56 protein-coding genes, 14 pseudogenes and 1 other annotated feature (1 of these 71 running past the window's edge) are annotated in these 55,925 nt (G+C 67.4%); of the genes and pseudogenes, 38 read left to right on the top strand and 32 right to left on the bottom strand.

All coding sequences use genetic code 11. The annotated features are described in order from the left end of the window. From AS594_RS00310 to AS594_RS00290, 6 genes are all read left to right on the top strand, one after another. Positions 1–329, top strand: partial view of an aldo/keto reductase gene (locus AS594_RS00310; RefSeq protein ID WP_069933704.1) — the end only. It extends 727 nt beyond the left edge of the window; only the last 329 of its 1,056 coding nucleotides appear in the window; its start codon lies beyond the left edge, outside the window; the stop codon is at positions 327–329. A gap of 138 nt (positions 330–467) precedes the next feature. Continuing rightward, on the top strand, positions 468–1,472 hold the full coding sequence (locus AS594_RS00305; RefSeq protein ID WP_069925121.1) for an NADP-dependent oxidoreductase: 1,005 nt from the start codon (positions 468–470) through the stop codon (positions 1,470–1,472). 172 nt (positions 1,473–1,644) lie between these two features. Further along, positions 1,645–2,511, top strand: a complete 867-nt coding sequence (locus tag AS594_RS00300; protein WP_069934875.1) for an alpha/beta fold hydrolase — start codon at positions 1,645–1,647, stop codon at positions 2,509–2,511. Continuing rightward, on the top strand, positions 2,508–3,377 hold the full coding sequence (locus AS594_RS00295; RefSeq protein WP_240508867.1) for a strictosidine synthase: 870 nt from the start codon (positions 2,508–2,510) through the stop codon (positions 3,375–3,377). Before AS594_RS00300 ends, AS594_RS00295 begins: the two co-directional genes overlap by 4 nt. Before the next feature lie 246 nt (positions 3,378–3,623). Further along, positions 3,624–3,782, top strand: a complete 159-nt coding sequence (locus tag AS594_RS47785; RefSeq protein WP_176741092.1) for a hypothetical protein — start codon at positions 3,624–3,626, stop codon at positions 3,780–3,782. A gap of 395 nt (positions 3,783–4,177) precedes the next feature. Beyond that, entirely contained in the window at positions 4,178–4,588 is a 411-nt protein-coding gene (locus AS594_RS00290; protein ID WP_141746907.1) for a hypothetical protein, read from the top strand. On the opposite strand, the gene AS594_RS00285 is transcribed toward AS594_RS00290, so the two are convergent. From AS594_RS00285 to AS594_RS00255, 5 genes and pseudogenes are all read right to left on the bottom strand, one after another. Then, the gene (locus AS594_RS00285) at positions 4,569–4,778 is read right to left on the bottom strand and encodes a hypothetical protein (protein ID WP_069930165.1); all 210 of its coding nucleotides are present in this window, start codon (positions 4,776–4,778) and stop codon (positions 4,569–4,571) included. The genes AS594_RS00290 and AS594_RS00285 overlap by 20 nt on opposite strands. Before the next feature lie 269 nt (positions 4,779–5,047). Then, positions 5,048–5,575, bottom strand: coding sequence for a hypothetical protein (locus tag AS594_RS00280; RefSeq protein ID WP_069933702.1), 528 nt, complete (start codon positions 5,573–5,575; stop codon positions 5,048–5,050). A gap of 173 nt (positions 5,576–5,748) precedes the next feature. Then, a complete protein-coding gene (locus AS594_RS00275) occupies positions 5,749–6,372 on the bottom strand; it encodes a hypothetical protein (protein ID WP_069933701.1) in 624 nt (207 codons plus the stop codon). A 578-nt stretch (positions 6,373–6,950) separates the two neighbouring features. Continuing rightward, a pseudogene (locus tag AS594_RS45715) lies at positions 6,951–7,853 on the bottom strand (IS3 family transposase); the annotation flags it as partial. A gap of 89 nt (positions 7,854–7,942) precedes the next feature. Next, positions 7,943–8,608 (bottom strand): group II intron maturase-specific domain-containing protein, encoded by a 666-nt coding sequence (locus AS594_RS00255; RefSeq protein WP_240508866.1) that lies wholly within the window; start codon positions 8,606–8,608, stop codon positions 7,943–7,945. Positions 8,609–8,798: 190 nt separating this feature from the next. Here AS594_RS00255 and AS594_RS00250 point away from each other — a divergent pair. The 5 genes and pseudogenes from AS594_RS00250 to AS594_RS47145 all read left to right on the top strand — a co-directional run. Next, positions 8,799–9,652 (top strand): annotated as a pseudogene (locus AS594_RS00250) (IS5 family transposase). After that, the gene (locus AS594_RS00245; protein ID WP_176733066.1) at positions 9,649–10,047 is read left to right on the top strand and encodes a hypothetical protein; all 399 of its coding nucleotides are present in this window, start codon (positions 9,649–9,651) and stop codon (positions 10,045–10,047) included. The pseudogene AS594_RS00250 and the gene AS594_RS00245 overlap by 4 nt, the downstream one beginning before the upstream one ends. A 242-nt stretch (positions 10,048–10,289) precedes the next feature. Beyond that, on the top strand, positions 10,290–10,574 hold the full coding sequence (locus AS594_RS00240) for a DUF7336 domain-containing protein (RefSeq protein WP_014140622.1): 285 nt from the start codon (positions 10,290–10,292) through the stop codon (positions 10,572–10,574). 326 nt (positions 10,575–10,900) lie between these two features. Next, positions 10,901–11,557 (top strand): ISAs1 family transposase, encoded by a 657-nt coding sequence (locus AS594_RS47150; RefSeq protein WP_276207376.1) that lies wholly within the window; start codon positions 10,901–10,903, stop codon positions 11,555–11,557. Next, positions 11,479–11,784 (top strand): annotated as a pseudogene (locus tag AS594_RS47145) (hypothetical protein); the annotation flags it as partial. The gene AS594_RS47150 and the pseudogene AS594_RS47145, both read left to right, overlap by 79 nt. Before the next feature lie 162 nt (positions 11,785–11,946). Here AS594_RS47145 and AS594_RS42575 read toward each other — a convergent pair. From AS594_RS42575 to AS594_RS00210, 5 genes are all read right to left on the bottom strand, one after another. Then, entirely contained in the window at positions 11,947–12,375 is a 429-nt protein-coding gene (locus AS594_RS42575; protein ID WP_240508865.1) for an RNA-dependent RNA polymerase family protein, read from the bottom strand. A gap of 551 nt (positions 12,376–12,926) precedes the next feature. Further along, positions 12,927–13,349 (bottom strand): transposase, encoded by a 423-nt coding sequence (locus AS594_RS00225; protein WP_141747126.1) that lies wholly within the window; start codon positions 13,347–13,349, stop codon positions 12,927–12,929. Beyond that, complete coding sequence (locus tag AS594_RS00220) at positions 13,350–13,898, bottom strand: DciA family protein (protein WP_069933699.1); 549 nt, start codon at positions 13,896–13,898, stop codon at positions 13,350–13,352. A gap of 147 nt (positions 13,899–14,045) precedes the next feature. Next, positions 14,046–15,503: an NF041680 family putative transposase gene (locus AS594_RS00215; protein WP_069934872.1), complete on the bottom strand. Its 1,458-nt coding sequence runs from the start codon at positions 15,501–15,503 to the stop codon at positions 14,046–14,048. 263 nt (positions 15,504–15,766) lie between these two features. Next, positions 15,767–16,603, bottom strand: a complete 837-nt coding sequence (locus tag AS594_RS00210; RefSeq protein WP_069934871.1) for an alpha/beta fold hydrolase — start codon at positions 16,601–16,603, stop codon at positions 15,767–15,769. A gap of 162 nt (positions 16,604–16,765) precedes the next feature. On the opposite strand from AS594_RS00210, the pseudogene AS594_RS42570 reads away from it, so the two are divergent. Continuing rightward, positions 16,766–16,911: pseudogene (locus AS594_RS42570) on the top strand (IS701 family transposase); the annotation flags it as partial. 27 nt (positions 16,912–16,938) lie between these two features. Here AS594_RS42570 and AS594_RS00205 read toward each other — a convergent pair. Further along, entirely contained in the window at positions 16,939–17,343 is a 405-nt protein-coding gene (locus AS594_RS00205; RefSeq protein ID WP_069933696.1) for a hypothetical protein, read from the bottom strand. Positions 17,344–17,434: 91 nt separating this feature from the next. Between AS594_RS00205 and AS594_RS00200 the strand changes: the two genes are divergently transcribed. Both AS594_RS00200 and AS594_RS00195 read left to right on the top strand, forming a co-directional pair. After that, complete coding sequence (locus AS594_RS00200; RefSeq protein WP_079148666.1) at positions 17,435–18,214, top strand: transposase; 780 nt, start codon at positions 17,435–17,437, stop codon at positions 18,212–18,214. 190 nt (positions 18,215–18,404) lie between these two features. Then, positions 18,405–19,841 carry an NF041680 family putative transposase gene (locus tag AS594_RS00195; RefSeq protein ID WP_069774663.1) on the top strand — a complete coding sequence of 479 codons (1,437 nt, stop codon included), beginning with the start codon at positions 18,405–18,407 and terminating at the stop codon, positions 19,839–19,841. 52 nt (positions 19,842–19,893) lie between these two features. On the opposite strand, the gene AS594_RS00190 is transcribed toward AS594_RS00195, so the two are convergent. Further along, on the bottom strand, positions 19,894–20,232 hold the full coding sequence (locus tag AS594_RS00190; RefSeq protein ID WP_141746910.1) for a hypothetical protein: 339 nt from the start codon (positions 20,230–20,232) through the stop codon (positions 19,894–19,896). A 497-nt stretch (positions 20,233–20,729) separates the two neighbouring features. Between AS594_RS00190 and AS594_RS00185 the strand changes: the two genes are divergently transcribed. Next, positions 20,730–20,912 carry a hypothetical protein gene (locus AS594_RS00185; protein ID WP_069925111.1) on the top strand — a complete coding sequence of 61 codons (183 nt, stop codon included), beginning with the start codon at positions 20,730–20,732 and terminating at the stop codon, positions 20,910–20,912. Between the two features lie 19 nt (positions 20,913–20,931). Here the strand turns inward: AS594_RS00185 and AS594_RS00180 are convergent. Further along, positions 20,932–21,639: pseudogene (locus tag AS594_RS00180) on the bottom strand (IS5 family transposase); the annotation flags it as partial. 38 nt (positions 21,640–21,677) lie between these two features. On the opposite strand from AS594_RS00180, the pseudogene AS594_RS45710 reads away from it, so the two are divergent. After that, positions 21,678–22,000, top strand: a pseudogene (locus AS594_RS45710) (DDE-type integrase/transposase/recombinase); the annotation flags it as partial. Here the strand turns inward: AS594_RS45710 and AS594_RS45705 are convergent. Together AS594_RS45705 and AS594_RS00170 are read right to left on the bottom strand one after the other, a co-directional pair. Beyond that, positions 21,901–22,725, bottom strand: a complete 825-nt coding sequence (locus AS594_RS45705) for a cupin domain-containing protein (RefSeq protein ID WP_176743496.1) — start codon at positions 22,723–22,725, stop codon at positions 21,901–21,903. The pseudogene AS594_RS45710 and the gene AS594_RS45705 sit on opposite strands and share 100 nt — an antisense overlap. A gap of 349 nt (positions 22,726–23,074) precedes the next feature. Further along, positions 23,075–23,353, bottom strand: coding sequence for a hypothetical protein (locus AS594_RS00170; RefSeq protein ID WP_069934868.1), 279 nt, complete (start codon positions 23,351–23,353; stop codon positions 23,075–23,077). Positions 23,354–23,682: 329 nt separating this feature from the next. On the opposite strand from AS594_RS00170, the pseudogene AS594_RS45700 reads away from it, so the two are divergent. From AS594_RS45700 to AS594_RS40360, 5 genes and pseudogenes are all read left to right on the top strand, one after another. Next, positions 23,683–24,231 (top strand): annotated as a pseudogene (locus tag AS594_RS45700) (ISAzo13-like element transposase-related protein); the annotation flags it as partial. A 218-nt stretch (positions 24,232–24,449) separates the two neighbouring features. Further along, complete coding sequence (locus AS594_RS40365; RefSeq protein ID WP_079148664.1) at positions 24,450–24,854, top strand: thiol-disulfide oxidoreductase DCC family protein; 405 nt, start codon at positions 24,450–24,452, stop codon at positions 24,852–24,854. A gap of 272 nt (positions 24,855–25,126) precedes the next feature. Further along, positions 25,127–25,447: a transposase gene (locus tag AS594_RS00160; RefSeq protein ID WP_069925108.1), complete on the top strand. Its 321-nt coding sequence runs from the start codon at positions 25,127–25,129 to the stop codon at positions 25,445–25,447. Next, positions 25,405–25,518 (top strand) — a sequence feature (AL1L pseudoknot). It overlaps the preceding gene by 43 nt. Beyond that, entirely contained in the window at positions 25,444–26,211 is a 768-nt protein-coding gene (locus AS594_RS00155) for an IS3 family transposase (RefSeq protein WP_069925107.1), read from the top strand. (Overlaps the previous feature by 75 nt.) The genes AS594_RS00160 and AS594_RS00155 overlap by 4 nt, the downstream gene beginning before the upstream one ends. Before the next feature lie 147 nt (positions 26,212–26,358). Continuing rightward, on the top strand, positions 26,359–26,799 hold the full coding sequence (locus AS594_RS40360; protein ID WP_107358019.1) for a transposase: 441 nt from the start codon (positions 26,359–26,361) through the stop codon (positions 26,797–26,799). Between the two features lie 129 nt (positions 26,800–26,928). Here the strand turns inward: AS594_RS40360 and AS594_RS45300 are convergent, their stop codons facing one another. Together AS594_RS45300 and AS594_RS47780 are read right to left on the bottom strand one after the other, a co-directional pair. Beyond that, positions 26,929–27,150, bottom strand: a complete 222-nt coding sequence (locus AS594_RS45300) for an integrase core domain-containing protein (protein WP_240509221.1) — start codon at positions 27,148–27,150, stop codon at positions 26,929–26,931. Positions 27,151–27,559: 409 nt separating this feature from the next. Further along, positions 27,560–27,799: pseudogene (locus tag AS594_RS47780) on the bottom strand (IS3 family transposase); the annotation flags it as partial. 556 nt (positions 27,800–28,355) lie between these two features. Between AS594_RS47780 and AS594_RS47775 the strand changes: the two are divergent. The 7 genes and pseudogenes from AS594_RS47775 to AS594_RS43725 form a co-directional block, all read left to right on the top strand. Beyond that, positions 28,356–29,066 (top strand): annotated as a pseudogene (locus AS594_RS47775) (ice-binding family protein); the annotation flags it as partial. Positions 29,067–29,145: 79 nt separating this feature from the next. Then, the gene (locus tag AS594_RS47770; protein WP_420877878.1) at positions 29,146–29,712 is read left to right on the top strand and encodes a pentapeptide repeat-containing protein; all 567 of its coding nucleotides are present in this window, start codon (positions 29,146–29,148) and stop codon (positions 29,710–29,712) included. Positions 29,713–29,911: 199 nt separating this feature from the next. Next, complete coding sequence (locus AS594_RS40350) at positions 29,912–30,640, top strand: DUF5819 family protein (RefSeq protein WP_240508864.1); 729 nt, start codon at positions 29,912–29,914, stop codon at positions 30,638–30,640. 142 nt (positions 30,641–30,782) lie between these two features. After that, on the top strand, positions 30,783–31,766 hold the full coding sequence (locus AS594_RS00135; RefSeq protein WP_107358145.1) for an HTTM domain-containing protein: 984 nt from the start codon (positions 30,783–30,785) through the stop codon (positions 31,764–31,766). Positions 31,767–31,829: 63 nt separating this feature from the next. After that, positions 31,830–32,114 carry a transposase gene (locus AS594_RS00130; protein WP_167367950.1) on the top strand — a complete coding sequence of 95 codons (285 nt, stop codon included), beginning with the start codon at positions 31,830–31,832 and terminating at the stop codon, positions 32,112–32,114. A 57-nt stretch (positions 32,115–32,171) separates the two neighbouring features. Next, complete coding sequence (locus AS594_RS47765; protein WP_079148407.1) at positions 32,172–32,504, top strand: helix-turn-helix domain-containing protein; 333 nt, start codon at positions 32,172–32,174, stop codon at positions 32,502–32,504. Beyond that, positions 32,432–32,650, top strand: coding sequence for a hypothetical protein (locus tag AS594_RS43725; protein WP_069925103.1), 219 nt, complete (start codon positions 32,432–32,434; stop codon positions 32,648–32,650). The genes AS594_RS47765 and AS594_RS43725 overlap by 73 nt, the downstream gene beginning before the upstream one ends. Positions 32,651–32,739: 89 nt before the next feature. Here the strand turns inward: AS594_RS43725 and AS594_RS47435 are convergent, their stop codons facing one another. The 3 genes from AS594_RS47435 to AS594_RS00110 form a co-directional block, all read right to left on the bottom strand. Further along, positions 32,740–32,937: a hypothetical protein gene (locus AS594_RS47435; RefSeq protein ID WP_069925101.1), complete on the bottom strand. Its 198-nt coding sequence runs from the start codon at positions 32,935–32,937 to the stop codon at positions 32,740–32,742. Between the two features lie 1,080 nt (positions 32,938–34,017). Then, positions 34,018–34,518, bottom strand: coding sequence for a hypothetical protein (locus tag AS594_RS00115; protein WP_240508863.1), 501 nt, complete (start codon positions 34,516–34,518; stop codon positions 34,018–34,020). Further along, positions 34,518–34,826, bottom strand: a complete 309-nt coding sequence (locus AS594_RS00110) for an ATP-binding protein (RefSeq protein WP_069934865.1) — start codon at positions 34,824–34,826, stop codon at positions 34,518–34,520. Before AS594_RS00110 ends, AS594_RS00115 begins: the two co-directional genes overlap by 1 nt. 370 nt (positions 34,827–35,196) lie before the next feature. On the opposite strand from AS594_RS00110, the gene AS594_RS00105 reads away from it, so the two are divergent. Both AS594_RS00105 and AS594_RS00100 read left to right on the top strand, forming a co-directional pair. Further along, a complete protein-coding gene (locus AS594_RS00105; protein ID WP_069774646.1) occupies positions 35,197–35,505 on the top strand; it encodes a transposase in 309 nt (102 codons plus the stop codon). Further along, on the top strand, positions 35,502–36,419 hold the full coding sequence (locus tag AS594_RS00100; protein WP_069931936.1) for an IS3 family transposase: 918 nt from the start codon (positions 35,502–35,504) through the stop codon (positions 36,417–36,419). Before AS594_RS00105 ends, AS594_RS00100 begins: the two co-directional genes overlap by 4 nt. A gap of 423 nt (positions 36,420–36,842) precedes the next feature. On the opposite strand, the gene AS594_RS40340 is transcribed toward AS594_RS00100, so the two are convergent. Continuing rightward, a protein-coding gene (locus AS594_RS40340; RefSeq protein WP_107364778.1) for an IS5 family transposase occupies positions 36,843–37,753 on the bottom strand; the annotation gives its coding sequence in 2 pieces (ribosomal slippage) (positions 36,843–37,399 and positions 37,399–37,753; 912 coding nt in all). A gap of 621 nt (positions 37,754–38,374) precedes the next feature. Between AS594_RS40340 and AS594_RS00085 the strand changes: the two genes are divergently transcribed. Next, complete coding sequence (locus tag AS594_RS00085) at positions 38,375–39,754, top strand: FG-GAP and VCBS repeat-containing protein (protein WP_079148663.1); 1,380 nt, start codon at positions 38,375–38,377, stop codon at positions 39,752–39,754. A gap of 449 nt (positions 39,755–40,203) precedes the next feature. On the opposite strand, the gene AS594_RS00080 is transcribed toward AS594_RS00085, so the two are convergent. Then, the gene (locus AS594_RS00080) at positions 40,204–40,626 is read right to left on the bottom strand and encodes a hypothetical protein (RefSeq protein ID WP_176741093.1); all 423 of its coding nucleotides are present in this window, start codon (positions 40,624–40,626) and stop codon (positions 40,204–40,206) included. Between the two features lie 69 nt (positions 40,627–40,695). Here AS594_RS00080 and AS594_RS00075 point away from each other — a divergent pair, with 69 nt between their 5' ends. From AS594_RS00075 to AS594_RS00065, 3 genes are all read left to right on the top strand, one after another. Further along, the gene (locus AS594_RS00075) at positions 40,696–41,319 is read left to right on the top strand and encodes a TetR/AcrR family transcriptional regulator (RefSeq protein ID WP_069925098.1); all 624 of its coding nucleotides are present in this window, start codon (positions 40,696–40,698) and stop codon (positions 41,317–41,319) included. Between the two features lie 215 nt (positions 41,320–41,534). After that, positions 41,535–41,903: a DUF6247 family protein gene (locus tag AS594_RS00070; RefSeq protein WP_069925097.1), complete on the top strand. Its 369-nt coding sequence runs from the start codon at positions 41,535–41,537 to the stop codon at positions 41,901–41,903. Continuing rightward, entirely contained in the window at positions 41,900–42,319 is a 420-nt protein-coding gene (locus AS594_RS00065) for a hypothetical protein (protein WP_240508862.1), read from the top strand. The genes AS594_RS00070 and AS594_RS00065 overlap by 4 nt, the downstream gene beginning before the upstream one ends. A gap of 908 nt (positions 42,320–43,227) precedes the next feature. Here the strand turns inward: AS594_RS00065 and AS594_RS00060 are convergent. Together AS594_RS00060 and AS594_RS00055 are read right to left on the bottom strand one after the other, a co-directional pair. After that, on the bottom strand, positions 43,228–44,346 hold the full coding sequence (locus AS594_RS00060) for a fatty acid desaturase family protein (RefSeq protein WP_069925096.1): 1,119 nt from the start codon (positions 44,344–44,346) through the stop codon (positions 43,228–43,230). A gap of 7 nt (positions 44,347–44,353) precedes the next feature. Further along, positions 44,354–45,415 carry a ferredoxin reductase gene (locus tag AS594_RS00055; protein ID WP_069933712.1) on the bottom strand — a complete coding sequence of 354 codons (1,062 nt, stop codon included), beginning with the start codon at positions 45,413–45,415 and terminating at the stop codon, positions 44,354–44,356. An 87-nt stretch (positions 45,416–45,502) separates the two neighbouring features. On the opposite strand from AS594_RS00055, the gene AS594_RS00050 reads away from it, so the two are divergent. Then, positions 45,503–46,642, top strand: coding sequence for a PucR family transcriptional regulator (locus AS594_RS00050; RefSeq protein WP_069933713.1), 1,140 nt, complete (start codon positions 45,503–45,505; stop codon positions 46,640–46,642). Between the two features lie 530 nt (positions 46,643–47,172). Beyond that, positions 47,173–47,511 (top strand): thioredoxin family protein, encoded by a 339-nt coding sequence (locus AS594_RS00045; protein ID WP_069925093.1) that lies wholly within the window; start codon positions 47,173–47,175, stop codon positions 47,509–47,511. Between the two features lie 1,901 nt (positions 47,512–49,412). Here the strand turns inward: AS594_RS00045 and AS594_RS00040 are convergent. Together AS594_RS00040 and AS594_RS00035 are read right to left on the bottom strand one after the other, a co-directional pair. Continuing rightward, positions 49,413–50,219, bottom strand: a pseudogene (locus AS594_RS00040) (MerR family transcriptional regulator). Positions 50,220–50,353: 134 nt separating this feature from the next. Further along, a pseudogene (locus tag AS594_RS00035) lies at positions 50,354–50,832 on the bottom strand (cupin domain-containing protein). Between the two features lie 229 nt (positions 50,833–51,061). Between AS594_RS00035 and AS594_RS45680 the strand changes: the two are divergent. After that, positions 51,062–51,571 (top strand): annotated as a pseudogene (locus AS594_RS45680) (IS5 family transposase); the annotation flags it as partial. 7 nt (positions 51,572–51,578) lie between these two features. Here AS594_RS45680 and AS594_RS00025 read toward each other — a convergent pair. Further along, on the bottom strand, positions 51,579–51,959 hold the full coding sequence (locus tag AS594_RS00025; RefSeq protein ID WP_069933714.1) for a winged helix-turn-helix transcriptional regulator: 381 nt from the start codon (positions 51,957–51,959) through the stop codon (positions 51,579–51,581). A 76-nt stretch (positions 51,960–52,035) separates the two neighbouring features. Between AS594_RS00025 and AS594_RS00020 the strand changes: the two are divergent. Next, positions 52,036–52,694 (top strand): annotated as a pseudogene (locus tag AS594_RS00020) (NADPH-dependent F420 reductase). Positions 52,695–52,884: 190 nt separating this feature from the next. On the opposite strand, the gene AS594_RS44275 reads toward AS594_RS00020, so the two are convergent. The 5 genes and pseudogenes from AS594_RS44275 to AS594_RS47745 all read right to left on the bottom strand — a co-directional run bounded on the left by AS594_RS44275 (position 52,885) and on the right by AS594_RS47745 (position 55,559). Next, entirely contained in the window at positions 52,885–53,196 is a 312-nt protein-coding gene (locus tag AS594_RS44275; RefSeq protein WP_069925088.1) for a hypothetical protein, read from the bottom strand. 454 nt (positions 53,197–53,650) lie between these two features. Then, positions 53,651–54,157: a helicase associated domain-containing protein gene (locus AS594_RS47760; RefSeq protein WP_420877760.1), complete on the bottom strand. Its 507-nt coding sequence runs from the start codon at positions 54,155–54,157 to the stop codon at positions 53,651–53,653. A gap of 36 nt (positions 54,158–54,193) precedes the next feature. Next, entirely contained in the window at positions 54,194–54,403 is a 210-nt protein-coding gene (locus AS594_RS47755; RefSeq protein ID WP_420877914.1) for a helicase associated domain-containing protein, read from the bottom strand. Between the two features lie 83 nt (positions 54,404–54,486). After that, positions 54,487–54,615, bottom strand: a pseudogene (locus AS594_RS47750) (hypothetical protein); the annotation flags it as partial. Positions 54,616–54,746: 131 nt separating this feature from the next. Further along, positions 54,747–55,559 (bottom strand): DEAD/DEAH box helicase, encoded by an 813-nt coding sequence (locus AS594_RS47745; RefSeq protein WP_420877759.1) that lies wholly within the window; start codon positions 55,557–55,559, stop codon positions 54,747–54,749. Positions 55,560–55,925: the final 366 nt, after the last annotated feature.

Here is a 55,925-nt window from a genome sequence, read left to right as displayed (position 1 = left end):
ACCAGAAGACCGCCGTCGTCGACACCGTCCTGGCCATCGCCCAGGAGACCGGCGTGACGCCCACCCAGGTGGCGGTCGCCTGGGTGCGCGAGCGCGCCGCCCGCTCGGTGGCCACGCTGGTCCCGATCATCGGCCCGCGCAACCTCTCCCAGCTCGACAGCTACCTCGGCGCCCTCGACGTCCAGCTGACCGACGAGCAGTACACCCGCCTGGCCGAGGTCAGCGCGGTGCCGCTCGGCGCGCCCCACGAGGGGATCGCCGCCTCCCTGGACCACCTCCAGGGAGGCGCCGCCGAACGCGTCACCGCCCCGGTCGTGCCGGTGGCCTGAAGGACGGACGCGGCCGAGTGAGCGGCACCCTCGCGCCGCAGTCACAAGAAAACGACACAAACTGTCTCGTACTGGGAGAAGCCCGGGACGAACGAAGACCCCGCCCTCCCACGGACGGGAAACGGAACGGAGACAACGATGAGGGCTTTCATGGTCGAGAAGTACGGCGGCCAAGCCGGGATGCGCGCCGCCGAGATACCCGACCCGCAGGTGGGCGCCGACGACGTCCTGGTCAAGATCCACGCGGCGAGCGTCAACCCGCTGGACCTCAGGATCCGCAACGGGGACTTCAAGGCGTTCATGCCCTACCGTCTCCCCCTTGTCCTGGGCAACGACCTCGCCGGAGAGGTCCTCCAGGTCGGGTCCTCCGTCACCCGCTTCGCGGTGGGCGACGAGGTCTACGCCCGGCCCGACAAGGACCGCATCGGCACCTTCGCCGAACTCCTCGCAGTCCACCAGGACGACCTGGCACCCAAACCCGCCACCCTCACCATGACCGAGGCCGCCTCCCTGCCCCTGGTCGCCCTGACCGCATGGCAGGCACTGGTCGAGCGCGCCCGCGTACAGCCGGGTCAGAAGGTCCTCATCCACGCGGGAGCCGGCGGCCTCGGCTCCATCGCCGTCCAGCTGGCCAAGGCACTGGGCGCGTACGTGGCCACCACCGCGAGCACCACCACCATCGGCCTTGTCAAGGAACTCGGCGCGGACGTCGCCGTCGACTACCGCACCCAGGACTTCACCGAGATCCTCGACGGCTACGACGTCGTCCTGGACTCCCTCGGCGGCAACAACCTGGCCAGGTCCTTGCGTGTCCTCAAGCCCGGCGGAATGGCCATCAGCGTCGCGGGCCCGCCCGACCCGGCCTTCGCCCGCGAACTCGGCGCGAACCCGGTCCTCCGCCTGGCCATGACCGCGCTTAGTTCCAAGACCCGGCGCCAGGCCAAGCGCCTCGGCGTGACGTACTCGTTCCTGTTCATGAAGGCCAGTGGCGACCAGCTGCGCGAACTCACCCCCCTCATCGACGCCGGGAAGATCCGCCCCCTCGTCGACTGCGTCTTCCCGTTCGACGAGACCCTCCAGGCCATGGAGTACGTCGAGAAGGGACGGGCGAAGGCCGGCAAGGTCGTCGTCTCCATGACGTAGGGCGGGCACACGCCGACATCGACCAGCTCCACCAGATCACCACCCACGTCGAGCAAGGCGTGATGCGCCCGGTCACGGGCACGGCGCCCGGCTTCGGCAGGGCCGTCATCATCAGCCCCAGCAGACCACCACCCCGCGGCGGGCGACCAGAAACACACCAGGAGAAACCATCATGAGCAGCACCGGCACCCCGAACGAACCCGTCATCACCTCGTACGCCCACGCCCCGGCCCGCACCGTCACCGCCGGCGGCGTCACCTACGCTTTTCGCGAGCTAGGGCCCAGGGGCGGCGTCCCCGTCGTGTTCTTCGTGCACCTCGCCGCGACCCTGGACAACTGGGACCCGCGCATCATCGACGCCATCGCGAAGGGCCGTCACGTCATCACCTTCGATCAGCGCGGTGTCGGGGCCTCGACGGGCCAGGTGCCGGACAGCATCGAGGCGATGGCTGATGACGCCTACACCTTCATCACGGCGCTCGGCTTCGACAAGATCGACGTCTTCTCCTTCTCCCTCGGCGGCATGGTCGCCCAGGCCCTGGTGGTGAAGCACCCCGAGCTCATCCGCAAGCTTGTCCTCACCGGCACCGGTCCCAAGGGCGGCAAGGACATCGACAAGGTCGTCGGCACCACCTACTGGGACATCCTGCGCGCCACCCTGACCCGGTCGGACCCCAAGGAGTTCCTGTTCTTCAACCGCAACGCCACCGGCAAGCCCGCCGCGCGTGCGTTCGTCAACCGGCTCAAGGAGCGCACTGCCGACCGCGATGCGAAGATCAAGGTCAAGGCATTCCAGACGCAGCTCAAGGCGATCAAGAAGTGGGGGCGCTCCACCCCCCACGACCTGTCGACGATCACGCAACCCACCCTGATCGCCAACGGCGACAACGACCGCATGGTGCCCTCGGTCCTCTCCGAGGACCTGCACCGGCGCATCAAGGACAGCGAGCTGATCATCTACCCCGACTCCGGGCACGGCGGCATCTTCCAGTACCACCAGCAGTTCGCCCCCCTCGCGGTCGAGTTCCTCGCCCGTTGACCACCGGCGAACACCGCAACTGCACGTTCGGCGACCAGGAAGAGAAGAGCAGCACCATGAGCACCTCACCGTCCGCCGCTCAGCTGGGCGTGGAGAAGAAGCACCTCACTTCCTCGATCCTGCTGTGGGTGCGCACCGACCAGCCCCGCCAGACCGGCATGGACCACTGGAAGGGACCGCACTCAGGGATCATCTCCGCCACCCCGGGCCTGGAGGAGTACCGACAGATCCACCTCGCCGAGCACAACCCGGGCCGGTGGCCGGCGACCGACGGGGTGCAGACCTCGATCCCCCCGGACCGGAAGATCGACGGCGTCGCCGAGGTCACCTTCCAATCGGCGCTTACGCCCCTGAAAGGGCGTAAGCAGACGAAGCTGGCCCACGCCGACGAGATCAACGTGTTCCGCCGCACCCTGCTCTACGCCGGCCCACCGAACTCCTCCCGCTGGTACGACGTCGCCGGCCCCGGCGAGACGGTCGGTGCCCGCACCCTGATCTACCTGCGCCGCAGAGACGGGGTCGGCGCAGGCGAGTTGCGGAAGTTCGTCAACCAGCAGCTCGTTCCCGCACTCGCCGACACTGCAGCGTTGAAGGAACTGCGCACGCAGACGTTCCTGCCCTGGAGCGAAAAGCTCTGGGACACCCCGAACGTCGCCCACGACAACCCCCACGACCAGCGATTCCACGCCTCCCTCGTCCTCGGGTTCAGCGACAGCGCAGCACGGGACGCATTCTTCACCAGCAACGCGATCGAGGGCCTGACCAACCAGCTGGCACCGCACGCCTCCGCGATCCATGCATACGACGTCGCCGCCGCCTTGACCTTCGTCAAGAACGGCGACATCCTCCCGCGCTACCAGGAGTGAACGGCCAGAGCATGGAGCAGATCCGACGGACCTGCTGAGCAAGCAATCCACCCGCCCCGGACTGGGCGCCACCCGGTGCTCGGGAATATGGCTTGTCTCGAATGACGCCTCCCACCAGCTGGCGCATCAACGTGGACGGCCCAGCGCCGCGAGGCATACGCCAACGACCTGGATGCCCCCACCTCGCTGGTCGGCGTCACCGCCAGGTCCAACCGCAGCAAGTCCGACCAGGACCCGGGCACCTGGATGCCGCCCAGCGCCGACGTCCACTGCCAGTACGCCGGCGAATGGACCGCAACCAAACTCCGCTGGAACCTGACCATCGACCCGCAGGAACAGGCCGAGCTGCTCGACCTTGCCGAGCAGTGCCCGACCACCGAAGTCCACTTCGAACCCGCCCCGTAACGAAACGCTGGCGCCCCTTGCCGGCCTTGCTTGACGGTGACAGGGGGCGTTCTCATGCCCTGGGCCGAGCACCCGCTGCGCAGCCCGGGCCAGCGCTCATGTACGGAAACGCTGGCCTGCCGACGGACCGGATCGCTCGTTGCCGACCGCTCGCAACGCATTCCAGTCACAACCCTGTTGTATGGCTGGAACCAGTGCAATGCTGTGACGGCGGTGATCCTCTTTCCCCCAAGGCGGAGATCCCTCACCCTGGCCCCGCCCGTGTGCTGCCACGTGGGCGGGGCCACGCCGTCCCTCCCGGCCTCCCCACGGGAGGGCCGACGCCTGCCATCTGCTTGGTGAGTTCACCTTTCTGTGGCCGGGCACCTACGAACCACCTTCAGAGAGCGGGGCACGTGAACGGCCCGAAAGACGCGGCATCCACCGGGGCCGCTCAAGAGCACCTGATGATGACCCTGCTGCGTGAATCCGCCCAGCTGCGCAAGATCCTGGATCTGCGGGAGTACGAGTCAGCCGACGGAGACCGCCCGTACGACCAGGCGCTGCACGCAGCTGCCCGCCGCATGCTGGATCCAGTCGACAAGATCACCGTCCGTATGGCGACGGAGGCAGCGAACCGCGGGGCGTTCCACTGGACGCTGACTCTGACCCAACGACTGAGGCGCGGTCTCGCGGGGCAACGTCCCTGCACGCTCGGCACGGACCCGGCGCAGGGCGGCAGCCTCGGTCACGCCGCAGCGTGGTGGCGGGCGCTGCACGCGGGACGCCCCTTGCGCGCGGCGCAGCTCATCGGCTGGACTGCGTGATGCCGCTGGCGAGCTGGCCCAAGAAGTCCAGGATTCCCTGGCCCACTGGCGTCGGAGCGATGAGAACTCCCAGGGCAAGCACGATGACCACGGTGAACTTCTCGTCGAGTCGGCTGCGGGCCTCCGTACGGCGGCGCAGCCGGAAGAAGACGATGACCGCGAGCAGCACCGCCACATTGATCGTCAGCAACCGCCAGACCTCCCACCAGACCACGAGCGCCCTGAAAGGGCGGCGGATGCCCGCCCCCTTCCTCTTGTGTAGCCCGACCTCCGCGCCGCCGCGTCTCAGTTGCCTTGGATTGGCAATAAAACGATCTGCTGGCCGGATTCCGCAGGTGAGCGGCGCGCGGCGCCACGAGGGCGGCCGCACCGGTGCGGGTGCCGGGCGGCGCTCACCCTGCGACACCTCATGGGCGCGTTCTGGCGGAGTGCCTGAAGCTGAAACACGCCTCGCATACTTCAGAGAACCGTGCGCAGGTCCACGAGTGGCGTCTCGTCCTCACTATCGGTAGGGGTGAGGTGGTCGCGGTGGCGGCCTTCGGTGAGCATGTCGCGCAGATACATGCCGGGGAAGTCCAGCGGCTCGCTGCGGTCGGCCAGCGCCACGCGCACCCGGTAGGCCGTGTCGCCGTCGCGGAGCAGGATGTCGCACCAGTGTGGGAGCGGTGCCTCAATGCCGAGCAGGGTGACGTGTTCGTCGGCCAATGGTTGGATCCACGTGGCCAGGTCTTCCAACAGCCATGCCATGTTCATCCACGCGGGCGCGTGAGTGGCGGGTTGCCAGTCGTATTCGCGTCGGCCTTGGCGTCCCGGCACGGGGGGCGGCTCGCCTTGCATGTAGAGCGGTGGATCGGGTGTGGTCCCGGTGTCGGTGAAACCGATCTGCCGGGACTTGATCGTCATTGCTGTCACACGGAAGCCGTCCGTGCCGAGCTCGAAGGCGGCCTCGGACACGCGGGTGAGGAATTCGCTGTCGGGACTGGCCACGAGTCACCTTTCAAGAACGGGAGAGCGGGTGCGCCGTTCCCGACGGCGTGCTGCCGTCGGGAACGGCGCTGTGGACTGATCAGCCTGGGCGCGCAGGTGTCACAGTGCTCAGGCATCAATGAAACGGCATGCCGGAGACCCAGCAACGGCCGGCCACCGAACGGGTGAGGTTCTTACCTCGTTGCAGCGTTCTTGTTGACGCCGGCCTTCACGTCCGCGGATAGCACGGTTCGGGCAAAGGGCTTGTACGCGCCCACATACTTGTTGTCGCCCTCAGCTGCTACGGAGCTCCTGTTGGACTTGGCCAGGGCCGTGGTCACCCAGTTCGGGCACCTGGTGATGCCCACGCAGTACTCGGTGATGACGCCCTTGTCGTGATCGTCGCGGAGCTTCTTCTCGTTGGCCGTCATCAGCACCTTGTACTGCTTGACGAGCTCGCACACCCCGTTGCGGCACTTGTACTTACCCGCGTAACCCGTGTGCCGGTAGGACTGGCCTCCGATGTGCTCGCGCACCGGCGACTTCGCGATGTACTCCACAGCCGAGTACTTCGTGATGTTGTGCTTCTTCTTGACCTTCGTCCATCCGAAGCCCTTGTCGGCCGCCGCGTTGTAGTAGCCAAGCCGCAGCGACACCCGCCCGGGGCCCCGGTATTCAAGGTGCTTGAGGATCTTGTACGCCGGGTCTGCCTGTACCTGGGCACCTTCGTTGGCCGCAGCTGAAGCCGGGCTGCTTCCGATGGATCCCAGAGTGGCGGTGGCCGCGATCGCGACCGCGGCTATCTTCGTGCGGTTCATTCGAGCTGTTCCCCCTTCGTGAACCATGCGCACCGGTCCAGTACGCCTCATCACCCTAGGAAAACCGGTCGACGCGCTCCAACTCTTTTATCTACACGGCGTGTTGACCGCAACAGCCCAGGTCGCGCCCGCCGTGTCAGCGGGGGAGACCCCCGCTTCGCCCTGGCCACCTATCCCGTACGGGTGTCAACCCTTTGCCTGCTGCGTGTGCTGCCGCATAGGCAAGCCGCGTTCGCGGGCAAGGTCGGCAAGGGGGGAGGCTCTCGCCAGCCCGGGCAGCAAGGACCAAACATAGGTCGTGGTGGCCCGCCACCAGCCGTTCGTTCCGTCGGCGAACGGCTTCCGGCCCGTCCCTGTCCACGTTGGCCCTGTACGCGAACGCGTCAAGCGGTCGAGGCAGGGGGGTGGCGCTCTGGATCGCGTCCACCCATTTCCTCCACCACTTGGTCTGCCGCCGTCTCTCCAGAGTGCGCGATCCACAGTGGGTGCTCAGGCCCGAAAGCCTGTGTCGCATCGTGCCACACGTCCATGAGTGCGGCCTCGGGCCTTCCCCGTGAAGGTGGGCACGCGGTTATTGATCACGCGGCGAGCGTGAGTTTAGCGGTGTGGTGTCGGCGTTCGTATTCGTTGGGGCTGAGGTGGCCGTTGGCGGAGTGCCGGCGGCGGGTGTTGTAGCGGGTCAGCCAGGCAAAGACGGTCCTGCGGCAGGTGTCGGCGTCACCGTAGTCGTGGGTGCCCTGGAGGGTCTCGCGTTTCAGGGAGGCGTGGAAGCTTTCGCAGGCCGTGTTGTCGGCGCTGGTGCCGACCGCGCCCATCGATCGGTCACTCCGAACTGGTCGCAGAGGCGGCGAAGGCCCGGGAGCCGTATTGCGCCCCGTGGTCGGAGTGGAACACGGCACCGTCCAGGCCGCCTCGGGTCGAGGCCGCCATCCGCAGTGCGTCGGCGACCAGGCCGGTGCGCATGTGGTCGGCGATGGACCAGCCGACGACCTTGCGGCTGAAGCAGTCCAGCACGGTCGCGAGATAGAGGAACTTCCCGCATGAGAGTGGGAGATACGTGATGTCGCCCATGTACTTCCGCCCCGGCTCGGTGGCGGTGAAGTCCCGCTGGAACAGGTCCGGGACCGGTGAGGTGGCCGGGTCGGGGACGGTGGTGCGCACGCGTCTGCGCAGGCGGATTCCGGTGATGGAGAACGTCCGCATGATCCGGGCGATCCGCTTTTCGTTGACCCGCCGTCCTTTCTCGCGGAGCTCGGCGGTCACGCGCGGGGAGCCGTAGGCGCCGCCGGATCGCCGTGGACCTCGCGGATCTCCTCGGCCAGGATCCGGTCCTCCCGCTGCCGGGTGGCCCGGGCCTCGGCGCCGGCGAGCCATTTGTAGTAGCTGGACCGGTTCACGTCCAGGACCTGGCAGAGCCGCTTCACCTCGTAGGTGTTGCGATGGTCGTCAACGAACTGGAAGCGGCTCATCACCAGTTCGTCGCCGAGTAGCCGGAGGGGATTTCACCCTCCGGCCCTCACAGAACGGAGCGTGACGATCTCTCGTCACTCCGCTCTTGTCGTCCTGATCCTCAAACCAGCACGGCACTCACGGTCGGGGTGATGCGCCAGTGCGCGAACATGCGGGGGTATCGCCGGGCGATCTCCTGCATTTTCGCCAGCGCCTTCCGCTTGGCCGCGAGCCGTTTGTACTTCTTGCGGATCCAACGCACCAGGTAGGAGTTGATGCGTGTCATGAAAGAGGTGAACTCCCAGGGCCTGAAACGGCCGTAGTAGTTGATCCAGCCCGCCACGACAGGGTTGATCCTCCGGGCGAGCTCCTGGAAGGTCAGATCGGTGCGGGTGTGCAGATGCCAGCTCCGCACTTCCCGACCCATCTTCTTGAGAGCGTCCTTGCTGACCGCCGGGTCAAACGCCAGGAACTGGTTCCCGTGTCGACTCCGGTTCCTCCTGGCGCGGAAGGTGTATCCCAGGAACGTGAACGCCGTGTGCTCGTAGGAGCCTTGGCGATTCCCGTCCCGGCAGTACACGATCCGGGTCTTGGCCGGGTGCAGACGCAGCCCGACCTCGGCCATCCTGTCCGTGAGCGCGGCCAGTACCTGGCGGGCCTGACGCTCGGTGACGCAGTGCAGCACCGCATCATCCGCATACCGCTCGAACCAGACGGACGGGAACTCCCGGGCCATCCAGGTGTCGAACGCGTAGTGCAGGAACAGGTTCGCCATGACGGGCGACACGGGAGCCCCTTGCGGGGTTCCCGCTCCCGTTCCAGCAGAGAGCCGTCGGGCATCTGAAGCGGGGCAGCGAGCCACCGCCGCACATATAAGTGGGCGTTAAGTCCGGTCTTCCTCGGTTCGTGATCGCTCGATCGTGGTACTGATCGCCGTCCCGGCCGCCTGGTGAGCATGTCCATGTTGAGATGCGAGCGTGAAGAGAGAGCCGTACCTCAGCGACTTATCAGACGAGCAGTGGGCGTTGATCGAGCCGATGATCACGGCCTGGAAGCAGGACAGGGTGGCGCGGTCGGCGACCGGAGATCCCGGGTCCTGCGACCTCCGGGAGGTCGTGAACGCGATCTTCTATCAGAACCGGACGGGCTGTCAGTGGCGCCTTTTGCCGCATGACTTCCCGGCCTGGTCGGCGGTGTTCTACTACTTCGGCCTGTGGCGTGAGGACGGGCTGGACCAGCGGATCCAGGAACTCCTGCGCTGCCAGGTGCGGGAGAAGGCCCGCCGATTAGAGGACCCGTCCCTCGTGATCATCGACACGCAGTCCGTCCGCGCCGCGGCGGGTGTCCCGAAGACCACGACGGGGCTGGACGCGAACAAGAAGGTGTCGGGGCGCAAGCGGGGACTGGCCGTCGACGTTCTGGGGCTGATCATCGGCGTCGTCGTCCTGGCCGCCTCCGCGCACGACAACGCCGCCGGCACCGCCCTGCTCGACCAGGCCGCCGAGCGGTGCGGGATGCGCCTGGAGAAAGCGCTGGTGGACCAGGGCTTCAAGGACGAAGTCATCATCCACGGCGTCCTGCTGGGCATCGACGTCGAGGTCGTCCGTCGCAACCCTGCTGACCAGGGCAAAGGGTTTGTCCGCAGCCGAAGCGGTGGGTGGTCGAGCAGACGAACGGCACGTTGATGCTGCACCGGCGTCTGGCCCGGGAGTACGACCACCGGCCCGACACCTCCGCCTCACGCGTCTACTGGGCCTCCACCGCGAACATGGCCCGCCGCCTCACCACCCCCGCTCCGGCCTGGCGCGACATTCTCGGGCTGGCCGCGTGAACGTCTCCGAGCTCCTGGCCTACCTTCAAACCCAGCAGGACGAGGCCACCACCCGGGCCGCAGAACTACGCGGCCAGATCGAGCACCTCACCGCTGCCCTGGCCGAGAGCGAAGCGCGACTCACGGATCTGGCCACCACTCGAAAAGTCATCACGGAGGCCGCACCAGCAGGAGCCGAACCCGATCCACCCGAGGCGAACACCGCCTACCAGGACATCGTGAACGCGTTCAACCAGCACCCCGACCAGGTGTTCCGAGCTCGCGAGCTGCACGAACTCCTCGGCATGCCCACCGACGAGGCATCCGTCAACATCACCCGCAGCCGCCTCGGCCGCCTCACCCGCCAAGGCTTCCTCACCCAACCCGGACGAGGCCATTACCAGAAACGGACTTAACGACCTCTAAGTTCACCCAGACGGCGTCGGTATGCGCTTCCACTGCCTTGACCAGCAGGTCCCAGGGCACGCTGTCAAAGAACTTGGCGATGTCGAATTCAACCACCCAGTCCCGTTTCCAACAGCGCTTCCGGCACCAGGGCCTCGGCGAAGTCGCGTGATGCCCGGTTTGTGATCGTGGGGGCCCAGGAGGCGAGGGGTGCCGAACGTCCAGGAACTTGAGTGCTGGTAGCTTCGCGCCCGTGATCGTGTATCCGCTGTGGCATGTCGGCCACCAGAACGAAGCTGGCGACGACGGCTCGACAGTGCACGTTGATGAGAGTGGCGTGTTCTGCGACGAGTCGGACGGCGACGACGTAAAGCTGCTCGGTATCTACTCAACCCTTGAACGGGTTGAAGAGCGTGTGCGTCAGGCTCGACTGCTACCGGGCTTCCGTGATGAACCGGAGTGCTTCTACTTCGACCCCTGCGAGCTCGATGAGGATGACTGGACCGAGGGCTTCGTTCGAGTTCCGCCGGGCGAGTAGGTCCGTGGGCAGAGCCTTGGTCGGCTGCCGTTCCGTGGTCACATAAGCCCCAGGGCTTCGGCACAGGGCTTCGGTGTTGTCGGATGACGCCCGCTCCCTGACGGATGACCAGATTGGGCGGGGTCGGGTGCAGAACAGGCACGGACGCCCGCGATCATGGAGTTCTCTACGCTCTGTAATCCTGGGAAGTCCGTGCCTGCCGACGTATCATCTCTGATCCCCCTGCCCTGGATCAACTCGGCCCCCGTCCGGGAGCCACCCCCAGGGAGATCCCCGACCTGCTGGAGTGCCTCGCCCAGGTCCCCGATCCGCGTAATCCCCGCGGAGTGCGGCATCCGCTCGCCGCGGTGCTGGCCCTGACCGCCTGCGCGGTCCTCGCCGGTGCGAGGTCGCTGCTGGCGGTGAGTGAATGGGTGGCCGAGGCCCCCGAAGAACTCCTCGAGCGGCTGGGTATCCGCGTCGACCCACTCTTCCCGAAACGCTCCTGGCCTGCGGAGACAACGATCCGCAGAGTCCTGGCCAGGATCGACGCAAACGCCCTGGACCGGGCGGTCGGGACCTGGCTTGCCGGCCGGCAGCAGCACGCGGGCGGGTTGCGGGCACTGGCCGTCGACGGGAAGTCGCTGCGGGGCGCCGCCCGCGCCAAGGGCCGGAGAGTCCACCTCCTGGCCGCCTGCGACCACGTCGGCGGGCTGGTCCTCGCACAGATGGACGTCGGTGAGAAGACCAACGAGATCACTCGTTTCCGACCCCTGCTGGACACGCTGCCCGACCTGTCTGGCACCGTCGTGACCAGCGATGCCCTGCACACTCAAACCGACCACGCCACCTATCTGCGGGGGCGGGACGCCCATTACATCGTGATCGTGAAGCGCAACACGAAGAAACTCAGCACGCAGCTCAAATCCCTTCCCTGGCAACAGATTCCGCTCCAGGACCGCACCCGCACGACGGGCACGGACGCTGTGAGATCCGCAGGCTGAAGGTCTGCACGGTCAACAACCTGCTCTTCCCTGGCGCCCGCCAGGCCGTCCAGATCGTCCGCCGCCGCGTGAATCGCACGACGGGGAAGATCAGCCTCAAGACCATCTACGCGGTCACCAGCCTCGCCGCGGAACAGGCCCCGCCCGCCCGGGTCGCCCAACTGATCCGCGGGCACTGGACGGTCGAGGCCCTGCACCACATCAGAGACGTCACCTTCGCCGAGGACGCCTCCCAACTGCGGACCGGGAACGCACCCCAGGCGATGGCGACCTACAGAAACCTCGCAATCGGAGCCCTCCGCCTCGCCGGCGTCCGCAACATCGCCGCCGGCCTCCGCCGGACAGCCAGGGACCAAACCCGCACCCTCACCCATCTCGGCCTCACATGATCAAAAAGGACGAGGTGCGACTACGCCGAAGCCTTGCTTCCGGCACTTCTCCACCGCATCCAAGGCCGACCGCCCAGGCCGGTATCCGAAACTGTCGGGATGGAAAATTGGCTCCACCCTCAGCAGGAGATGCCGGGCCACGACGGTCTGAGCCACGCGGTCGGCGACAGCAGGAATGCCGAGCATTCTTTCGCCGCCTCCCTGTGGCTTGGGAATTGCCACCGCTCGCACCGGGGGCGGAAAGTATGAACCTGACGACATCCTGTTCCAGACCTTGTAGAGGTTGTTCCTCAGGTCCTTCTCGAAGTCGTCGATGCTCTGCCCGTCCACTCCCGGGGCTCCGTTATTCGCTCTGACTTCCTCCCAGGCTTCCTTGACTGCCCACTTCGAAATCTCAAACGGCTTGGTCTGCGACTTCAACTGGTCCACCGAACTCCTCCCGGACACCGTCCGGTTGATGCGATCAACACAGTCACGAACGACCCGGCCCCTTCGCTCCGCCCCCATTACAGGGGCTTCACCACTACTACGAGCCGGTCCGCCGGCCCGCCCCGCATCGGTACTCAGCCCCTCGCAGTGTCCACTGCTTGAGGCGCTCCCTCTCGCCGCCGCTGCACGGCGGGCAGTATCGGGGCTTGCCTTCTCCTGTTCCATGCGGAAGCCGCAGACCGGGCTCACGTCGCCTGCATGCCGGACACCACCTGGCCAATAGACGGGCTCCCGCCAGGCTCATCCCGGAGTCCGGAGAACACCCCGGTTTTGATGTCGTCTGTTTTCGTTTCGACACGTCAGCAGCGATTCACTTGCGTTCGTCTTCCCGGTCCCCACCTGACGCCTCTTACGGCGCCTTTTCCTCATCGCTCACCACGACAGTCTTCAGCTAACGCAGCATGAGGCGGTTTGAAGCCTCCCCCCGCAGGGCGGCTCCGAAGGGCCATAAAACCTTCATCTTCCGCACAGCGCCACTCTTGAAAGCTGTCCTACAACCAGCTCTCTTTCGTGTTCAGGACACAATCTCCGGCGAAATACTTGGCCGCCTTGCGCAGGATGTCCCGCTCGGTCGCGAGCTTGCGCTCACTTGCCTCGAGCTCGGCCACCCGGGCCTCCAACTGCCGCACCCGCTCGTCCGGATCAGCGGACGGCACCGCCTCCCGAGGCTGGGCGCCCGGCTTCGCAGCCGCGGCGGTTACGCCACGGCGTTCGCGGTCCCGCAGCACCCACTCCCGCAGGGTCGCCCGGTTGACGCCCAGGTCAGCGGCGATGCTCTTGTAGATCGCCCCGGGTGTGGACTCGTACAGGGCCACGGCATCGGCCTTGAACTCGTCCGAATAGTCCTTCATCGCCATCGGCGGTCTTCTCGCTTCCTCCGGATCAAGCAGATCCAGTATCAGCGTGTCCACCACTCAGGGGGAGGCCCCCTCCACAGCGGCCCGGTCGGAGAACTCGGGCGACGAAGCAATCAGGACCCCGACGGACCGTAGGTGGCTTGTGCGTAACCGGACGATGGAGCTGCCCGGCAGCGTCGCCCGTAGACGGGCGAGAACGAAGGGTGTGCGTTGGGCCAGGAGATCGCGTGCGTGGGCACACTCCGCCTCCGTGGCCAACTCCCGACCCCAGTCACTCAGGCTGCGCGGACGGACCCGGTCGGCAAGATCAGATCCCACCAAGTCCGACCACAGCTGGATCAGCTCCTCAGGGACCGGGGCCGGCTTCAATACGGTGATGCCCGCCACCTTCGGCAGGTCATCGGGGCGTGCCCCATTGAGGCGCTCGACGACACGGTGCGCCATGAGTCTCATCTGGGTGGACCAGGCCTGATCTGAGCAGAGCACGCCAAGCTCGCCGTCCGATGAGATGCCGACCGGCTGGGCATGGCGGGCCAGGTCGTTTCCCACCGTGCTGCACCACCATTCGGTGGCGCGGTCGAACCAGTCCGGGCGCTCAAAGTCCATCAGCCTGATCCTTCCCGTAGCTGCCGGTTTGTGGAACTCGTGAAAACCATAGGGGCGGCCTGAAGAGGGAGTTACCCAGCACACCAGCGCGTGCCACCGTGTGGACGGCAGTATCCCCTCTGAGCTGAACTTGGCTTAACTTGATCTTTAACCTGTGCGGCGGGGTCGTGGGGTTGTTGACTTCCTCTGTCGTGGTTTCGCGGTGTCTGTTTTGCGGACTGTGTGGACGTCGTGGCGTGGGGTTGCCCGGGTGTTCTTGCGTCCTGGTGGCCGTCCGGGGCCGGGGCGGGAGGGTTTCGGTGCTTCGGCGGGACAGGCGGCGTTCGGGCGGAGGTGCCGGAAATCGCGACGGACCCGGGCGGGGGTGAGCCTGTCGGGCGGGCTCGGTTTCTCCCACGGCCGGCGTAGATCGGCCGCCAGCGGGCGGGCGAGCCGGAGCTGGGTGAAGACGGCGAGGATGAGCCAGCTCCAGCGGTCCGCGGCTTCCGGGGTGCGGATCTTCGGGCAGGTCCAGCCCAGTGTCTGCTTGAACAGGCGGAAGGTGTGCTCGATGTCGAAGCGCCGAAGGAATGCCTGCCAGAGCAGGTCGATGTCGGTTTCGGTGGCGTCGGTGCCCGACCACCACAGCCAGACCGGCTTGGGTGTCGCGCCGCTGGGCAGGTGGTCGACCTGCAGGCGGATCACGGTGCCCTCGATTACGGGCAACGCGCCCAGCTGGGCCGTCCAGGCAAAGCGGTGGGTCAGTCTCGGGTGGAGCCTGTCCCAGGCCCGGGCGGTGGCGGTGCCGTAGAGACGGGTCTCGGTCACGGTTGCCGCGTCGGGGGTGTCCCAGGTGGCGGGGTCGCCGAAGACGAACTCGCCACCGTGGCGGGGCGGGCGGCCCCGGGTGCCAGGGGTGCGGGGCGGTGCCGCCCGGCGCAGGACGCGGTCCGAGCGCATCCGGCCCAGCACCTGCACCGGCAGATCCTTCAGCAGGAAGGCCAGGCGAGGCACGTCGTATCCGGCGTCCACCACAATCAGGATCTCCGGGTCACCGTCCCTCCACTGCCCGGCTGCGATCAGTCGCTCGACCAGTTCGCGCATCTGCCCGGCGGTGACCGTGGCAGCGTCGTCGCCCGGCGCCAGACGCAGCGCGTCCAGCGGCGCGGTCCACGAACTACGGCCCGTCTCCAGCGCGCAGATCACCGAGTACGGCCAGCCGGGAACGGGAATGTGCTGGTCCTTGCCCCGCCCGTAGGTGTGGCACAGGATCCGCTGCGGTGAGGTGTGCGCGTCGGGCCGCAGCCAGCAAGTGATGTCGGCAGCCAGCACCAGCTGGTTGTCCGCCGCCCGCGGCAGAGGCACCGCGGCCAGCGCCCGCCGCAGCCGGGCGACATCGACTCGGCCTGCGGCCAGGGCGTCGTAGAGCCCACCGTGCCCGCGACGGTGTTCGCCCACCAGCGACAGCTCCACCAGCGACCTGACCGGACCATCCGCACACAGCACGGCGTCGCCCAGCTCGAACAACGCATCCGCACGCCTGGTCAGACAGGAGTAGAACTCACCCCGGAAGCGTGACAGTTCCGCAAACGGATCCTGCCGGACAGCATGATGCAACAGACTCATCCCCACGGCCTTCGTGCTGAGCTTGTGTGTTCCTTGGTCGGATCACATGCTCAGCCGAAGGCCGCCTGCGTGTACCGCAGTTACCAGTCCGAGTGATCAAGTACGAGGAGCCGTTCGGTTCCCGAGGTTAAAGATCAAGTTAAGGGCTGTCCCGTAAGTTGTGGCCGTCCGGGGTCCGGCGGTCAACTGGAGGTGAGTCGCGCTCCACTCAGAGCACCATGAAGGGCGTCATCAGGCCCCGCCGAACCCCTCGAACGACAAGCTCATCCCTTTATGAACTCGATGATCGGGGGGGCTATTTTCCTCGGGGCCATGACGACGGCGCCGTGGTTGAGGCCGGGCAGGGTGCGGTGGTCGGCCTGCGGCAGGATCTCGATGACGGCGCGGGCGGCGCGCTGGAAGGCGGCCGGGCTCTTGCTGCCAGTAAGTACACGGGTGCGTACGGCCACTGCCTTCCACTCCTCGGCGTCTAGCGGTTTGCCTTGCTGGGTATCGCCCATGACCGCAATGTCGTAGGGCAGAGTGCGGGCCAGCTTGGTGAGGTTCGCCCACATCTTCGGCATCAACTTCATAAAGAACACGGCGACGCCGGGCATGCCCTGCACTCTGGTCATGAAGTACTTGACCGCGTCGCTGTGTCGGCCTTCCGCAAGCAGCGCGTCAATGTGCTGCGCGAGATCCTTGGGCGGTCCGTCGTCGTCTTCGGCGACCACGAACGGCGGCTCATACAGGGCCAGGCGGTCGACGTTTACTCCGGCAGCGGCCGCGCGCAGGGCGAGGACTGCTCCGGAGGACGAGCCGAACAGCGACGCCGAACCGCCGACGTGTTCGATCAGGGCGGCGATGTCCTCAACCTCGCGGTCGGGGGCGTAAGCATTGGCGTCACCGCTGGCACCCCGTCCGCGTCGGTCGTAGTTGACTACAGTGAAGTGCTGGGCGAGGAGAGCCGCGAGTTTGGTCGTGTCGGAGCGGTCGGCCAGCGCCGAGGCCACCAGGACGACGGCCGGCCCGCTGCCCGATTGCTCGAATGCGATCTCGGTGCCGTCGGCGGAGACGACGCGGGCTCCGGCACTGGCCGACTGCTCTCGGGCTGTTGACATATCCATCTCTCCGGTTCACGTAGGGGCCGTACTGCTGTGGCGTGGGGTGCTGCCGATGAGACTCCCGCGGGGCAGAAAACTCATCGGTGCCCAGGGGCTAAAGGTCTCCGCAATGTATTGCCGGAGGAGCTGGTAGCTGCCCTTCTGTGGCTACTGGGCACGGACGGGCTGATTCCGCTTACCTGTAACGAGATCCAGCGACTGTTCACGACGCTCGTCGTCCGGCCCAGTGCGATGCAGCCCACCGGCTCCGCTGGTCCGCCTGGCGACGCCGCCACCAGGCCCGAGCCCAGGCTGGCCATTACCGCAACGTGAAGATCACGACCCCGGGGCGGCTAGGCCTGGCCCCGCAGGATGCGCTCAAACCAGTCCGCAGTCAGTTCCGCGCAGCGGGCGGGTGAACCGGCGACGCGGTGTATTCCCACCACAGACCCCTGGAGGGGAATGTACATCTGATCGTGCAGTTCGGTACCGAGCACACCCTGCCCGTCGAAGAACGCGCCGAACACATGGGAGATGACATGGGTTCCAGGCGTCACCGCGTAGAGCAGGGCCAGCAGATGCGCGAATCCGGTCTCCTCAGGGCGGAGGATGAGGGTGTCGTCGGGTTCGCAGGGCCAGGTGACAGCCCGCTCGCGCAGTACGGACACGAACGTGCAGCATGCACCTTCCAGCGTCTCGAACGCGTCCTCATCGGTCTCTCCGACCGAGAACCAGGGCACGTACACACGGCCGTCCATAGCTTGCACCGTACCTGACAGGCCGACCGATCAAGCCAACCCCACCGGATCCAGGACATAGGGCAGCAGTGGCAGCTGAGATGATCTAGTTGTGACTGGTGTGATCACGGCGTCGCAGCCGTCCTGGATAGTCCCGTTCACCGGGATGAGCCCGCGCTCTTTCGGGAAGCTGGTGACGGTTCTGCGGCGCGAGGGTGCGGACGCCGTCAGCAAGGGCCGGCCGTGGAGCCTGTCTCTGGAGGACCGAACACTGCTGGTCGCGGCTTACTGGCGCACGAACTTGACGGTGCGACAGCTCGCCCCGCTCTTCGGTGTGTCGAAGTCGGCCGTAGACCGGATCATCGGCCGTCTCGGGCCGATGATCGCGCTCCGGCCCCGCAAGCGTTTCGCCAAAGACACCGTACTGATCGTGGACGGGACGCTGGTGCCCACCCGTGACCACACCATCGCCGAGCAGTCCAAGAACTATCGGTACTCCACCAACCACCAGGTCGTCATCGACGCCGACACCCGCCTAGTTGTCTTGGTGGGCCGCCCGCTGCCCGGCAACCGCAACGACTGCAAGGCATGGGAGGAGTCAGGGGCCAAGGCCTCCGTCGGTCAGACCGTGACGATTGCCGACGGCGGCTATCCCGGAACCGGTCTCGTCATGCCCCACCGCCGCCGCACAGGCGAAGAGCTGCCCGGCTGGAAGCAGGCTCACAACAAGTCCCACAAACAGGTCCGCGCCCGCGTCGAGCATGTCTTCGCCCGCATGAAGACTTGGAAGATCCTCCGAGACTGCCGTCTCAAGGGCGACGGCGTCCATCACGCCATGCTCGGAATCGCCCACCTCTACAACCTCGCCCTCACCGGGGAGACGAGCGGGTAACCCAGCAGCTTTGGCCACACCAACTCAGAGATCATTTACGGGACAGCCCTTAGCTTGGCGTTTATGGTCTGCCGTCGAACACGGCCTCGAACTTGCTGATGGGTTTGCCTGAGTTCCGGACGTAAGAGCGGCCTTCGCCTGATCCTGTGCTCCGTCACAGAGGCATGGGATCAACACGAAGGCCGTAGATATGAGTGTGCTGCAACACGGCGTCCCGCGGGATGCGTTTGCCGAACTGTCATGCTTCCGGACGGAGCTCTATGCCTGTCTGACCGGGCGGCGCGATGCGCTGTTCGAGCTGAGTGATGCCCTGCTGTGCGCGGATGGTCCGGTGAGGACGTTGGTCGAGCTGTCGTTGGAGCCTGAGCACCGGCGTGGGCATGGCGCCTTGTACGGCGGCCTGAACTGCGGGGATCTGGATGTGGCACGCCTGCGCAGGACGCTGGCAGGGCTGCCGCTTCCCCGCACGGCGTCGGGGCGGCTGGTCCTGGCGGTCGATGTGAGCAACTGGTTGCGGCCGGACGCGAATACCAGCCCGGACCGGATGTTCTGCCACACATACGGGCGAGGCAGAGGCTCGGCCCAGATGATCCCCGGTTGGCCCTACTCCTTCGTTGCCGCTGTGGAGCCGGGCCGGACCTCGTGGACGGCCGTGTTGGACGTGCTCCGGCTGCGGCCCTGGGACGACGCGATCGCCGTCACCGCCGGCCAGGTCCGAGAGGTGTTCCAGCGGTTGTATGTGGCAGGCCAGTGGCAGATCGGCGACCCGCCCGTCCTCGTCGTCTTTGATGCCGGCTACGACGTGACCCGCCTGGCCTTCCTGCTCGCGGACCTGCCCGTGGAGTTACTGGGCCGGATGCGTTCGGACCGAGTCCTGTACTTTCCGCCTACGCCCCAGCCGGCGGGCAAGCGCGGGCGTAAACCCAAGCACGGGGCAGAGTTCACCTTCGAGTACCCGGCCACCCTGCCGGTCCCGTCCATCACCACGGTGACCGACACCACTCACTACGGGCAGGCCGTCGCCACGGCGTGGGACCGCCTGCATCCACTGCTGACCCGGCGCTCGGCCTGGGCCGACCATCCCGGAGAGTTGCCGATCATCGAAGGCACCGTCATCCGTCTGCGGGTCGACCACCTTCGCGGCGACCGCCACCCCCGGCCGATCTGGCTGTGGTGGTCGGCCACCGATGCCACCGCCGGGGACGTGGACCGGCTCTGGCAGGCGTTCCTGCGCAGATTCGACCTGGAACACACCTTCAGGATGTTCAAGCAGACGCTGGGCTGGACGGCTCCCAAACTCCGCGAGCCGGCCGCCGCTGACCGTTGGACCTGGCTGGTCATCGCCGCCCACACCCAACTCCGCCTGGCCCGGCCCCTTGCCGAGGACCTTCGCAGACCCTGGGAGCGGCCCGCACGCCAAGGACGTCTCACCCCTGCACGGGTCCGCCGAGGATTTCGCCGCCTCCACGGCAAGGCCCCTCAACCGGCCGGTGCACCGAAACCCAGCACCGCAGGCCCAGGCCGACCAATCGGCACGAAGAACAAGCACCGTGCACGCGAACGCACCGTCGGGAAACAGGGCCAACCGGACCTCACGACAACCATCACAAGCAGCAGAGCTGGATAAACGTCAAGCTTAGTGTTTGTGCTGGGCTGGCTAGTCATGCCGAGGACTCCTTTCAGGGCAGGGGCAGGGGTTGGGCGCTGACGTAGTAGCCCGGCCCGTGGGGGCCGTGCTCGTCGTGGTGCAGCGTGCCGTCGGCCACCAGGTGGCGGAACGCGCGCGGGATGCACTTTGGTTGGATGCCATGCGCGACGGCGAGGATTGAGGTCGGCATGGCCTGGCCCCGGTGGTAGATGCCGGCGCTGATCCGTGCTTGAACCTCCCTGAGCAGGTCCACGTCGTCGGGGTGCACGTCGCCGGGTGCCAGAACCTCGCCGCGCTGGTGCATGCCCCAGACGACTTCGCCGATGCCGTCCAGGTGGACAAGTGCCGCTTTCAAGGTCCTGTACGGCACCGAAAGATGGTGAGCCAGGGAGCGGGCACTTGGGAGGGGCCCACCCGGTGAGCAGTGCTGAGCGATGTACTGCCTGACCAGCCAAACGGCAGACGCCAGGCGCCGCTCCATGCCCCGGTCCACGGTGTCGGTGGGCATCGTCATTATCCGTATCTCGTCTCAAAGGACCCCCGCTGCCGGAACCGGATCCGTTCTGGCAGCGGGGGAGCGGACCGTGTCGCTGGAATATGAGGGGGACAGCGCCAGCGACACGGAGTTGGGCCTCGGGAAGCGGTCCAGTCGGCACGAGTCGGTCGCTCGCTGACGGACGCAGCCAGTAGGGGCCCGACGGGGTGCGGCTGCTCAGGGAGGGCAGGGTGATCACGTGAGGGGCGCCGAGGCATACGGCGTGGGAGGGAGGTACCCACCGGCTCGACGTCCCGGGCGGGACCAGCCAGTACAGCCACCTGCTGCGCCTGGGCGCGGGCCTGGGTGAGGACGCGGTCGGCCTGCGCCAGGTGCGCCTCGACGTCCCGCTGAGCGGCAGCGAGCTGCCCGGTGGTCAGTGCCTGGATCCGGCGCGCGGTCTCTTCGGCGGCTTCGAGCTGCACCTGGGTGCTGGTGCGCATCCGGACGTGCTGCTCGGCGAGGTCGGCCTGCTCGCGTACCGCGTCCGCGATCTCAGAGGGCGTTTGAAGTAGGCAGATTGCCCTTGATGCCCTAGTAAGTCCCTCGCCAGGTTGGGGTGGTCTCGTCCGTTATGCGCTTGGCGAGGTTGTCGACCGAGGCGATATGGATCATGGCTTCGGAGCTGGCGGTGAGGGTCTCGTAGTCGCGGGCGAGGCGGCGGTGCATCATGATCCATCCAATACTCCGCTCCACCACCCAGCGTCTTTTGACGACATGAAAGCCACGGATTTGAGGGTTTCTGTTGACGACCTCGACGTCGATTCCAAGCTTCGCCCCGTGCTCGACGACGGCGTTCTTGAAGCCGGTGTCGACCCAGCTCTTGGAGATGGTCGGGTACGTCTCCTTCGCCTTGTCCAGGAGGCGTATCCCCAGGGCGTTCTCCGAAAGGCCAGCGGCGGTGACGGTCACGGCGAGGATGAGGCCGATCGTGTCGGTGAGGATGCCGCGCTTCCTTCCGACGATCTTCTTGGCCGCATCCGTTCCCTGGCTGGTCAGGGGCACGTTGTTGGAGGTTTTCACGCTCTGGGTGTCGATCACGGAGGCGGTGGGCTCGGACGTGCGCCCTTCCTTGACCCGGGCCAGTCCCGTCAGGTCGTAATTGAGCTGGGCGAAGACCCCTTCGTCGCGCCACGCGGCGTAGTAGGCATAGACGGTGCCGTGGTTCGGGAAGTCGTGCGGGAGGTATTCCCAAGGGATCCCGGTGCGGTTTATGTAGAGGATCGCGTTGAAGACGTCGCCTCTAAGAGCGGACGGCGTCCAAGTGGGCTTCGGCGGTGCGTGCGTCGGCGGGCGACAAGCTCCGCTCCTACGGCACGGCCCACCGGGAGGTGATGCCCTCGGTGGAGCAACGCTCGCACGAGGGCCTGCACAACGGGCCGAGAGCTCCCACCAACCAACCCGGCGGCGCGAACGCGCGATGAACCGATTCCGCTCCGCCGGCGCAGCGCAGCGGTTCCTGTCCGTTTTCACCGCAATCTCACCCCACTTCCGGCCCGGACGTCACCTCATGACCGCCAGCCGCCACCGCTTCGAGATGAGGGCCCGCTTCACCACCTGGGACCACATCACCGGCCTCATCGGCAGACCCGCCACGATCTGAACCGGACCGAAACCCGAGCTCCGGCTTGCCTTCAGACGACCACACCCCCGATGAAGTGACAACGCCCCCATGGGTCGGGAAGCAAGGGTCCGGGGGCCGCGACGCTGACGCCGGAGAGCGGAACATCGGCAACGCGGGCGTCCAGGCGCAGCGCACGAAGCAGCGATCGGGCGCGGATCGTCCATCGCCCGGCCGCCGGCGCCGAACCGGCCCGGTCCGGCAGACGCCCGCTCCGGGTAGGCCCTTCCACGGCTCGGCTGCGGGCCCGGCTCCCGCTGAGCGGCGCGCGTAACAGCAGCGGTTTCGGTACTCAGCAGCCGGGCCCGTGGCTCTCCCGTTCGCGAAGCCGTCCTCGCGACGGGTTCACGAACGGGTGCAGCGGGCGCGGACTTTGGGGGCCTGCCCTGTTCAACGAAGTACGAGTCGTGCTTGATGAAGAACTCGGTGCGCTCTTCGTCGGTGGCGTTGGCGAGCTGCGACAGCCCTTCGGCATACTCTTCGCGCGGTGGTGCCCCCGGCGCGAACAGCATCAGCATCTCCGCCGGGGCGTCCGAATCGTTTCGGAAGGCATGCAAGCCGCCCTGCGGCACGAACAGGAAGTCGCCCTTCTTCGCATCGACCCAGTCCACCCCGTTGAACAGCCGCTCCGTCCCGTCGAGGATGAAGAACGACTCCGAGATGGTCTTGTGGAAGTGTGTCCTTTGACCACCGGGCCCGCGGCTCATCTCCACCCCGGTGGAGACCGAACTCCCCGTTCGTGGACGCTTTCGTGGCGAGATACTGATCTTTGATTATGGGCTTGACGCGGGTGGGGCGAGTTCGAGGCCGGTCCCGGTCACCGACAACGTGACAGTGCCCTGACCAGCCGCGATGAGCGACAGGCAAGAGCTATCTACAGCTGCCGTGACTGCCTGACAACGTGCGCACAGCGGCGGGAGGACGGCGGCGCGGGGACCCTTCACGGAATCGGTACGAGGGGACCGCTAGGGAGTGTCCGGCGGACCATGACCGCATCGGCGCCGGGAGAGCGCCCGGTGCTAGTGATCGATCCGTCATGATCCGCCGGACACGGCCTCAGAAGGCGCTGTTGTTGCAGCCCATGGTCGAACCGAGGTGGGTGTCCTGTGCGCCCGGGTTGCCCTCGCCGTTCAGCAGGTTGCCGCCCAGGCCGTTGAGAATGCCGACCTGGCCGAGGACGTCGACGTTCAGGTCGCGCGACTTGCACATGGAGCTCTGCTTGATGTTGAAGTTGTCGTTACCCTTGTCGCCGCCGGCGTGGGCAGTGCCGGCGCCCATGAGTCCGACGCTGGCGATGGCGGCGACCAGGACGGCAGCCTTGCGAAGCTTGTACATGTCATCTCCGGTGGAGTGAGGTTGAGGCGATCAGTAATAGATCGACTTCGTACAGTCACGGGAGATTAGCCCGAAATGCCACAAAACGCCCTGCGGCGCGCTGATCTCGCAATCGTGTTGCGGAAGCATCCGGAAGCCGCATGGTTGCGAGCGGACCCTTCGGCGGGGCGATCCTCGAAAGGCCGCCCAGGGGGTCCATGTCCGGCCGTACGCCGCCCCAGCGGACGCGCGACGGCGTTCGCAAAGGCGCTGCTTTGCGAGCGCGGGCTCGCTGTCAAGGTATGGCAGTTCCGAAAAAAATCTGTTCCTGACTCCGCTGCAGATGCTCGGTGTTGTTGCGCACTAGAACGAGCGGCAGCGGCGGCTGCCCCGGCCACCGAGGCCCGGCTGCTTGGGCATGGCGGCGTACGGGCGGTGGCCCGGATCGCCCAGGTCAGCGAGACCACCGTGCGCCGTGGAATGTCGGAGCTGGAAGCGGGGGCCGGACCCGATGCCCGGCGGCCGGTGCGTGCACCGGGCAGAGCCAGCACACGGACCGAAGATACCAATCCAGCCCTGCTCCAGGCGTTGTTGCGACTGGCGGAGCCAAACGAGGGGGTGATCGCCCAGTCGCCGCTGAGGTGGACGACGAGGTCGCTGCGGCACCTGGCCGAGGATCTGAGCGGCAGGGGCACCCGGTGTCCGCGTCGACGTGGGTCGGCTGCCGCGACAGGAGAACTTCAGGGGCTTTCAGCCCGCAGGCGAACGTCAAGACCCTCGAGGGCGCCCAGCACCCCGACCGGGACGCCCAGCTCCGCTACATCAACGAGCAGGTCAAACAGCACCAGGCCGACGGCGAGCCGGTGATCAGCGTGGACACCAAAAAGCGCGAAGCCGTCCAGGTCACGGACAACTTGACGACGTCCTTTCTACCCCGGCACAGACGGGATCAGTCGACGCTCTGTAGGTGGGAGAATGCCGGGCCGGCACGGTGGTCCGAGGTAGCATTCCACGCCATGCGGTATGGACTGGAGTTCTGGCTGTTTTGTGCGCCAATCCTTTTAATTACCGCATATAGAGACTCCTCGCCACAGCCAATGCAAGGAAAGTAGCCAAGGTGGTAAGCCAGCCGATTCTACTGTTTGACGGAGACTGCGGTTTTTGTGGCAGAACAATCGAGATTGCTAGACGCGTAATCCAACCGCGCGTCCGATTCATCCCCTGGCAGTATGCTGACCTCGCCACCCTGGGTGTCACCGAAGACAGAGCCGACCGCGAGGTCCTTTGGATCAGCCCGGTCGGCGGCACTGTGTACGGCGGACCGCGCGCCCTTTCCGCCATGCTGATGTCTGGACGAAAACGCTGGAGGTGGCTCGGGATTGTTCTCAGGATGCCGCCTTTCAACTGGATGGCAGGTGGCGTCTACCAGGTGGTCGCAAGGAACCGCCATCGCCTTCCGGGCGGCACAATCACCTGCTCCCTTCCGGCCCATATGCGTCGCGAGCCGGACACACACATTTGATCGGCTGGCGAGCGCCCGATCAGGAACGGTGCCCTGCTCGGTAGTGTGACGCATGCGATTGCGTCAGAAGCAGGTAGCAGACCGGCCGCCAGTAGTCCGAGGTCGCCTCCATCACCACCATCTTGACCTGCCGCTCCATCAGCCAGGCCAGCAAGCCCCGAACTTCGGCGGTTGTAGTGCCGAACCGCTTGGTCTTTCAAGGACCAGCTGCCAGCCCGTTTTGAACCGCCCCGTGTTCTTCGGAGGCTCTGATCCCTGGAAGGGTTGGAGTCATGCCGGCACCGAGGAAGTACCCCGCCGAGCTGCGGGAGCGAACCGTGCGGCTCGTGTTCGAGATACGCCAGAAGACCGGTCAGAAGGTCGGCTCGGTCTCCCCGGTCGCCACTCAGCTCGGGGTGCACCGTGAGGCCCTGCGGGAGTGGGTCAAGCGCGCGGTGATCGACGTCGGGCAGCGGCCGGGAACCTCGACCGTGGATGCTCAGCGGATCGCGGAGCTGGAGCGGGAGAATCGTGAGCTGCGGCGTTCGGTGAAGACCCTCAAGGCCGCGTCGGCTTTCTTCGCGCGGGAGCTCGACCCGCGACTGCCGAGATGACCGGGTTCGTCGACGCCCACCGCGACCAGTTCGGGGTCGAGCCGATCTGCAATGAGCTGCAGTTCGCCCCGTCCACTTACTACGCCGCGGTTGCCCGCAAGGGCCGCCCGTCCGCCCGCGAGCTGCGGGACCAATGGCTGAAGAAGGAGATCACCCGCGTGTACGAGGACAACTTCCGGGTCTACGGAGCAAGGAAGATCACCCGGCAGTTACGCCGGGAGGGCATACTCGTGGCCCGTTCCACCGTCGAGCGCCTGATGCGGGTCCTCAACTTGACCGGCGCGGTGCGTGGGAGGAAGAAGGTCACCACCGTGACCGATCCGGCCGCCGAGCGGCCGACGGACCTGGTGAAACGGAACTTCACCGCCACGGCGCCGAACCAGCTGTGGGTCACCGACTTCACCTACGTGGCCACCCGGGTCGGCACCGTCTACGTCGCCTTCGTCCTGGACGTGTCCTCCCGGAAGATCGTCGGCTGGCGCGCGGCGGACCACATGCGCACCGCGCTCGTCCTGGACGCGCTGGAAATGGCGATCTGGTCCCCTGACCGCGACGGCGTGGGCGACCTGGACGGGCTGGTGCATCACAGCGATGCCGGCAGTCAATACCTGTCCATCCGCTACACCCAGCGCCTGTCCGAAGCCGGCGCCGCACCCATCCTCGGCACCGTCGGCGACGCACTCGACTGTCAGTCCTTTTCGCGCCGGATCCCGCAAGGATCGGGTAGCCCCGGTCGAGGCGGTCTGACTCTTGCTTACGACTGACCCTGCGGGTGTCCTGGCGTTGATCTGTCGACCGCCCGGCCGGGCACGCAGCAAGCGCTGCCGCCGGACGGACGTGACCTGACAGGAGCCTGGAGCCGACTCGCCAAAGCACCGTGACAGTCCTGTCCGCATGGCCACGCGGTCCTCCTGGACCACTCCACGCAGGCAAGGGCCGGTGAAGGCTTCGAGAAGAACGCCTTCACCATTGACTGGAAGACCCGCCGGGCCCGCTGCCCCGCCGGCCGCACCAGCTCCCACCGGAACCCGGTGAAACAGCACGGCAAGGACGCCATCGTCACCAACTTCAGCGTCCTGACCTGCCGGGACTGCCCCTTCCACAAGCAGTGCACCACCTCGAAGCCCGGACGCCGCATGCTCACCCTGCGGCCGAAGGAACTCCACGAAACCCTCGCCCGGGCCCGCGCCGAGCAGAAGACCGACACCTGGAAGAACACGTACGCCCTCCGCGCCGGCGTCGAGGCAACCATCCACCAGGCCCTCGACATCACCGGCATCCGCCGAGCCCACTACCGAGGCCTGCCGAAAGTCCGCCCCCAGCACGCCTTTTCGCCACCGCCCTCAACGTGATCAGACTCGACGCGTACTGGACCGACCATCCCCTCCGGCGCACCGCACCAGCCGACTCGAACGTCTCGCCTACCAACTCATCGCGTGACCCCACCAATTACGCAGCAGAGTCCACCATTGGTGTGGTGGTCAGGCTGCGAGTGCGTTCTCGTATTCGGCGGGACTGCGGTAGCCGAGGCTGCTGTGCAGTCGGTGCAAGTAGTACCAGCCCTCGATGAAGTCGAAGATCGCGGTGCGGGCGGCGGCCCTGCTGGGCCAGGAACTCGTGTCGAGCAACTCCCGTTTGATCGTGGCGAAGAACGACTCGGCGAGCGCGTTGTCCCAGCACTGTCCGGTGCGGCCGACCGGCAGGCGGATGCCGAACTCTGTTGCCGGCGAGGCCCATTGCCGACTGGTGTACTGACAGCCACGGTCCTGAGTGGAAGATCACCGGCCGGGTGGGACGACGCTGTCGGCAGGCCGCCGTGAGAGCGGGTCGGCGACCAGAGCGATGCGCAGGTGGTCGGCGGTCGCCCAGCCGATCACCCGGCGCAAGGCCGATGTCGATGACGGTGGCCAGATAGAGCCAGCCCTCCTCCGTCGGGACGTAGAGGATGTCGCCGCACCAGCGGGTGTGGGCGCCGGCCGGGTCGGGACCGAACTGCCGCAGGATGAGGTCGGGCCGGGTGGCGGCGCGAGAGTCGGGGACGGTGGTCAGATACCGTCGTCTGCGGTGGCGGCCCTCCAGGCCCGCCGCTCCCATCAGTCTGGCGATGCGGCGGCGTCCGCAGACAGCACCCTGGCGTTTCAGCACGGCCTGGATGCGTGGAGCGCCGTAGGTGCCACGCGACTGGGCGTGGACCTCGGAGATCTGCCCGGTCAGTTCCGCGTCATGGACCGCCCGCGAACCGGGCTTGCCGGTGCGGCGGGCGCAGAAGGCGGCTCGGGAGACCTTGAGCAGTTCACATGCGCGCTTGACGTTGTGACCGTCTTGCTTCTCCGCCTCGATGAACGGGTGCACCGTCACCGGCTCTCCTTCGCAAAGAAAGCCGTCTTAGATTCAACCGGTCAAGGCAACGCTCTCGGCTGGCGTCCGGAACCCCAGGCACTTGCGCGGACGGTTGTTGAGCTTCGCCGCGATGGCGTCTAGGTCGTCCTGGCCACCACTCGCCCGACGCTTTGGCGAACTTCAGTTCCCGCTATCGGACTCGACGATATGAATATGTGATTAGTTGCGGCATTCGGCTCCGGCTCGGCGGACGCTTCTTGGCTTGCGCTATTCAGGGGAGTGTCGCTGCTCACTCGCCCCATTCCGCGCTAAGCGCGATTCAGCCGAGGCACATTGTAGGTGCAGGCCTATTCCATTGGCGGTCGACCGCGCCACCGATGGATCGCCGCTGGATGAGGGATAGCCAGTCGGGTCAACGTTCGTCATACATTTTCGTGATGCACATAAATTCCGGCGACACCGCCCGATGGATCGTAGCTATGAAGGGTTATCTGGGTAATCTCCCGCCGACAAGAGAGGCGATTAAGTTTCGCCGGACGTTACCACCCCTACAGGAGTTGGTTCCTCAATGACACTGAACATGCCCGATGCGCCGCATCGGCGCACAATGTCCGCCTGGATCGCGGGGGTACTCACCCTGCTGGTCGCCGTTGCCGTTGTGGCAGTGACGCCTATTCGGGCACTTGCGGCAACATCTGTACCTTTGGGTACCGCGGAAAGCTTCGCGGTGCTGGCCGGTTCGACGGTCACCAACGAGGGCCCCTCAGTAGTCACCGGAGACCTCGGCGTACATCCAGGGTCGGCCGTTACGGGATTCCCGCCTGGGACGGTCACGGGCGGGACAATCCACGTGGCGGACGGTGTGGCGATGCAGGCGAAAGCCGACCTGGCCACTGCGTACGACAACGCCTTCGGACAGCCCACGGAATTCAACCTTCCCGCAGCGCCAGTGAATCCCACGCTGGCTCCCGGCACTTACGCCGTCACGTCCGGACTCCTGATCAACGGGACCTGGACCCTGGACGGACAAAACAATCCCGATGCCGTCTGGGTGTTCAAGGTTCCTGCCGGCCTGACGACGGCATCCGCCAGCAGCGTGGTCCTTCAGAACCTCGCCCAGGCGTGCAACGTGTTCTGGGTGACTGATGAATCGGCCACTCTCGGAACCGACTCCAACTTCGTGGGTACCCTCATGGCACTCACTTCGATCAGTGTCACCAATGGGGCGACCATCCAGGGCCGGGCGTTGGCCCGCAACGGGGCCGTGACACTGGACGACAACGTGATTACCAGGCCCACATGTGACGACGACACCACCGCGACGGGTGACGCTGCGACGGGTGACGCTGCGACGGGCGATGCTGCGACGGGCGATGCTGCGACGGGTGACGCTGCGACGGGTGACGCTGCGACGGGTGACGCTGCGACGGGTGACGCTGCGACGGGCGATGCTGCGACGGGCGATGCTGCGACGGGCGATGCTGCGACGGGCGATGCTGCGACGGGTGACGCTGCGACGGGTGACGCTGCGACGGGTGACGCTGCGACGGGTGACGCTGCGACGGGTGACGCTGCGACGGGCGATGCTGCGACGGGTGACGCTGCGACGGGTGACGCTGCGACGGGCGATGCTGCGACGGGCGATGCTGCGACGGGTGACGCTGCGACGGGTGACGCTGCGACGGGTGACGCTGCGACGGGCGATGCCGCGACGGGCGATGCCGCGACGGGCGATGCCGCGACGGGCGGACACGGAGACTGCGACTGCGACGAGAAGCCCGGGAAGCCGGGGACTGGCCACCACGACAAGTGGGGGAAGAACGACCACCACGACAAGTGGGGGAAGAACGACCACCACGACAAGTGGGGGAAGAACGACCACCACGACAAGTGGCAGTCCAAGCCGGCCTTCGCCAGCTGAGTGAATTTCTCCCTTGCGGTTCGCTGGGAGCAGTGAGTCGCGCATAGGTCCTTTCTTCGGAGCGCGCGCATGGGTGGGCATGCTCCGACACGCAACAAATACGGGTGGCGCGCGGTGGATCGTCGTCGATGCCATCGCGCGTTACCTGCGGAAGCAGGAGAAGCAGGTGCGAGCAGTCGGGCTGGGAAGGACCGGGTGGGGCTGTGCTGGGCAACGCTGAGTCGACGAAGATGAAGGAATCGCAACGGACCGAGCTCGAGCTGGCCGCGAAGGACGGGGGCGGAGGGGCCCGCAGAACTCGTGGCATTTCAGGGCCACCATGCCTGCTGACCGCGGTGACGGGAGCCGCGGTGGCCCTGTGTCTGGCAGCGACCCTGGTTCATGTGCTTCTGGTATTTCTGTACGTGGCGCCCCCGAACGCCATCTCGAAAATGTACAGCCAACAGACCAACGCGTGGGTCCGGCCAGTCTTCGAGCAAAACTGGCGGCTCTTCGCCCCTAATCCGCAGTCAGTTAACCGGCACATCTCGGCGAGGGTCAGGCACACAGCACCGGACGGCACCACACAGGTGAGCGACTGGGTCAGCCTGAGTGCCAAAGACAATTCTGCCGTCAAGCACAACGTCTTCCCCAGCCATACAGCACAGAATATCTTGCGCCAAGCTTGGAATGCTTACCTCAAAACGCACGGCAGTGACGACCGGCCGCGCACGGAGCGAGCTTTGATGATTCAGAAGTATCTGCGCAACATCGCAGCGGACCGCGTCACCGCCCAACGTGGCGGCACCTTCGACTCGATCCAGCTACGGGTGATCACCCTGCCTATCGCGGCGCCCCGCGAAGCGGGCGGACCCCCCGCCGCAACGGCACCTGTGCGAGGCCAAACTCGGTATCTGCCCTGGTGGAAGGTGGCCACGCGTGGAACGGACTGAGCAGGCGACGGTCGTGGCACCCTCAGCGTCCCGAAACACCACCGAGCGGGCGAGTGGGCGTGTGCCGCAGCACGTCTTCGAACGGATCCATGCGTTCTTCCTCCTCCTGACCGAGCGGCCGGTCTCCCTCTACGCGGCGGCGATGCTGCGCATTGGGTACGGTCTGCTCTATCTCATCTTCCTGCTTCGCGAGTACCCACACCGCGACGAGATGTGGGGCCCCGGTTCACCGTGGACGCCCGAGCTAGCCAGGCAGATGTTCGATCAGAGTGGGTGGGCCAGCGTCCTCACCCTGTCCGACAACCCGGTGTACTTCGAGGTGTGCTACACCGTGGCTCTCGTCACTTGCGCGCTGTTCGTGCTGGGCTGGCGGACGCGGGCGGTGTCTGTGCTGTTCGCGGTCATGGTCGTGTCGTTCCACGCCAAGGCGATTTTTATGGCGGACGGCGGGGACAATCTCATGGTCCTCATGGCCGTCTACCTCATCTTCACCGCGTGCGGCCGGCGCTGGTCCCTTGACGCCCGCAGGACCCGGCTCCAGGCCTCAGTGGGCAAGATGGCAGGCCCACACCGCGGCGGCCTCCGATACCAACTCGACAGCGCCCGCACCAGCGTGATCACTGTGCTGCACAACTGCGGCATGTTCGTCATCGCAGCCCAGGTCTGTTTCCTCTACGGATGCGCAGGCCTGTACAAGGTGCAGGGCCTCAAGTGGGGCGACGGCACAGCCCTCCACTACATCCTGAACATCGACCTGTTCCGGCCATGGCCTGAGTTGTCGCAGATGATCGACGGTCATCACGTGCTGCTTGCCGCCGTCGGCTATCTGACGGTGCTGGTTCAGGTCGCCTTTCCGTTCGTCCTGTTCGGCAGGCTCAAATACCCGGTCCTAGCCATGCTGCTGGGCATGCACGTGAACATCGCGGTGCTCATGGGACTGCCGCTCTTCAGTGGCGCCATGATTGTCGCTGATGCCGTGTTCCTGCCCGACCGCTTCTACCGCGCCGTGGGACGGGTGGGACGGCGCGCCGTCAAGCGCACCAGTGTCACGGGAGCGGGAGCCTCGCCAGGGACAGCGCACGCTGCAGTACCGTCCCAGCCCGGTCCGACTGGCGACTGGGCTTGATCCGCTTTGACGGACATTTAAGATCAGGGGTTCGTCCCCGGAAGGATGTTGATCACGGAGAGCATGGGGAATCTCCCTCGCCGTTCGTTCACACCGGAGTTCAAGGCCGAGATCGTGTGCCGGCGTGGTGACCGCTCGGTCGGTCAGATCGCCAAGGACTTCGATCTGATCGAGACCGCGGTGCGGGACTGGGTAAAGCAGGCCGAGGTCGACACGGGCGAGCGCGAGGGACTGACCAGCAGCGAACGTGAGGAGCTGACCGCGCTGCGGCGGGAGAACCGCCGCCTGCGAGAAGACGTCGACATCCTCAAGCGGGCCACGGCATTCTTCGCGAAGGAGACCCGCTGACGGTGAACCCGTTCATCGAGGCGGAGAAGCAGAGCGGCCACAACGTCAGACGGGCGTGTGAGCTGCTCAAGGTCTCCCGCACCGCCTTCTACGCCCGCCGCAACGGCACTCCTGGCCCCCGCGGTCCGCGACCTGGAGCTGACCGAGAAGATCACCGAAGCCCACGAGCACTCCCGTGGCACCTACGGGGCCCCGCGCGTCCACGCCGTTGTGCAACGCGAGGGCGAAAGATGCGGACGGCGCCGCGTCGCCAGGCTGATGCGGGACGCCGGACTCCAAGGCCGCCACCGTAGGCGGCGACACGACTCAAGGATGCCTTGCGCAGGCAGCTCGGCCAGCAACTCGACCAGGCCGCCGCTGGGGATCTGGTCGCCCGCATCGAGGAACTGACTCGCCAATACCAGCTGCTTGCCACTGAACGCGACGCGTTGAGGCGGGAAAACTCCGAGCTGGCTCAGAAGCTGGAGGAGGCCGAGGAGGATCTGGCTGCCGCGCGGACCAGTCTCCGGGAGATGATCCGGCGGGAGAACGCCTGAACGGCGCACGTCGGTCACGGAGTCGTACGCGACTGGGGACGTTCAGTGGTACGTCTCTCCCTCTCCTCGAGGAGGGGGGGACGGCTCGCTCAGGCTGCCGGCTGCAGACGGCAGTGGTCGCTGGCGAGAGCCCGGAGGCGGGCGGCCACGGCGTCCGGGCCGAGTGCTGCCAAGGCCCACAGGGCACTGAGGCGGCGGCCGGAGGACCAGATGCCGGTGGTCGGCGGCCGGAACGGGGCCACGGCGATGTTCCGGGCCGCGAACGGGATCGGATCGAGATAGGTCATGCCGCCGGTCCCGCACAGATACGTGCGGGCGCCTCACGGCGGCCAGGTCGACGAGCCGGACGGATCGGCCCGGCCGGGCGGTCAGGCGGCTGCTGGCGAGGATCTGGCCGCGCCATCCGAGCAGGTCCAGCAGGACACGGGTGGACATCTGGGCGACGGCCGCGGTCCGTCCGGAACCCAGCGCAGGGCGTAGTGCCGGTAGGTCACACGCACCCAGGAAAGACGCACGCTGCGCGGCCCGGTCCATTCCAGTCCCGCGCACGCCACCACCGGCCCGTCGAAGAGGGCCGGGTTGGCCTGGACCGCCCTGTCCCACACCCGGTCCATGGCCGATTCAGCCTCTGGTGACAGTGGGGGCGCTTCAACCTCCGCCAGACGAATGTGTACAACGTCGAAGAGGTCCATACCCGCAGGGGGCAGCGTCTCGGTCACCGGCTCATCGTAGAGCCAGAGCCGGCCCGCAACAGAGAACCCTGCGCTGCGGGCGTACACCGGCCGCTACTGGCGAATGCGGGTGATGGTCCCCACTGCGTGGTGGATCGTGCCGCTTGCGACCTTCACCGTCAGCTCCGCTGTAGCGGAGGTGTAGAGGTCACCACACCGGTGTATCTGCGCGGGCCGGGCCCGGGCCCCACTTGGGGTGTGGCGGCCATATTCGACAGCGGCGTGGTCAGCCACTCGTATAGCGCAGTCCGGCCGTCGGGCAGCCGTATTGCAAGAACCGGGGGCAGGGTGACCGCGCCGGTGAGCCGATCACGGGCACGGCTGCAGACTGGGAAGTTCGATGCCGCGCTCGCCGCCGCCTGGGAGATCAAGGCGCACGCCCTGCACCAACGCGATGAAGCGGCTCGGACGCGATGCCGCCGAGGTGACCGTGCTCGCCGACCACCTCACCACGCACTGGTCAGGGGACTCAGTTGTGGGGCAGGCAGCCGGCGGGCACATGAGGCTTCTTGAGTGCGATGGCCTCCGCTGGGGGTGCGGGCCCCTGGGGATGGGGCTGAGGCCTGCCTGATGGGGGGGGCGGTTGGTACCCGCGCTTACCAGCGACCGCAGGGTGTCCGCGGGTGAGCGCGGTGATCAGGGGGTGGTGATGCTGAGCGCGGCCGCGAGGGACGCGTGTGGGGTCGGCTGCGGACGCAGCTCTGTCAGGAGGCGACGGAGCGGGTGTAGCGGGACGAGCCGGTCACTCGCGGACGGACGCAGCCAGTACGGACCGGGCGGCGCTGTGCGGTTGAGCGAGGGCAGCGTGACCGTGTGGGGAGCGCCGAGGCACACGCCGTACTCGTGGGGCTCCCACTTGCTGCGCGAGCCGGGTGGGACCAACCAGTACTGCCATCCGCTGTCTGGGTCCTCAATGACCGGCCCGCAACCGCTTTGGATCTCGTCCATCTCGGCTACGGCGGACTGCGTGTGGGTTCCGCCACCGGTGATTACGACGTCGAACAGACCGCTGCCGAGGCGTACACGGGCGTCCTTGCCTGTTTTGACGTGGAGAAGGGGGCGAATCACGGCGGCGAGGTCTTGCATGTCCTCGGCCGGGCGGTACGCGGGGCCGGCCGAATACACGAGCTGGCGCATCATGCCGACGGCGGGGGAAGACGGGCTGGTAGAGGTCCCGGCCCGGGGGCGAGCGTCGCGCGCACGGTCTTGCCGGCGTCATTGCGGAGGAACCAGACGACACGTGCACCGAGGCGCTTGGCCTCCCACAGCCCGCGGCCCGTGTCGCCTTGCACAGCTGCGCCAAAGGCGAGGAACTGCGGGGTGGGGTCCTCTACGTCGATCACGAGTTGCTGTGTCTCGGTGATCGCGAGGCGGGCCTTGACGCGCTCAGCCATGCCGTGACGGACGGCATTGTCCACGAGGCGGCCCAGAACATCCGTGGCCACGTGGATGCTCCCTTGCCAACCGAGGAGCGTGAGCTGCGAACGGCTTGGGCCCGAGCCTGCTTCGCAGCGTGGGCGTTGCCGGGGAGGTCGATGGGTGGGGACTCGTGTAGAACCGCAGTGATCATCGCGGCGGGTTCCATGGCGGCGGGTCCTTCGTGAAGGGCGAGGGAGCACCAGGTCGTCGTGCCGTCGGGACTGAATCCCCAGGAGTCGGCGATGGCGTCAACGATGGGAAGCCCACGGCCGCTCTCCTCGAGAGGGCCGGGCGTGCGCATGACTGGGACCACGGGAGTGTCGTCGGTGAGGTTCCCCCGAGATGCGGCGGGAGGTGACAGCTGGTCAGATGGGTCTCATGAGAGGACCTTTGACCATGGCTGCCCCGAGGAAATATCCGCTGGAGTTGCGGGAGCGTGCGGTGCGGATGTATCGCACGACCGAGCCGAGGCCGGTGATCAAGCGGCTGGCCGTCGAGCTGGGTGTGCATCCCGAGGCCCTGCGCGGCTGGATCCGCCAGGCCGAGGCCGACGCTGGTGAGAGCGATGACCGGCTGACCACCGCCGAACGTGAGGAGCTCGCGGCCCTGCGCAAGGAGAACGCGCAGCTCAAGCGGGCGAATGAAGTCCTGCGGACGGCGTCGGCTTTTTTCGCCGCGCAGCTCGACCCGACCCGGCCCAGGTGACGGCGCTCCTCGACGAGCACCCGCATCTGGGGGTCGAGCCGGTCCTGCGGGAACTGCACATCGCTTCGTCCACCTACTACCGCTGGCGCCGGCAAGAGCAGGAGCCGTGCGAGCGGCGGCGCCGTGACGCGGAGCTGACCGAGCAGATCCAGCGGATCCACGCCGATTCCGGCGGCATCTACGGTTCCCCACGCGTGCATGCCGTCCTGAGGCGCGAGGGTGTCCACGTGGGCCGCAAGCGGGTCGAGCGATTGATGCGCGAGGCCGATCTCGCGGGCGTCAGCCCCCGTCGTAAGGGTTTCACCCGCCGGGATCCGAAGGCCACTCTCGCCCCGGACCTGGTGAACAGAGACTTCACCGCGCCCGGTCCGAACCGGCTGTGGGTCACCGACCTCACCATGATCCCCACCGGCGAAGGGCCGCTGTGGCTCTCCGCGATCCGGGACGCCTTCTCCCGCCGGGTGGTGGCCTGGGAGACCTCCGGTTGTGCGGACGCCGACCTGGTCCTGTCCTCGCTGGAGTACGCCCTGGCCAGCCGCGAGGTCGAGCCCGGCAAGCTGGTTCATCATGCGGATCACGGCTGTCAGTACACATCGATCAAGCTGACAACTCGACTGCTGCGGGCAGGAATTGAGGCGTCCATGGGGTCCGTCGGGGACTCGTACGACAACGCTCTGGCCGAGAATCTATGGATGCTGGTCAAGACCGAGTGCGTCCGCGGCCGCGTCTTCGCGACCAGGGCTGAGGCGAACCTGGCCCTCTTCGAGTACATCGACGGCTTCTATAACAGCCGGCGCATCCAGCAACGGCTCGGCTACCTCAGCCCCATCGAGTTCGAGGAGAAGCACTACACCGACCAGGCGACGGCCGAACAAGCGAACCTGGAACCCCGTCACCCCGCCCTGACCAGCTGATCAGCACCTCCCGCACAACGGGGGAACCTCACGGAGACCTCGACGCGAAGGCATGAGCTGGTCTGGGAGAGCCGAAAGCCCACCGATGGGCCTCTGCCGTTCTGGAAGGCGTTGGTGTCCAGGGGCGGTTTTTCTGATCAGTACGTCGTGGGTTTGGCCTGGGTTGATCAGTTTGGTGTCTGGTGGTGGGAGCGCTTCAAGCCCCGGTCGCGACGGCTCGGTGATGGAGGAGATGCGGGCATGGGCTGCGTGTTGAGCTGGCGGTTGGTCAGGTGGAGTGAGCGTTGGTCAACTGTGGTCAGTTTCCCCGAGTGGTGATCACGTTCGTTGAGTGTTCCTATGCGCTGGTTGTGGTGTTGGTGGGGTGGTTGATCCAGTACAGGGCGGCGTCCATGCCTCGTGGAGTCCAGGTGTGGAGCGGGGCTAGGCCGTGTCTGACAAATGATCACGGACGGGTTCGCGGAGCCAGAGGATCAGCGAGGCCAGGACGACTCCGGCGCGGTAGCGGTCGGCGAGCTTGTCGAACCTGGTCGCGATTGCGCGGAACTGCTTAAGGCGTGCGAAGCATCGTTCGACGACGTTGCGGTCGCGGTAGATCTCCTTGTCGAAGGCGGGCGGCCGGCCGCCGAAGCGCCCTCGGCGCCGGCGGTTGGCCGCTTGGTCGCGGCGCTCGGGGATCGTGACGGCGATGCCCCGACGCCGCAGCAGGTGCCGGATCGCCCGGCTGGAGTAGGCCTTGTCGCCCAGGACTCGGGTCGGTGTCGTGCGCGGGCGGCCGGTGTCGGCTCGCGGAACGCGTATCCCGTCCAGGACCTGACCGAATGCGGTGGCGTCGTTGACGTTGCCGGGCGTGAGCACGATCGACAGGGGCAGGCCCCGGCCGTCGACGGCGAGGTGGACCTTGGTGGTCAGCCCGCCTCGGGACCGGCCGAGGGCCTGGCGCGTCTGCGAGCGGCCCGGATCTTCCAGTTCGTCCCCGTCTGCGGCCCCTTTTTACGTGCGCCGGCGGCGTGCTGGTGGGCACGGTTGACCGTGGAATCGACCGCGACGGTCCACTCCACCCGGCCCACCGCGTCGTCACGGACCTGCGCATGCTCCAACAGCCTTGCCCACGTGCCATCCGCCTCCCAGCGGGCGAATCGCTCGTAGACGGTCTGCCACGGCCCATACCGCTCCGGCAGGTCACGCCACGGAGCCCCGGTCCGCAACCGCCACAGCACACCATTGACCACCTGCCGGTGATCACGCCACGGCCGACCACGCCCGTCCACCTGCGGCAACAAGGGCTCTATCCGCTCCCACGCCGCATCATTCAACTCACCTCTACCTGCCACAAGATCAATTATCAGACAGGCCTTAGGGCTGCGGTCACCGCCGTGATGTACCTCGAGGCCGCTGGAATCACCGGTCAAGCCCGTTCGCGAGGTCGCCATCGCTCTCAAGGACCTGCTCCTGGACTCGGCCTGCACCGCAGGGTAGATCACCGCTTTGTTGCGGAGCGGGGTGGGCCACCGTCTGAGACGACGCGGTGGCCCGCCCCGCATACTGAGGCCATTCTCGCTGCGGCAGGACACCAACTGTGCAGTGCTCGCAGGGCAGCACGTCGTCGCGCCGGACGAGGGTGAGGCAGCGGGTGTAGCCGCCCATTTCCAGCGGCACCACCAATCGCCCGCCCCAGCCGGTGCCGAATCGAGGTCGACCCGACCGGCCGGGACACGTTCCTGAACGCAGTGGTCGATCCTCAACGGTTCGAGGATCTGGTACTGGTTGGTTGTCCGCTGCCCAGGAATCTTGAGATTTTTCAGCGGCTTCGTACAACCCACAAGCCCTTCCCGTGGTCTTCCGTACGCCGCAGGCCAGCTACACCTCACCAAGTCCGGGCCATTTGTGGACGGATGAATCTATCGGCCAAGGGCGCCCACCGCGCCCGGCCGCAAGCAGCAGGAGTCTCCCGCATGTACCAGCACGTCCGTCTCGCCCTGGCGGCAGGCGCCGTGGTCACGCTGACCACCGGTCTGCTCGCCTTCAACCCGCCCCCGGCGGCCGCCGCGGTGGCCAAGCACTACGACGACTTCAATGGCGACGGATACCGGGACATCGCGTACAGCCACGCCTACACCGGCATCTCGGGACCGGACGGCTGGTCCGGTGGCGCCGTCACGATCACCTACGGGAGCGCCCGCGGCCTGGACCCCTTGCGCACCCAGGTGATCCACCAGGACAGCCCGGGTGTCCCCGGCGCGGGCGAGGAAGACGACATGTTCGGCGAAAGCCTGGCCGGCGCCGACCTGAACAAGGACGGTTATGCGGACCTCGTCGCGGGCAACCCCTTCGAGCACGTCGGCGACGAGGAGTACCGCGGCTCGGTGACCGTCCTCTGGGGTTCCGCGTCCGGCCTGGCCGGCGGCACCGCCATCACGCCCAAGAGCGGCGCCAAGGGCCACTTCGGCAGGGACCTGGTCACGGGCGACTTCACGGGGGACGGCTCCCCGGACGTGGCGGTCGTCGGGGGCAGCGAGGCGTGGCTGTACCGGGGTGGTTTCACCAAGTCCGGCACCACGGGCAGCGTCAGCGAGATCGACAAGGCCGGTATCAGCTGGTCCTCATCCGGCCTGGCCGCCGGCCGGGTCGACGGCGACGGCAAGGCGGACCTGGTCGTCCTCGGAGTGCAGGTGTCCGGCACCGACTACAACGTCCGCGCCTGGTTCCTCAAGGGCACCTCCACCGGCCTGTCCTCGGGCGCCTCCAAGACCCTCGCCGCCGGACAGGACGAAGACGGCCTGAACGCCGCCGTCGCAGACTTCGACAAGGACGGTTACGGCGACATCGCCGTCGGCGAGCCCGATGAGAGCAACGGCAAGGGCGCGGTCAACATCTGGTACGGCGCATCCTCCGGCCCCAGCAGTACCCGCTCGGCGAAGCTCACCCAGGCCACCACAGGAGTCTCGGGCACGCCCGAGGCCTACGACGGCTTCGCCTACGACGTCTCGGCCGCCGACTCCAACGGCGACGGCTACGCGGATCTCGTGGTTGGCGTTCCCCACGAGGACGTGGACGGCCAGGAGGACCAGGGCGGCGTCCACCTCTTCCGCGGCGGCTCCGGCGGCCTGTCCGGGTCCCGCTCCTCCTGGATCCCGCAGTCCGTCATGGGCAGCTCCGAAGAGTACGCGGCCTTCGGCCAGGGCCTGCGCCTGCGCGACTTCAACGCCGACGGCAAGGCGGACCTCGTCGTTGCCGCGGCCTCCAGCGGTCGCCTCCTGCCCGGCTCGTCCACCGGACCGACAGCCACCGGCTCGTACGAACTGCCCGAATCGGGCAACACCTTCCTCGACTGACCTCACCCCGCCCATGGCCACCGGAACAACGCCAGTGGCCATGGGCGGGCAGGAGTACGCATCCCGCGCGCATCTGCACCACGGCCCCCCGCCTTTGCGGCGCCCCCGGTGTGCAACGGCCACCGCGACTTGGTCGGCCGGTTGCGATCTCTTGGTCTCGGGGCGGTGGTGTGAGGGACAGTTGATGTTGGTGTGTTGATGCTGGTCGGTGGCTGTTTCGGGTTGTGGGGTCACTGTCCTGGGATGTGAGAGATCGAGGTGGGATCGATGTCGTGGGGGTATCGCATGAGGGGTGATGCTGTCTCAGTTTCGTGAGTTCTGATCTCTTCGCCGGCTGGTGGTTGGTGTGCTCGGGGTGTGATCAACAAGTGTCCGGTCTCGCTCAAGGTGAGGCAGAGTCAGTGTCTGACCTGGGTTGCCTCAGTTTGAGCGAGACGGGGGCGGGCCGCTCAAACTGAGGTGTCGCGCTGAGTGTCCGGGGTTACCTGCGTAGGGGCAGCGGCGACCAGCAGGGCGGCGAACACGACGGGGGCGACTGTCTGGTACCCCATCCAGACTTCACCCCCGGCTCTGCTGCCCTGCCACGCCATCAGGAGACCGGTCAGGGCCGCCAACACCCAGCCACTGTCGTAGGCAATCATGAGCTGCGTGTAGGTGCGCATCGACCGGCTGCGCGTGTATCTGATCTCGATGCCGCCGCCGATCAGCAGGGCCACGCCTGAGACGACCATCAGCCAGGCTGGCGTTCCGAGTAACCGGCCGAGCGGGGCAGCGCCGGCGATGGAGACAGCGGCAAGCAACACCTTGAAGGCGCCATCGGCGATGGCACCCACCGTCTGGCGGGTCACCCGCGATGCCGAGACCTGGGCCATGAGCGTCCTCCTTGAAGCTCGTCGCGATTGGTTTCGTAATGAAATTACGGCAATAATAAAACTATGAGAATGACGAGAGCAGAGGCCAAGGAACGTAACCGCCGCGCCTTGCTGGACGCTGCGTTCCAGATCGTTTCCCGAGACGGGTACCGGGCCAGGCTCGATGAGATCGCCGAACGCGCTGACGTGACCACTGGTGCCATCTACTCACTGTTCGGGAGCAAGAACGGCCTGGTGGTCGCCCTGGTCGCCGACTACCTGCGGCCGTACTACGAAGACGTCGAGCAGGCGGTTCCGGCTGGACTGGATCTGCTCGAAGCGGTCGACGCCTTTGCCCGGTACTACCGGCGTAGTTGTGACGCCCCGGACGCGCTGTCTGGACTGTCGCTCCAGATCACCTTGCTGGATATGGCCCTGCATGACCCGGACCTGGGGTCTCAGCTCGCCACGTCCATCCGATCGCAGGAGAACCACCTGATCGCGCTGTTCACCGGAAGGTCGCACAACGCAAGTGTTGTGACGTCGTACCAGGCACAACGTCTGACCACCGCGCTCAGGGCACTGTTCGTCGGTCTCAGCCAGGGTGTCACCCTCGGCCTCGCCCCTGGTGCCGACGAGCAGTACTTTGCCGACACCGCCCGCGCCTTGGCATCCGACATGTCCCTCATCGATCACGATGCGGACGCTTCGTGATGGTCACTGCAGAAGAGCCGGGGTCTGACACGAAAATAGAGTGGACGATGCAGGTCAGCCCCGGCCGCGATCACGCGTAAGGGCAAAACATTGGCCTACCTTGTGCCCGCCGAATGGTTCGAGCAGTACATGGCACAGCGCCCGACAGCCTCTGGCGCCGACCAGGACGCGGCCTGACCAGGCCGGACACCAGGCAGACCAGGAGTCCTCTCGTCATGACAGCGCAGCCGATCCACTTCGACGGCCGCGGCGGTGATCGGCCCCGCCCGGTGCCGCCCATGCCCGAACGCACCCCGCAGGCCCTGCGCCTGGCCATCCAGGAACACGCCCCGCATCTGCTGCCCGACTTCGAGGCGCACTGGCGCCGCGCGATCGCTGACGCCTTCAACCTCACCCCGGTACCGGCCTTCATGCGCCTGTGGTGGACCCAGTACGCCATCGCCCGCGATCCCAACCTGGAAGGACACCTGCGCGACCTCGAAGCCCGAGCCGCGAAGTCCGAGGACGCCCAGGAGTCCGCTGCCCTCCTGGCCGAGTACAGCCGGCTGCGCCGCCAGGCGGCCGCCGTGGAGCCCGGCCGGTGAGCGATGAGCTCCCACGCCCGCGCTGGAAGATGGACTGGACGGCAGAGGCGCTCCGTGAATTCGCGAGCATGCCCGAGGACGGGAAGCAGCTGTTTCTGGCGGCCCGGGCCGAGCTGATCACAGCGTCCGATCCGTATTACCGGGGCATCGACGCCGACGTGTCCCTGCCTCACTGGCTCACCGTCCGCCCACTGGCCTCGACCAGTCCGGGCGGCCCGCACATCGCCGACCTCGCCGCGCGGCCGGGGCTGGCTCATCTTCACCCTCATCCGTCGTCACGCCGATCCCCAGATCACCGTCACCGACGCGTTCTGGGCCTGACCGGGAACGCATGGCCGACCACGCCGCGCGTGGTGTCCGCGGAAGAACTCTGGCTGCGGAGGGAATGGGCAGTAGCACCGGCGGAACTGCAGTAGCGCTGCAGCCGGCCGGCGAGCCCGCCCCGTCACATGCACCTGCCGAAACCCCCACCACCGCGCCCACCGCGCCTATCGTGGTTGACCGGTACGGGGCCGGCCGCCTCCAGAGCTCGTTGCGGGGCCTATGCCCACTTCAGCCCGAGTCGGGGAGTGCGGCGATGTTCAGGAGCAGTACCGCTACGGCTTCCCGGCGCGGCTAACGGGCTGCTCAAGGCGCGGATGGATGTGGCCTTGCCGCTCAATCAAGGCAAGGCCACCGCAGTTGCCGCGCACCTGCTGTTCACGACCGGCTCAGCAGACGGCCGTGAACAAGGCTGACCAGGACCTGTCCGGCCGATCATGTGACTGCTCTGCGCCCGGGTCGTTGATGGGGGCAGGTGGTGCTGTCCCTGGGGTCCGGCGATGCACTGGCCTTCTGCGGCGGAGCGCTGCCAGGGGCACCGACCGCTCCGAGCGGCAACTGGAGGCGGTCCGGGCGGGCGCGCGGGACGGTGCCGACAGCGGTCGGCCGGTCATCGGGATCGGCAGAGCGTCCTGGGCGCCTTGTCGCACGAGCCGCCGGACGGTGATCTGGCACTGCTCGGCGGTGCGGGTCCGGGAGGTGCCCGCCGCTGCCCCGTGTCACAGCCGATGCCTTCCACCCGGCCCGCCCGTCGGCGAACCGAGTGCGCGTACGCACCCGGCTACCGGCCCGACCGCGGCAGGTCGGCGCACTGCGACGCCTTGCCGGGGGCTGTGTGCTGAGCTTTTGGCGCACGTCCCGGCAGCGCAGCCGGACACTGGCTGTCCCGGGTCCCGTGTCGTGCGGTCTGATGTCGCGGTTGGTTGCCTACCCGTCCGCGACGGATCTCAGCGAAACCGGTGGTGCTGCCGGTAGTGCTGGAAGTCTGAACCAATTCCGGGAATCAGGCCGCGACGAGTTCCTGCTCGCGGTCCGGGGTCTTGATCTTGGGCTTCTTGTTCGGCAGCGAGAGCCGGAAGACCTTGCGCCATGCGGAGAACACCTGCTTGGGCAGTGGCCCGGTGACGTACTCCAGCTCGTACTTTTCGAACAGTGCGCGCACCTTCACCGCGACTTCGGCGTACCGGTTGCTCGGCAGGTCGGGGAACAGGTGGTGCTCGATCTGGTGCGAGAGGTTGCCGGTCATGAAGTGCATGGCGCTGCTGCCGCTGATGTTCGCTGAGCCCATCATCTGGCGCAGGTACCACTGGCCGCGCGTCTCGCCCTTGATCGAGTGGCGCTCGAAGACCTGCACGCCCTCGGGGAAGTGCCCGCACATGATCACCGAGTGGGTCCAGATGTTGCGGACCAGGTTCGCGGTGAACGTGGCGGCGAGCGTGGTGAGGAACGACGGGCCCGACAGCAGCGGGTGGATCACGTAGTCCTTGAGCACCTGCTTGCGGATCTTGCGGCCCACGGCCTTGGCCTGCGCGCGGAACTCCGGGTTGTTGCGGCGGCGCTTGTTCAGGTTCTTGCCGAGCTCCAGGTCGTACGCTGCGATGCCGTACTCGAAGAAGCAGGCGTTGATGAAGTTCCACAGCGGCTGGCCGAGGTGGAACGGGTGCCACTTCTGGTCCTCGTCGACGCGCATGATGCCGTAGCCGAGGTCGTTGTCCTTGCCGATCACGTTGGTGTATGTGTGGTGCAGCTCGTTGTGCGAGTGCTTCCACTGGTCGGCCGGCGAGACGTGGTCCCACTCCCAGGTGGTGGAGTGGATCTTCGGGTCTCGCATCCAGTCCCACTGGCCGTGCAGGATGTTGTGGCCGATCTCCATGTTGTCCATGATCTTGGCCACGGACAGGCCGGCGGTGCCGAGCAGCCACGCGGGCGGGAAGATCGAGAACAGCAGCACGCCCCTGCTGACCAGCTCGAGTTTGCGCTGGGTGGAGATGACCTTACGGATGTAGGCGGCGTCTTTCTCGCCGCGGCCGGCGATCACCTCGTCGCGGATCGCGTCCAGCTCGCGGCCTAGCTCCTCGATCTGCTCCGCGCTCAGGTGGGCGGTGGGGTCGATGGCGGTCACGGTGCTCCTACCGTTCGATGTCGCAGGGGCCCGCCGCGGCGGACACGCAGGTCTGGATGAGGACGCCCGGCTCGGCCTCGGTGATCTCGCCGGTGCGCAGGTCGCGGACGGCGCCCGCCTTGAGCGGCGTGACGCAGCCGAAGCAGATGCCCATGCGGCACCCGGAGGGCATGAGCACGCCGGCCTCCTCGCCGATGTCCAGCAACGGTGTGGCGCCGTCCGCGTCGACCCTCTTGCCGGTGGCGCTGAACGTGACCTCGCCGCCGCCGCCGTCGCCGGCGACGACGATGCCGGGGCGGAAGCGTTCGGTGTGCAGGCGCTCTTGTGCGCCGTGCTCCATCCAGTGCTCTTCGGCGGCGTCGAGCAGGCCCGCGGGCCCGCAGGCCCAGGTCTCGCGCTCGGCCCAGTCGGGCACGAGTTCGTCGAGACGGGCGATGTCGAGCATGCCGTCCGTGTCGGTGTGCACCTCGGTGAGCCGCAGCTTCTTGTCCGCGACCAGGTCGTGCAGTTCGCTGCGGAAGATCACGTCTTGCGGCCGTGGCGCGCAGTGGACCATGACGACGTCGTCGAACTCGGTGTCGCGCAGCATGCCCATCACGGGCGTGATGCCGCTGCCGGCCGTCAGGTAGAGCACCTTGGCGGGCTTGGCCTGCGGCAGCACGAAGTCACCGGTCGGCTGGTCGAGCTGGATCAGCGTGCCCGGTTTCGCCCTGCGGACCAGGTGGTTGCTGACCTTGCCGTCCAAGATCGCCTTCACGGTGATCGTGACGCGGCCGTCCTTGCGGTTGGTCGGCGAGGTGAGGGAGTAGGCACGCCACAGGCGCACCCCGTCGACGTCGACCCCGATCCGCACGTACTGACCGGCCGTGTGGCCGCGCCAGCCCCGTCCCGGCCTGATCACCAGGGTCGCGGCGTCACCCGTCTCGGGGTGCACGGCCTCGATGCGCCCACGCAGGTCGGCGCCCGCACGCAGCGGGCTGACCAGGTCGAGGTAGTCCGACGGCAGCAGCGGCGTCGTGACCATCTCCAGCAGTTTCCACGCCCTGCGGCGCAGGGCTGTACTCGTCATGACTCCAGCTTGCTGCGCCTCAAGGCGTAAAGTCCTGACCGCAGGACGTAAATCTGGTCGGCTGAATTGTTCGCAGGGAATAGAAGCGTGAGCCATGCAATCCGGAGGGCCAGCGAACTGGCCCTGGATGAGACGACGGTCACCGCACTTCGGGCCGCGCTGAAGAGCACCGCCGACGAGGTTGTCCAGGCGATCATCGACGAGGTCCCTCCCTACGCCAACGCCCTTTCGGGCCACATGGGCGCCACCATCCGCCGAGCCGTCCGCACCGCCCTGGGGCACTACCTGGACCTCGCGACCGGGGACGCCACAGGCGGCGACGCCGGTGACGCAGCCTACGAGCTGGGCCGTGGCGAGGTGCGCGACGGCCGTTCGATGGACGCCCTGCTCAGCGCCTACCGCGTCGGCGCCCGCGTGGCCTGGCGATGCCTGGCAGCGGGTGCCGTACCCGCAGGTCTGCCCGCCGCCGAGGTCGCCAAGTTCGCCGAGCTGACCTTCGCCTACATCGACGAGCTCTCCGCCGCGAGCGCCGCGGGCCACGCCGACGAACTGGCCGCCCGGGGCAGGGCCCACGAGCGCCACCTGGAACACCTGGCCCGCGACCTTCTCGCCGGCGCGAGCCCGGACGTGCTGCTGGCCTCTGTGCAACGGGCCGGGTGGCAGCCTCCGGTTTCGCTGACCGCGGTCCTGCTGCCCGCCGCCCAGGCCCGGCCTGCCTACCGCACGCTCGACCCGAGCACCCTCGTCCTCGACGATCTGCCGGACGCCACCGGTGTGCTGCTCGTCCCCGATGCCGACCGATCACATCTCTTGCGGCAGCTGACCGACCGCACCGCAGTGGTCGGCCCGGCCCGGCCCTGGACTCGTGCGTCCGCCTCGTACGCACGAGCCGTACGCGCGCGCTTGCTCTCCTCTGACATTCGCGACACCGAGGACCACCTGCCCGAGCTGGTGCTGAGCGCCGACGCGGACGCGTTCGCAGACCTGCGTGCCCGAGCCCTCGCACCGTTGCGGACCTTGCCTGTCGCGACCGCACGGCGGCTGGAGGAAACGTTGCGGGCGTGGCTGCTGCACCAGGGCAGGCGGGACGAAGTGGCGGCGGAGCTGTTCGTCCATCCCCAGACAGTCCGCTACCGGATGTCGCAGCTGAGGGAGCTGTTTCCGGATCTCGCATCGCCACACCGGGTCCTTGAACTGACGCTGGCGCTCGGTCTTCGGGTCAGCTGACGCGTACTTCGACCGTCCACGACTGCGTCCGCGAGCGGTCCAAGAATCGTGCCTCGTTCTCGGTGCCATCAGCTGGCTCATGCGACCCGGACAAGAGCGGTATAGCCAGCGGAGGGGGATGTGAAGACCGGACAAGGCCTCGGGAAGCCCGTCGGGGTTTCGCTGTCTTTGAGAAGCGCGGTAGCGGATACGGCTCGACTGGATCCGGCGGACGATGCGCACCGGCCCGCTCATCGAGCATCTGGTCGGTGGTCTGGGCCGCTATGCCTTGGAAAACGGCTGTCATGTCGTCGTGGAAGGGCGCTGTCCGGCACGAGCTGACCCACGGGCCCGCGGCGGGCTGCAGCCGGGTGACCGGCGGGGCGGCCAGGCCGGGTCACCAGGGGCCGGGGGCCGGGGACCACCGTGCTTCTGCGACGGCCCCGTGCCTGCCTTCCGACAGGGTCAACCGGACCACCGACCGGGCCGGCCTGGCACACCGCGCGAGGGATGATGGGGATGGAACAACGGACGTGAGGTCAGGAGTTTCCATGGCGAAGCGGGTTCACCGACCCCGTGAGGACGCGGAGTTCAATTTCATCCTCGGGATGAGCGAAGTTCCGGTCCTCGCATACTTCACCGGGACATGGCCCAAGGCAATCGAGCCCTGCCGGGTGATGGACCTCGTCGTGGGTGGAATCGCCGACCACTACACGGGCCGCCTGACGGCTGTCCGCGCCGACATCACGCGTTGTCCGGCCGCAACCGAGCGATACGGGATCACCGGAGCCCCGTCCTACGTCCTGCTGAAGGAGGGAGAGGCGGTGGCGCACGGCACGGGGCCTATGACCATCGCCGAGGTACGGAAGCTCCTGGACGGCCACCTCTGAGCGGCCGCTGCGGCACGGGGCCGCGACGCCCGTCACATCTCGTCTATCGGCGGCTGCGCCGCCTGAGACGCCGTGGGGCTGAGACACCCCCACATGTCACCTAACGTCGTTTCGTCAGTGATGTCACCGGGTCCGAGTGCGCTCATCGCCCCACCGTGGACGACGGTCCCCGCTGAGGCCATACCGCCAGGTCACCAAGCTGGATGCCTCGCGTGGTGGGGGCGACCGCAGTCCCGACCATGAAGCCGCCATACCCGGCGCGACAGCGTCCACGGCCTCGGTCGGGGCGTGCCCGAAGTGACACCGAATTCGAACGAGCGATCTAATGCAGGTATGGACGTCACCGACTTCCCCGACGACCTGGCGCAGACGCAAGCCGCCCGGAACGCCACCAACCAAGCGCTCGCCGCACCCCGCCCCCGCGACACCACCGCCCCGCGCCGCCGCCTGTTGCTCCTGTCCGTACGGCTGTGGCGGCACCCCCTCCTGGGAGACCGTCCCCTCGGTGCCAGCCGCGCGCTCCGAGCTCCGGCAGAGGACCCGAGCCCGGCGAGCCGTCCAGGCCGCGTGACCGGAACGCCTCGGCCGACCAGGAGCACGAGGTTGCGACAAGGGTTGCGCCTATCGGTTGCGCTGGATGTGGCGCCACAGGTTGCGCCTACTGTTGCGCGCCCCGCACAAGCGTCCCCCTGCCCGTGCAGGTCACCACACGGTTTCGCCGTGGTCGGTTTGCTGACATCCCCGTTGCGGCCGCTCTACCCATGTCCTTGGTTGGAGTTGGGGGGAGGGCGGGGTGGGCGGCGCGGACTCAGCCGGGGATCACGGGCGCTGGGCCGGGTTGCGCGTCGGCCGGGCCGCCGCGCTGCCGTCAGGGTGATGGTGACGTCGGGCGGGGGCATCGGTGGGGAGAGGGTCAGGGCGGGCGTGGTGCCGGCGTGCGGGGTGTCGCCTTCGGCTGGAGGCGTCCGGGTGATGTCGACGCCGACTTCCGCGACCGGCTCTGGTTCCATCAGCGTGATGAGCGGCAGCGTGCGGTGAGCGGCGAGAGGGCCGGTGACTGCGCCGACGTTTCGCCTTCAGCCTCTTGAAGACGCACACGAGAGGAGGCCACGTTGGGTGGTCTTGGCGTGCGCGTGTGCGGGGGTGACGGCGAACAGCACTCCGCCCTGTGTGTCGGTGCGGGTCTTCGCGCGGCCTCAACCGGTTTCGGCCAGGGCGGGCAGCGCCAGTCCCCGATCTGGGCGGTCTGGAGGCCGGGCGACCCGGCGCCTTCACCGGTACCCCGGCCGATCCCGGAACTGCGACCTCAGGCCCGTCCCACACCGAACTCGACAAGCAGATCCGTTTCCCTGGAGATTGCCGCCAGGCTCCTGGGCTCGCTCGGCGCCCCTCGCGGGCCTGCGGGTCAAGGACGCGGGCAGCTCCGGGGTTCCCTCGGCGCGCTCGCGGACGGCCCTCGGTGGGCATGTGGGGCCGGCTGCCGGCGGGTGCGACGGCTTTGAGGGGCGTGGGTGCGCTCTGCCCTCCTCGGCGCCTTGCTGGCATGGCTGCTTGCCCGGTCCACGCGCCGGGGCGTTCCCGCTCTGCTGGCAAGGCAGCTGGGATGGGCCGTCAGTGCCCTCCTACCGGTCGGTCCGCGGCATCGGTACCGAGCTGCTGCTGCTGACCAACACAACGCACCTGGACACTTCCGTGAGCGTGGGGCAATGGGCCTGGACGCTGACCCTCTGGAACCCCTGGTTCATTGCAGGCGGACTGGTCTTCGGCCTCACCACCCTGCGGTCCCGCAGGCACACCAACGCACAACCCCCGCCTAGACGCCGCTGTCTGGGCCGCACGCCGAGGCCACAGCCGTGACGCTCGAGCCTGTGGGCCTCGGTCTGGGACGATGGCGCTGGGTCTCAGGGCTTGGTCAACGGCGTCTGGAGTTCGGTCACCCAGTCGTCGTTGTTTTCCGGGCACTCGAGGTTGATCTCCCGGGGTATCCGGTTGACTGGTATCCGTTGGCGTCGATCCAGCGGGCCAGGGCCTGGGCCGTGGGCAGCACGGTGTCCATCGAGCCGCGGTGCACGATGGTCGCCGCCCGGTCGATGGGCGGCAGGTCGAGCACCCGGGAAGCGCCGTCCTGGAGCGGGGCCGCGACCTGGACGGCGGCGTGGACGACGATCCTGCCGCCGCCCTCCGGGGCGTCCTTGTAGGAGGCGACACCGGGCCCCGCAGGCGTGACGCAGGCCGTGTGCAGGCGCCGGAACAGTTCGTCGTAGAGCGGCCCGATGACCGGGCCGATGTCCTCCGGCTCGAAGCTCGCGGCAGTCGCGGTCAGCTCCGCCACCCGGATCGCAGGGACGCTCTTCACAACGACATCGTTCGTGGGCATGTGCCCCTCACTCTCGATCGACCGGAGCCTCGCCTCGACCTGGACCAGCCGCGCCGCCGCCGCGGTCATCGTGGCCTCCAGCTCGGCCCTCCGCAGCCGTAGCATGCCGCGCAGTTCCTCGGTGGTGACCTTTTCGTCCAGGATGTCCTGGACCTGCTGGAGGGTGAACCCCAGTTCCTTGAGCGCGATGACGCGGTTGAGACGGGCCAGCTGGGCGGCCGTGTAGTGGCGGTAGCCGGTGGCAGGGTCGACGTGGGCCGGTCGCGTCGTAGTGACGCAGCATCCGGACCGATACGCGGCCGTGCCGGGCGAAGTCTCCGATGGTGAACATGATGTCTCCGAGTTCAGCACCTGACACGGTGTGAGGGTCAACAAGCCACCTCCCGCCCGGCTGGCTGACAGCGACTCGAGCGTCGGCCAAGTGAGGGGCCCGTCAGACAGAGTGACCACGTGCGACATCCTCCTTCAGTGTGCGGCTTCCAGAGCGGCGCGCCATACCGGGCTGTCCACGTAGTGGTTGTCGAAGCGCTCGGAAGACTCGCTATCTCCTGCGGGCTCGCCTCACCGCGCATCACCCGGCCGAGCAGCCGGAGATAGTCGAAGCGTGGCATGCCGGGCGTGAAGACGAACAACACGTCGGCCTCCGCGCCGGGAGCCGCCGCGAAAGCGTGCGGAGTGCGCGGCGGCACGAGCAGAAGGTCGCCCTCATCCAGGATCTTCACCTCGTCGTCGACAAGCACCTGAAGAGAGCCGCCGATGACGAAGAACAGCTCCGAGGCACGGGTGTGAAAGTGCGCCGGGGCACCCACAGCGCCCTTGGCGAACTGCGAGCGGTAGCTGGTGAGCGAGCTGCCATCCGTGCCGCAGTCGGCCAGCAGCGTCATCACACTGCTCGGGTCACTCGTGGTCTCGGCGGTAGCGGCGCGAGTCAGAACCGGTGTCAGTGCGGGGTGTCGGCGGCGTTCATAGTCGTACTCCCTGTGCTGAGCTGCGGCTTCGGGCGTCTCCCGGGGCCTTGTGCTGATCAATCTATGCCAGCAAGAGACCCACCTCATGGTGCATTCTGACGTCCAGATCATGGGTCAATTCTGTGTCCGGGCGCCAGCCCCAGTCGTGGCCGAGGCCTCCAGGCGCAGCACCGCGAACGCCCGTACTCAAGGCCGACAGTCAGCGGTTGACGCGTTGGCAGTGGCCGACGGCTCCCACATCCGGGCGTTACAAGGCACCAAGACGGGACGAAGCCCTGTCGACCGGGGCAGAATCGGCAGCAAGCACCATCTGATTACCGACGCCACCGGCATCCCGCTCGCCGCCACACTCACCGGCGACAACCGCAACGACGCCACCCAGCTGATCCCACTCCTCCAGGCCGTGCCGCCCGTGCGGGGCGAACGCGGCCGGCCCCGCCGCCGCCCGACGTCGTGCTCGGCGACCGCGGGTACGACCACGACAGGTACTGATGCCTGGTCCGCCGGCTCGGCGTGAAGCCGCTGATCGCCCGCCGCGGCACCGAGCACGGCTCCGGGCTTCGCAATCACGTGGATTGTCGAGCGCGCGTTCGCTCACCTGCACTGGTTCCGCCGCCTGCGGATCCGCTGGGAGGTCCGGGACGACATCCCCGAAGCGTTCCTCACTCTGGGATGCGCGCTGGTCTGCTGGCGGCGCTTGAACTCACCCCGATGAAAGTGCGCTAACGCGTGCAGAGGAGGTCACGGGCTGGGAGCTCACCCACCCATTCCTGGGCGGCCATGACCTCATCGCCGTGCTCGAAGGCCCACGCGCCAAGCGCGTCGATCGGACCGAGCAACGTCCGCCCCAGAGCGGTGAGTTCGTACTCCACACGAGGCGGCGCTTCGCCATAGGCATTCCGTACCACCAGCCCGTTGAACTCCAGCCGCCGCAGCGTCTCGGTCAGGACCTTGGGACTGATGCCGCCGATGCGCTCGCGTAGTTCGCCGGGGCGCTTGGGACCGTCCCGCAGGACCCAGATCAGCACGGCGTTCCAGGTGTTGGACAGGAGGTCGAAGGCGAGGCGGGCGCGGCAGTCAGCGAGGTAGGCATCGGTCGTCACGTACCAAATGGTGCCTGACGGGTTTCCTAGTGTCGTCCCGAAAGCGGTTGGAGCAGATTCGGAGAGGGGCGTATCGATGAAGATCGGTGTTCTGGGAACGGGGAACATGGCGGACGCACTGGCCACGCAGTGGGTGCGGGCCGGGCACGAGGTGTTCGTCGGAGGCCGGGACGAGCAGAACGCCCAGCGGCTCGCGACGCGCATCGGGGCGGTGCGGGGCACGGGACTCTGCAGGCGGCGGTCGGCTTCGGCGAGGTGGTGCTGGCAGCGCTGCCGTATGGCGCGGGAGCGGAAATCGTCAGGGAGCATCAGTCGGCACTGCAGGGGAAGATCCTGGTCGACTGCGCCAATCCGGTCGGGCCCGGCTTCCGGCTGCTGACAGAAGGCGGCCCCTCGGCGGCGCGCCGGCTGGCTGCGGCGGCACCGGGCGTGCACGTCGTCAAAGCGTTCAACCTCTGCCACGAGGACGTGTGGCGGATGACCCCGCCGGTCTTCGACGGTCAGCCCCTGACCGTTCCGATCTGCGGGGACGACGAGGCGGCACTCGCACTGGCACGCAAGCTGGTGCGGGACATGGGCTGTGAGCCGGTGGCCGGGGGCGGGCTGGACCGCGCCGGATTGCTGGAGGCGACCGCCGCGCTGTTCATCGGACTGTGGGTGGCAGAGCATGCGGACGTACGGGCGATCGCGCCGCCGCTGGCCTATGCAACAGGTCCACGAGCCGAGAGTGCGTGAGGCGTCCAGGGCCGGTGCGACCAGGCACAGGAGCCCGATGCCCGAGGAAAGCTGACACGCCTAGCGCCCGTTCGCGACGAAGCGCGGCGCACCTCGTGCCCGTGTTGGCGTTCGCCGTCGCCCGCACAGCCGGTGGCGCCCCCGGCGTCCAAGGGGCTGTCCGGCCGTTTTCTGTCTTCGCTGGCTGGTGTTACTGCCAGAAGAGGCTTTCGATGATGATCTGTGGTTCTGCGGTGCGGTGGACGAAGGTATACCGCAGCCATCCGTGGCCGTGGTCGAAGTACAAGATGTGGGCGCCGCGCGGTTCGGTGGAGCGGACGGGCTCGATACTGACTTGTGTGAGGTCGAGGCCGTCGTCGCGGTAGGGGTGACGGCAGGTGATGAGGTCGATGACCGCGTCATTGATGAGGTCCCGCACGCGGGCGGGTAGAGCGTCGCGGTACTCGGCGGCCAGCTTGGTCCAGTCCGCGGCCCAGGGCGGGCCGGTGAACTCTTCGCTCACTCGCCGGGCCCGAGACTGCGGACGCTGTGGTGGATCCGTGACGCCTCTTCCAGCAAGTCCTTCGCCTTGTCCGGGTCCGTGCACTCTGCGGCACGTGCTTCGAGGTCGCGCACGTGGTGGTCGAGCTCGGGTCCCGCGCCAGGGCGTACTCGCCCCACCAGCGTGCGAGAAACGCCGGGGCTGCGCCGATGTCGTAGGTGTCGGCGATCTTCGTCCGCCAGTTGGCTTCGAAGTCGTCCAGCAGCTGCGGGGCGTGCGCGGCGATCGCCGCGCGAAGTGCGGCGATGCTGCGCTCGGGCATCGGCGGGACGCCTCTGGAGGGGCGGGGGGCGGTGGTCATGGTCACTTCCTCCTTGGGCAGCGCCACCACGATAGTGCGTAAGGCTTGAGGTGAAAGGGCAGCCGAGGGATTTGCCCGCTGCCCTGAGTCCGTTGTGATCCAAACCAGACGGGTTCACAAGATCGCGACATCAGATCGCTCATGTCCACCGCATGCCGATCTTGGACAGTTGCTCCACGCGCTCGGCGTCAGCGTTGCGGCCCTGCTCCGCTGATTCCCGATCCAGGCCCCCAGCTTGAGTTCCCGTACCTCCTGGTCCTCGCCACTACCACCGTTCCCGTCCTCGCCGACCATCCGCTCGACGTGCTTCCTCGGGACCTGAAGGTGTCCTTCGCGTTCGTAGTACTGCCGGGCGGCGGCGAGGTGCATGGCCCACTTCTGTGCCTGGCTGGTCCGCCGCTTGGGCTTCTCGTCCTCGCTGACGGGTGCGATGCCGAGGACGTGTTCGCACATCCACTGCTGCACGCCGGTGAGCCGGTCCCACCCGAGCCTCACCGACATCACCCACCGCCCCAGATCCTCGCCCTGGCGCAGGATCTCGCCCGCCCGGGTGGGCAGCGCCTCACCTGCGTCCAGGTGCATCCGGACCAGGTGGAAGCACCGCTGCCATTCACCGGCCATGCGGGGCACCAGGACGGGTCGATCTCCTCCAGCTGCTCACGCCGCTCCGCGGCATCGCCCGGCCGACGACTGGACCGGCAGCCCTTCGGCACGCCGCCGTTCGACCTCGGCAGCTTTCCGGGCCGCAGCCCGTGCGTTCTTGAGCCAGATACCCACGGCCGCTCCCTGGTAGGTGGCGTCCAGTGGGGCGAGGAGGTGGCCGTGTTCGGCGGCCCACCGCGCGCCGCGGACAATCCTTCCTCCCATGCGATGTCGTAGTGGGACCAGATCATGCCGAGCTTCTCCAGCTGCGCGATGCGGTTGTCGTCCATGTCGCCGCGGGCGTAGAACCTCCTGGCGTCGGCCACCCATTGCCCCAGCGGGTACCCGGCGAGCGAGGCCGGCCATACGGCCGCGTCCTCGCGTTCCTCGCCCGGCTGGTCCTGCGGCCCGGCCGGGACTCGAAACGTGAACGGCACCTTCAGGTGGCCGTGCCGGCGGGCGTAGGTGACGGCGGCTTCTACCCGCGCCGCCAGTGCGCGTGCTCGGGACTGAGAACCGCAGATTGATGAACGCCGCGAGCTGCGCGGGTCGCGCGGCGTGGAAAACTTCAGCAGCGCCCGGGCCGGTACTGACAGCTCACGGTCGCTCCGGTCGCTGCCGGCCGCTTCGCCTTCTTCGGCCGGCTGCGGGTCTGTACGCCCCGCACGCGGCTCTGCGCCTGCTGTTCGGCCAGCTGCTCAACCACACGCGCGTCGTGCGCTCGCAGAGCCTCCAGCAGCTTGGCGAGCCCGCCGTACGCCCTGGACGTCAGCATGCTGTCCGCCGTCTCGCCCGGCCGAGCAGCACCGGCACCACGAGCGAGGCCACCTTCCCTCGCCGGGCTGCATGCGCAGCGCCCGCCCACGGCCTGGACGAGGTCGGGCATGGAACCGCGTACATCAGCGAAGTACACGGAGTCGCAGTTCTTGGTATCGACACCTTCCCCGAGCACCCTCACGGACCCCAGATACGCCTTCTCGACGACAGTGCCGTCCGTCGCGATCGAGGCGGCGAACTCCCCGAGAACCCGCCTGCGGTGGAGCGCCTTGTGCTCCCCGCACAGCCAGTTGGCCCAGACCGTCTTCGGGTACAGCTCCGGATCGGCATCGTGCAGCCGCGTGGCGACATCCGGTAGCCCGGCAGCGAAGGCTTCGGCCTCCTTCACCACATGGTGAAAGACCAGCGTGCGCCGGAATCCTTCCTCGGCGGACGCTTTCACCAGCGCGGTCTGCAGAGCGGCGAGCCGCGCCCCGCGGACCTCGTCCGAACGCCCTTCCACGCCCAGGAGCTGCGCGGCTTGGAGCTGGGTGTCGGTGACGTCCACGCATACGACTTGGTAGGGGGCGCAGATTCCCCGGTCGATGGCCTGCGAGAGCGTCAAGGTGAACGCTCTGCTGCCGAAGGGCCCTCGGGGTCGTCGTCCATGCTCGCGACCAGCTCACCCGGCGCGCCACCCTGCCCCTGGTCTCGTCGTCTGCGAGTTGCCACAGCCGGGGGGTGGCGGTCATGTACAGCCGGCGCAGGGAGGGGATCTTCTGGTTGTCGTGCACGACCGCCCACGGCTTGCCGATCCGGCCCGACGTCCGGTGCGCCTCGTCCACGACGATCAGGTCCCAAGCCCTCAAGCCGCCGCGTGCGCCGCTCGAGCGTGCCGAGCCCGAGGCTGGCGTACGTGGCGTACACGGTGACTTTGTCCAGGCCCCTGGTCCATTCCACCAGCTCGTGCACGTCCGTGGTGTTGGGGAAG

The sequence above is a fragment of the Streptomyces agglomeratus genome (assembly GCF_001746415.1).
Taxonomy (GTDB): domain Bacteria; phylum Actinomycetota; class Actinomycetes; order Streptomycetales; family Streptomycetaceae; genus Streptomyces; species Streptomyces agglomeratus.
The sequence above is the reverse complement of the archived record's forward strand: the minus strand, read 5'-3'. Positions and strand labels throughout refer to the sequence as shown.

Excerpts from the sequence above, each read along its gene's own strand:
- AS594_RS00075 (WP_069925098.1), top strand. The coding sequence starts at position 40,696 with ATGACGAGAGCAGAGGCCAAGGAACGTAACCGCCGCGCCTTGCTGGAC.
- AS594_RS47770 (WP_420877878.1), top strand. The coding sequence starts at position 29,146 with ATGCTGCGACGGGCGATGCTGCGACGGGTGACGCTGCGACGGGTGACG.
- AS594_RS47435 (WP_069925101.1), bottom strand. The coding sequence starts at position 32,937 with ATGACCTATCTCGATCCGATCCCGTTCGCGGCCCGGAACATCGCCGTG.
- AS594_RS00305 (WP_069925121.1), top strand. The coding sequence starts at position 468 with ATGAGGGCTTTCATGGTCGAGAAGTACGGCGGCCAAGCCGGGATGCGC.
- AS594_RS00045 (WP_069925093.1), top strand. The coding sequence starts at position 47,173 with ATGGCGAAGCGGGTTCACCGACCCCGTGAGGACGCGGAGTTCAATTTC.
- AS594_RS00070 (WP_069925097.1), top strand. The coding sequence starts at position 41,535 with ATGACAGCGCAGCCGATCCACTTCGACGGCCGCGGCGGTGATCGGCCC.
- AS594_RS00080 (WP_176741093.1), bottom strand. The coding sequence starts at position 40,626 with ATGGCCCAGGTCTCGGCATCGCGGGTGACCCGCCAGACGGTGGGTGCC.
- AS594_RS00205 (WP_069933696.1), bottom strand. The coding sequence starts at position 17,343 with ATGGACGGCCGTGTGTACGTGCCCTGGTTCTCGGTCGGAGAGACCGAT.
- AS594_RS47760 (WP_420877760.1), bottom strand. The coding sequence starts at position 54,157 with ATGGCCGGTGAATGGCAGCGGTGCTTCCACCTGGTCCGGATGCACCTG.
- AS594_RS00300 (WP_069934875.1), top strand. The coding sequence starts at position 1,645 with ATGAGCAGCACCGGCACCCCGAACGAACCCGTCATCACCTCGTACGCC.
- AS594_RS00215 (WP_069934872.1), bottom strand. The coding sequence starts at position 15,503 with ATGAGTCTGTTGCATCATGCTGTCCGGCAGGATCCGTTTGCGGAACTG.
- AS594_RS00210 (WP_069934871.1), bottom strand. The coding sequence starts at position 16,603 with ATGTCAACAGCCCGAGAGCAGTCGGCCAGTGCCGGAGCCCGCGTCGTC.
- AS594_RS00155 (WP_069925107.1), top strand. The coding sequence starts at position 25,444 with ATGACCGGGTTCGTCGACGCCCACCGCGACCAGTTCGGGGTCGAGCCG.
- AS594_RS00130 (WP_167367950.1), top strand. The coding sequence starts at position 31,830 with ATGGGGAATCTCCCTCGCCGTTCGTTCACACCGGAGTTCAAGGCCGAG.
- AS594_RS00105 (WP_069774646.1), top strand. The coding sequence starts at position 35,197 with ATGGCTGCCCCGAGGAAATATCCGCTGGAGTTGCGGGAGCGTGCGGTG.
- AS594_RS00170 (WP_069934868.1), bottom strand. The coding sequence starts at position 23,353 with ATGTACAAGCTTCGCAAGGCTGCCGTCCTGGTCGCCGCCATCGCCAGC.
- AS594_RS00195 (WP_069774663.1), top strand. The coding sequence starts at position 18,405 with ATGAGTGTGCTGCAACACGGCGTCCCGCGGGATGCGTTTGCCGAACTG.
- AS594_RS00085 (WP_079148663.1), top strand. The coding sequence starts at position 38,375 with ATGTACCAGCACGTCCGTCTCGCCCTGGCGGCAGGCGCCGTGGTCACG.
- AS594_RS47785 (WP_176741092.1), top strand. The coding sequence starts at position 3,624 with ATGCCGCCCAGCGCCGACGTCCACTGCCAGTACGCCGGCGAATGGACC.
- AS594_RS00055 (WP_069933712.1), bottom strand. The coding sequence starts at position 45,415 with ATGACGAGTACAGCCCTGCGCCGCAGGGCGTGGAAACTGCTGGAGATG.
- AS594_RS00115 (WP_240508863.1), bottom strand. The coding sequence starts at position 34,518 with ATGCGCCAGCTCGTGTATTCGGCCGGCCCCGCGTACCGCCCGGCCGAG.
- AS594_RS00160 (WP_069925108.1), top strand. The coding sequence starts at position 25,127 with ATGCCGGCACCGAGGAAGTACCCCGCCGAGCTGCGGGAGCGAACCGTG.
- AS594_RS00135 (WP_107358145.1), top strand. The coding sequence starts at position 30,783 with ATGCTGCGCATTGGGTACGGTCTGCTCTATCTCATCTTCCTGCTTCGC.
- AS594_RS45705 (WP_176743496.1), bottom strand. The coding sequence starts at position 22,725 with ATGAGCCGCGGGCCCGGTGGTCAAAGGACACACTTCCACAAGACCATC.
- AS594_RS00220 (WP_069933699.1), bottom strand. The coding sequence starts at position 13,898 with ATGGACTTTGAGCGCCCGGACTGGTTCGACCGCGCCACCGAATGGTGG.
- AS594_RS47755 (WP_420877914.1), bottom strand. The coding sequence starts at position 54,403 with ATGGGAGGAAGGATTGTCCGCGGCGCGCGGTGGGCCGCCGAACACGGC.
- AS594_RS00275 (WP_069933701.1), bottom strand. The coding sequence starts at position 6,372 with ATGAACCGCACGAAGATAGCCGCGGTCGCGATCGCGGCCACCGCCACT.